Consider the following 57034-nt stretch of genomic DNA (forward strand, 5'->3'; position numbering starts at 1 on the left):
GCCTGGCGTTCGACGAATGGGCACGCCGATCGGAACGCGGAGAAGAGACGCGCCTCCGAGGACTCTACGAAGTCATCCGCGCAGATCTTTCGGCCTTCTTCTCGGGCCAGGCACCCACTAACTGAAGCCAGCCGCCGAAGTTCACCTTGCGCGAGTTTGCGGTGAAGGTCCTGAGAGTCGGATATCTCCTCCTCGCAGCCTCCAGACACCCCAACCGGCTGCTCGCGGGTGCATGACCCACCGGCTCCTGCGCGATGACATCCTGGAGCTTCATCCCGCGCCGAGTTCAACTGACCCGCCTAGACCCGTGTACGAGGCGGCGAGAAGTCCTCAATGTCATCCAGTTGCGCGATCACACGGGCGGGTTGAGCGTCTCCTTGGTTCTTCTGCAAGAAGCCGGTGTGGTCAAACACGAAATCTCTGAGTGGCCGGAGAGCCTTCGGAATGTGGTGGAAGATTTTACCGGTGAAGTACGCCTGCTGCTGCACTTCTGCCGTGAGCGGGCGCCGCACGTCCTCGAACTTCTGCAATGCCGCCGAGAGAGCGCGCGAATCGCGCGCATCGACGTCGACGAGGTCTCGACCGAGGAAGTAGCCGTCTTCGATCGACATTCCGGCCCCGTATGCGGCGTACGGGGAGGTGGCGTGCGCCGCATCTCCGATCAGCGTGACGCGCCCCTTCGACCATTGCTTCATGGGAACGCGGTCGACGATCTCCCAGCGGTGCGTGTGTTCGGGTTCGGTGCGGTGGATGAACGATGGCAGCGGTTCGGCGAAGTGCCCGACCTTGTCGAGCGCGTAGGAACGCACGTCAGCCACGGTGAAGGGCGCGCCAGGCGTCCACTTCTCGAGTACCCACCACTCGTATCCGTTGCGTCCTTCGTGGCGGATGGGGGTGTAGGACCCTTGGGTGGATCGGTCATGAGCGAACACGCCGCGAGTTCCGATCGTCTCGTCAGTCAGGAACCAGCCACCTAACAGATGCAGTCCGTGGTGACGTTTCGGCGACGCACCCCACAATTGGGTGCGCACGGCCGATTCGATACCGTCCGCGCCGATCAGGAGATCGACGGTGACGGGTGGGAAGTTCTCGAACTGAACCTCAACCTGGTCTCCGCGATCCTCGAACCCGGCGAAGCGGTGGCCGAGGTGAAGCACCCCGTCTGGGAGGGCAGCGATCATGCGCTTGTAGAGTCCCCAGCGGATCAACCCGATGAACCCGCCGTTGTACTCGCGTATCACCTCGTCGGGCATGCGGAATTCGGCTCGTACCCGTCCGTCGTACCGGCGGAGCTGCGTCATGGCCGGCGCCCCGAGGTCTTCGGTGTCGACGCCGAGGGCACGCAGCGCCTTCTGCGGGGTGGGCCAGAGGTTCAGGATGTTGCCCGCAGCACGCACCTCCGGATATCGCTCATAGAGTCGTACGGTCCATCCGGCTCGGTGTAGACCGAGTGCCGCTGCGAGTCCTGCCGGTCCTGCGCCGATGATGGCGGCTGTACGCTCGTTCTTCGATTGGTCAACCATGTCGAACACTCCTTCGTGATCAAGCTGTTGCCGGAGACCGAGAGGCCATCCGGGTGGTTCAGGTCATGCCACGGGCCGCGATGCCTGCCACGGCGCCGGTACGCCGCTGCGGCCACGCACTACGTTGCGTTGGGCACCGAGTCCGGTGATGCGCGCGTCCATCACGTCTCCCTCTTGCAGGAACCTCTTCCAATGCGAGCCGTTGCCCGCCGGCGACCCGGTGATGAGCAGATCCCCGGGTTGCAGGATCGCGAGCGATGAGGTGTAGGCGATCAGGCTGGGAACGTCGAAAAGAAGGTCGCCTGTCGACGCATCCTGTTTGATCTCGCCGTTGAGTCGGAACTCGATCCGCAGGCTGGCCGGGTCGGGCACGAAGCGCGCAGGCACGAGGTAGGGCCCGGTTGGGAAGAAGGTCGGCTGGTTCTTCGCGCGGAACCAGTCCGTGCCTATCTGCGCGATGTCGCGCCGGGGCACCAGCGTGCGCGCGGTGATGTCGTTGACGATCGTGTAGCCCGCGATGTGGTCATAAGCGTCCTCCGCCGCAACTCGGTATGCCGTCCGGCCGATCACGACGCCGAGTTCGATCTCCCAGTCGATCTCTTCTCCGAAGTCAGGAAGTTGCAGGTCGTCGAAGGCACCGCACACGGCGGATGGGATTCCCGTCCATACATACGGGTCGCCTGAGCGTCGTCGTTCGTCGTTCTCTGCCGCGGCTTCAGCCCAGAGCTCCTCGTTCGTCGCGTCGGAGCGTCCCAGCTTGTGGGCAACGCTCATCTGCAGAATGTGCTCACGATAGTTGGCACCCGCAGCGAGTATCGGCCCGACCGGTTGAACAGGAGGTCGAAGAACAAGGGCGGCCACCGAAACCCCACTCAGTGCTGCCAGTGCATCCGGACTCTCCGCGACACGTTGCAACTCGTCGAGGTTTGACTCCCAGCGGTCGAACAAGTCGCCGGTGCACTGCACGTCAGGGAGCACCGCTCGCACATCATAAGCGGTCTCAGCGACAACGAAACCCGGATACGTGCCGACGTCGCCCACGAAAGTTCCTAGAGCGAAGGCCCCGGCTGGCACCTCGATCCCGGTCATGGTCAGGCCTCCGGACGGTGAAGCGCCGCTTGGATGATCGCGCCTTCCGTGCCGGCTACGAGTCCCTGCTCGGTGGCAGTCGGCTTCTCGGCCGGCGGGAACGCCTCGAGCATGCTCGGCGGCAGCGACAGGTTGCGGTAGAAGTCGTCCGCGCCCTGCTCGGGGCTCCAGCGATTGGGCTCCCAGTCGGGTATGTAGTTGCGATAGCCGCCCGTGTTGACCTCGATGCGCAGGCCGCTCGGCTCTCGGAAGTAGAGGTACACCTGCTCGCCGATGCCGTGAATGCCCGGGCCGTACTCGATAGGCGTACCGTTCTCGATCAGCAGGTCGGCGGCGCGCACCAGTTCGTCGCGTGTTTCGAGCCACCAGGCGTAGTGGTGGATGCGGCCAGGCGTGTCGGAGCTGTCCAGGAGGACGCCCAGGTCGTGCGATTTCTCGTTCGTGGTGAGGACGCCGAAGAATGTCACTTCGGCGCCTTCCACGTTGAAGCCCGCGAACGCCATCCGACGGAAACCGAGAGTGTCGCTGTACCAGTTCGCGAAGCCCTGTACGTCCGACGCAGCGATCGTCACGTGGTCGAGGTGACGCGGGGATAGGCCGTGACCGCTCCGCCGCTCCGGACGGTCGGGGTATTGAGAGTCGTACGGCACCGGTGCTTTGTATTTCTCCACGTCCCAGAACAGCTGCATCGTGTGTCCGTACGGACCGGTAAAGACGTAGGACTGGCCGATGTGCGCTCCCGGCTCCACCCATCGCCCGGCGTAGCCGGCCGCCTCGATGCGCTCAGCGGCCTCGCGTAGCGCCGCGTCGCTGGTGGTGCGCCATGCCATCGACACCATGCCCGGCTCATCACCGCGTGACAGTACCAAGCTGTAGGTGTAGTAGTCCCCCCAGGCACGGAGGTAGACCTTGTCGTCCGTGCGATCTACGATCCGCAGACCGATCTGCTTCTCGTAGTACCGGGCGGTTTCCTCGAGATCGAGCGCGTGGATCTCGATGTGCGTGAGCTGTGACAGCAGATTGACCATCATTGGTCCTTCCGTTCGAGAGGGACCTCCGCGTCCCTACCGCCCACGATCGCTCAATCGGTGGTATTTGAGAAGCCGAATCTAGCTATAGCTTTCATCGGGATTCCCAATGATCGAATCGGCAACGCGGCGCAGAACGTCGCGGAGCCAGATGTGCGCGGTGTCATGCGTCCGCTCTGGGTGCCACCAGAACGCGTCCCGCACAGGATCCAGAGCAAAAGGATTCGCGACGACCCGCACTTCCCCGAACCCTGCCGCCGCGCGTCGCGCGAGGGTCTCTGGCAACAGCGCGACGCGATCGGTGCCACGCACCAGCGAGGGCACGGTCTGGAAGTATGGCGTGACCGCGGCGACGCTGACGTCCATCCCCTTGATCTGCAGCTGTCGCCTCGCCGGGGTCATCCCATTCTTCGACGCGAGCGTGTGCACCCACGGCCGGGCCAGCAGCTCCTCGACGGAGGGGGCGTCGCCGAGCGACGAGTCCGCGTCGATCACGCACACCCATTCATCGCTCATGAGGTCGATGTGCGGTTGATCCGACAGATATCCATGCGGAAGGATGAGTCCGTCGATCATCCGCAACGACTCAGGCGCGGCATTCACCAGCGACGAGTCTGCGGTGGTGAACTCGATCTGCACGTGCGGAGCTTCGACGCGAAGAATGCGCGTGAGTGGAGGCCCGATCCGTGAGACTGCGTGATCGACCGCGGCAATGACGAACGATCGCGAACTCGACGTCGCCTCAAATTCGGCCTGAACCTGGAAGATGCGCTCGGCTTCTCCCAGCGCCGCCGGCAGCATCGCGAGAAGTCGGATCGCGAGGGGCGTCAGTTCGTGCGAGGCCCCCCTCCGAACGAGCAGCGCATCGTCGAAGTGCGCGCGCAAGCGCGCGAGGGTGGTGGACATGGTGGGCTGGGACACACGCATGCGCTCGGCCGCCTTCGTCACACTGCGCTCTTCGAGCAGTGCCTGCAGCGGCGGAAGCAGGTTGTAGTCGAGCGAGCGTCCGAGCATCGGCGTCAGCGAGAAGCAATACCCTCGAGGGCGAGGTCGAACGCCATCGATATGGCATCCCGGTCGAAGCCACCTTCCTGGAGCAGCAACCGGAAGTAGATCGGCGCATAGAACCGCTCGGCCAGTTCATCCACCGGTCGGTCACCTCGGATCGACCCCTCGGCGATCGCCCGGTCGAAAAGCCGGTTCACGACATCTCTCCGAGGGCCCCAGAAGTGCTTCTTGAACTCGTCCAGCGTCGCCTGGTCATATTGACACTCAGCGAGCAGCTGGGCCATCAGACGCCCCTCATGCCCCGCGTACACCGAAGCGAGGGACAGCACATGCTCCCTCAACGCGTCGACGGCCGGGAGGGCTTCGTGCACCCGCGTGGCGAGGATGTGATTCTCGAGGAAAGTGTCGATCACCACCGCGGCCTTGTTCGGCCACCACCGGTAGATCGTCGTCTTGCTCACTCCGGATTCCCGAGCGATGCGCTCGATGGAGAGATCCCTGATCGAGACCGCATCCGGTTCGCGCTCATCCAGCAACCGCATCGTGGCCTGCAGGATCGCCTGCCGGCTTTGCTCGCTCCGCACTGCCATGAATACGCCTCCATCACGCGTCGATCACCCGATACTCTACGTCCCCCGCGTCCTCATCAGCTTCACCGTCGTGGGACCCCGACGTCGCGGGCGTCCGCGAACTCCGCATACTCCGCCATGAGTTCGGGGTCGTCGACGGACCCCAGGTCAACCACGTCTGAAAGCCGGGCTCCCTGGAACAGCCGCTTGATCGGCACCTCGAGCTTCTTGCCCGTACGCGTGTGGGGAATCCCGCGCATCACGACGATCTCATCGGGGAGGTATCGGGCAGACAGATGTGCACGGATCGCCGTGATGATCGCCGTCTTCGCCTCTGACTCGTCCACGCCGTCGGCGATCCGCACGAACAAGGGCATGAAGTACTGATCGTCACCGATCTCGGCACCGATGACCATGGCCTCGCCGACCTCGGGCAGAGCCTCGACCACGGCGTAGATGTCCGCCGGACCTAAACGGATGCCGTTGCGGTTGAGTGTGGAGTCGGAGCGGCCGAGGATACGAATGCCACGATCCGAGATTTCGATGAAGTCACCATGCCGCCACACGCCCGGATAGGTGTCGAAGTAGCTCGCACGGTAGCGGTCTCTGTGGTCGTCGCCCCAGAAATACAACGGCATCGACGGGATCGGCTGCGTGACGACCAGCTCGCCTTTTCCCGCGGTGACGTGACCGCTCTCGTCCCATGATTCGATGCATACGCCCAGCGCAGGCGCCTGGATATACCCGACCCGTACCGGCTCAGTCGATGCACCACCGACGAAGCATCCGGCGATGTCGGTTCCGCCGCTCATGGAGACGAGCCAGACGTCTCCCACGTGGCCGTAGATCCAACGGAAGCCATCCGCCGACAGGGGCGAGCCGGTCACCTGCACTTCCCGCAAGGACGAGAGGTCGTGGTCGCGGGCGGGGTCGAGTGCCGCCTTCACGCACGCATGCACGAATCCCGCACCGACGCCGAGCACGGTGGCTCTCGTCTGCGCAGCCAGTTCCCACACCCGATCGACCGTCGGATAGGCCGGATTGCCGTCGAGCAGCACCGCCACAGCGCCCAGACCGATGACGCTCACGAGCGAGTTCCACACCACCCAGCTCGTGGATGCCACCGCGAGGAAACGATCGCCCGGTCGCACGTCGCCACCGAACATCAGCATCTGCAGTTGTTCCAGCAGCGCTCCCCCGTGACCATGCACGATGCCTTTCGGGATGCCGGTGGTTCCCGAAGAGAACAGTACCCAGAGCGGATGGCTGAACTCGACATCGACGAACTCAGGATGCTGAGGCGTGGACACGATGTCGTCCCAGTTCCGCGCGATCAACGCTGTCGCCGGTGGCGGAACGTCGGCATGCCCGGTCACCCACAGCACCTGCTCGAGAGTGGGCAACTGCTCGATCACCTGCGCCAACTCCCTGCGCCGGTCGCGGTCAGCACCGGCGAGACGGTATCCGGGGCTCGCGATCAGCGCCTTCGGTTCGAGCTGCCGAAACCGCGACACGATCGCGCCCGGGCCGAACTCGGGTGAGCACACCGACCATACTGCGCCGATCGACGCCGTCGCCAGCAGCCCGACGACCGCCGCCGGGACATTGGGAAGAACGGCCACGACACGGTCACCTTGCCCGATTCCCAGCGCGCGCAGATGCGTGGCGAGAGCACCGACCCGGCCACGCAGATCGGCGAACGAGACCTCCTCGGTCGCACCGTCCTCCGCGACCGCGAGCAGCGCTGTGCCATCGCGGCCGTCGAGCAGGTGCTGCGCGAAGTTCAGCGTCCGCCCGGGGAACCAGCGCACCCCGGGCATGGTCCCTCCGATGCGGACGGCGCCGGGCTCACCGCCCAGATCGACGCCGGCGAAGTCGACGACGCTCGACCAGAACGCGTCCGCGTCGTCGACGCTCCACCTCCACAGGGCGGCGTAGTCCTCGCCGACGTCAGCGCCCCTGGCTCGCGCGAACTCGGCGAACCGCCGCTCTTGCGTCTCCCCCGCCGCGGAGGCGTCGGGACGCCAGATGATCTCGCCGTGGGACGCAGCGGGGTCGACGATCATGCCGACTCGCGGGTGTTCACGGCCGACCGCAGAGAAGCGATGGTCGACGGATCGATCGGATCGGTCCCGACGAGCACGAACAGCATGCGTGCGGGCTTGTCGGTGCGGTTCGACCAGGCATGCGCGGTCGCACGCTGGACAGCGACGTCTCCGGCCCGGAGGACAGCCTCGCCATCGTCGACGAGAAGCGTGATCTCGCCCTCGAGCACCACGGCGTAGTCGATCGACTCGGTGCGGTGGAACCAGAAGTGCTTCGCTGCGCCGTGTTCGTTGGCGGCCTGCTGCTCCTTCTGGCCGCGGATCTCCTCGAACACCGCTTCGCCTGGATTATTCGGATACACCGCGTCGGGGGGAAAGTCGGCGATGCGAACGATCGTCTCACCGACGAGCGGGAAATCGAAGTGGCGACCGGCCGGCGCACTGTCCTCGTCGCTGGCATGGTCGACGGCTCCCGCAGGCGTGAACCACGCGACGCTCGCCCCGAACCCCGGGATGACCTCCGAAACGAAGGTGTTCGGCGCGTCCGCGTCGTCGAACAGGATGATCGCGCGCCCGCTGTCGTCGTGCCCCGTGACGACGCGGCGTACGGGCGGCCGCTTGGATGTCGTCACTGCGCATCCTCGAACGGGAACGGCTGCGGAGTCGGCCACCACGCAGGCTGCTCCTTCTCCGCGGCGATGCGGTTTCGCAGCGTCCCCACTCGCTCCAGATCCAGCTCGAGTACATCACCCGGCTGCAGGAATCTCCCCAGCTCCACTCCGGCACCGAACGCCATCGTGCCGGAACCGATCAGATCACCGGGTTGGATGCCGTTGAGTTGCGAGGCATAAGCGATCGTCTCCTCCGGCGTCCAGATGAAGTCCTCGACCTTCGTGTCCGACCAGACCTCACCGTTCACCCGCACCTGGCCCTTGAGGCCGATGACCGAGGGGATCTCGTCGATCGTCGTGATCCACGGTCCGATGCCGTACGCGAAATCCTTCGAGTGCTGGGCACCCATCCCGATCGGCGACTCCAGCTTCTGAACGTCACGCAGGCTCCAGTCGTTGAAGATGGTGATTCCGAACACATGGCTCCAGGCGTTCTCCGGGGTCAGATTGCGCGCGGGCTTGCCGACGACGTAGCCGATCTCCAGTTCGTAGTCGAGCTGCTCGGTGAAACTGGGGTACGGGATCACCTCGTCATGGCCGTAGATCGTCGACGTCGTCCCCTTGAAGTAGCCCGGCCGTTCATAGACGGCACGGGTCGGGGTCGTCTTCATGACGTTGCCGAAGAAGTTCTTGATATGGCCGTTAAACGTCAGGGAATCGCGGATCACCGGCGGCTTGATCGCTGCGCGCCAACTGACCTCCTCGATGGGCAGTGAAGCGTCATCGGCCGCGCCGAGCGCACGTGTCGCGGCGTCGAGGAAGAAGTCGCCGCTGGAGATTCCCTGCGTGAGATCGCGGAACGTGGCGTGCGCCAAATGGCGTGCGCCGTCGACCGAGGCACCGCCGCGCTGCAGTTCGAGGGCGTATGCCTTCTTGAGGTCGACCACGCGGCCCTTGTCCGGCTCGGCGGCCACGACCCGGATCTCCCGTCCATCCGGTCCTTCGACGGTGATGCGTCCCAGTTTCATCGAAATGCCTCCCTTGGCTTCTTGAACTATTTGCTATACGCTACGGGTCGTATCGAATACTGTCAATCGCGAAGACCGAGGCAGGCAGAATATGTCGCACGAAGGAGTGTTTGTGGAGATCAACGCAGATGTGATCGTCATCGGAGCGCGCCACCGCTCCCCCTCGAGTGAGACACGGGCATGACCCTCCGCATGTCGTACTTCGTGCCGCCCATCCCCCTGGTCACGGCCAGGGAGGAGGCCCTCTTCGACGCGGTCGATCTCGTCGAGATCCGCACGACCGGAAGCCCCGCGCAATTGGAGGGCCTGTTGACAGGCGACCTCGATGTGGTCGTCACAGCGATCGACAACCTCTTCGAATGGACGCGCACCGGCGCCGACGTCCGACTCGTGGGCCAAGTGGAAGCGACCACGCCATTGTCCATTCACGCGAGACCGGACATCACTGACCTCGTCGGGCTCGCCGGGCGCCGGTTCGCGGTGGACGCCTTCTCGAACGGTTTCGCGCTGGTCGCCCGCCACGCCCTCCGAACGGTCGCAGTGGACGTCGAATGGGTCGAAGTGGGCGGGGTCTCAGAACGCCTCGACGCCCTGCTCAGCGGTGATGTCGCGGCAACTCTGCTCGGACCGCCTTTCGATGCGAAGGCCCGCGCCGCGGGGATGAGCGAGCTGCTCAGCATCCAGGAGTGGTTCCCCACGTTCCCCGGGCAGGGCCTTGTCGTGCGCTCGGAATTGATCGGCGACCCCGAGCTGGGGCGGCTACTTGCTGCAATGCGAGAGGGCGGGCTGCTGCCGGTCGATGCGCACGGTCTCGACCTGCTCACCGGCATCCGCGACGATCTCGGACTACTTCCGGCCGGTCCGAGCCTCCACGCGCTCATGCACTCCTGAGCCTTCTTCGTTCCCACCAGGCGCGGCGGCCTTCGTCGCGCCCTTCTTCGCAGACGACGAGACAACGAGGTCCTCGAAATGACGACACCCACCCCGACCCAGAACGTGCAGACGGTCCTTGACGACGTCGGCCTCACCCGGCGCCATTGGTTGTACTTCGCACTGATCTTCCTGATGCTCCTCACCGACGGCATGGACGTCACGATCGTCAGCCACGTCTTTCCCTCGCTGATCGCGGAATGGGGCGTCACCGTAGGCGGCGGCATCACGATCGTCGTGACCGGCAGCTTCCTCACGATGGGCATAGGTGCCCTCATCGCCGGCCGGCTCTCAGACCGTTTCGGGCGGCGCTCGATGCTCGTAGCCAGCGCGCTGCTGTTATCCGTCGCGACGTTCCTCGGCGCGACGGCCGCAGATTTCACAGCTTTCACCGCGTGGCGCATCCTCGCCTCCCTGGGGATGGGTGCCGTGATGCCGCTGGCCATCACTCTGCTCGCCGACCTCGTGCCAGCGCGACGTCGCTCTGCGCTGATCGCGGCCGCCTACGTCGGCGTGGGTCTCGGCACTACTGCGGGGGCAGCGCTCGCCGGCCTGATCATCCCGACCGGCGGATGGCGCACCCTCATGGCCATCGCCGGCGTGGCGCCCTTCGTGATCACGATCGCACTCGCGCTGATCGTGCCCGAATCCCCCGCCTACTACATCGCCCGTGGCGCATTGGCGAAGGCCCGCCGCGTTCTGGCGCGCGTCGCACCGGGCGTCGATACGGCCGCGATCGGTGCCATCTCCGCGTCGCCGATCACTTCGAAGCGCGGTGCGCTGCGCATCATCCTCACGTGGCCCTTCCGGGCGACAACGCTGCTGCTGTGGCTTTTCGGGTTCTTCTCGCTCGGCACCCAGCTCCTGCTCGTCCAGTACATGCCGACTCTGCTTCAGCAACCGGTCCCCGGCTTGACGACGGTCGAGTCGAGCACTATCGTCGCCTCGTACGGCCTTGCGAGCACCCTCAGTGCCCTCGTGCTGAGCGCTCTGCTCGCGCGCTTTCCTCGCTACGCGACGATCGGCTCTGCCCTCGCCGCGTCGGCAGTCGTCGCGCTCATCGTGGGCCTGCAGACGGACGCCGATTTCGGGACGCTGCTGCCGTTGCTCACGGTGGCGGGCTTCTTCCTCCCGATGGCGTTCGGCCCGACGCGCAACGTCCTGGCCGCGCCGACGTACCCTGCGAGCGTCCGCGGCACCGGCGTGGGCAGCACGGAGTTCGCCGCCCGCGTAGGGTCCGCCGCCGAGGGAGCGGCAGGCGGCATCCTCATCGGCGCGGGTCTCGGCCTGTCCGGGCTGTTCCTGGTGGCACTCGTGCCGATCGCAATACTCGGGATGTCGCTGGTCGCGCTCACACGCACAACACGACACCTGGGTGCCGACGGCCGCGGGGGCGACCCGGAGTTCTCCGAGCAGCCGCCTGCCTCTGATGCCGGTCAGACGCGACGCACCGTGCGAGCCATCCCGCGGTAGGTCGCAACGATGTCGCCGTCGGCCACGACGGCGACATCGACGACGGTGCGCCTGCTATCGTGCCAGCTCGCCAGCGCCGTAGCGGTCAGTCGCGCGTTCACGCGAGATGGAGCGAGATAGTGAATCTGCGCGTCTGCGGTGGCGCACAACCCGAGCACAGTGACGGCGGCCATGGCGAAAGCCTGGTCTGCGAGGGCGAAGACGAAGCCGCCGTGGGCCATGCCGTTGTCGTTGAGATGCTCGGGACGGACGACGGTCGACACGACCGCCCGTCCGTCCGCGGCCTCCTCGACGATGAATCCGAACCATCGCAGCGACGGTTCGGCCGCGATGATCTCGCGTACGCGGGGATCGATGTCGCCCATCAGCTCAGCCGCTCCACCACGAGTGCCATGCCCTGACCGCCGCCGACACACAGCGTGACGAGACCCAATGTGCCGTCGCGCTCCTGAAGTCCGCGGATAAGCGTGCCGGTCAGTCGCACCCCTGTCGCACCGAACGGGTGTCCGATGGCGATCGCCCCGCCGTGCACATTGACTCTGTCGGGATCCATTTCCAGCTCTCGAACGGTGGGCACGACCTGTGCGGCGAACGCCTCGTTCAGCTCCACGAGATCGATGTCGTTCATGGTGAGCCCGAGTCGCCCCAGCAGCGTGCGAGTGGCACCGATGGGCCCCAGGCCCATGATCTCCGGAGAGAGTGCGCTCGCCCCGGCACCGAGAACGCGCGCGAGCGGCGTGAGCCCGAGCTCGCGTGCCCGGGCGGCGCTCATCACGACTGCCGCTGACGCGCCATCGTTGAGCGGGCTGGCGTTGCCTGCTGTAACGGTACCGTGCCCGGTGAAAGCCGGGGGCAGAGCGGCGAGCGCGCCGAGACTCGAGCCGCGTCGGGGACCGTCGTCGGCAGAGACGACCGTGCCGTCGACGCGCGTGTAAGGCACGATCTCACCGTCGAACCACCCCGCATCGGCCGCATCGATCGCACGCGTCTGAGACCGCTGGGCCCACTCATCCTGATCTCGCCGCGTCGTTCCGGTCAATGCAGCCACGAACTCAGCGGTCTTGCCCATCGAGATGTAGACGTCGGGCCGAGATCCCCTCTCGCGCGGATCGGTCCACAGATCTGGTGAGGCGACCAGGGCGTCAGCGCGCGCGGCCTGGTTCTCCGATCCCGGGTACAGGTCCACGGACACCGGAGGGGTCCGCGAGGTCGACTCCATGCCGCCGACGAGAATGCTGTCTGCATCCCCTGCTCTGATCGCGCGCGCTGCGCCCGCCAATGCCTGCACCGACGACGCGCAGAAGCGGTTCACGGTCGCGCCGGGGAGAGTGTCCCAGCCTGCGTACACGGCGATTCGTCGTGCCACGTTGTCGCCCTGCGCTCCCTCGGGCATGGCCGTGCCCAGATAGAAGTCGTCGAAGGTACGCGGGTCGACTTCGGGAACCCCTGACAGCGCACCGCGGATTGCAGCAAGTGCAAGATCTTCCGGTCTTTCGCCGGCCAAGGAGCCTTTACGGGCGCGTCCGAACGGGGTACGCCGGTAGGCGACGATCACGGCGTCACGCGGCTCGAGGTGTGCAGTCACGGCGATGTGCCTCTCGATCGATGAACCATCATATCCGAATCGTATCGTATCGCATCACTGCAGGGCGAGCTCGATCCGGGATGCTGCAGCCTGCAGCGCAGCGACAAGAGGGGCGGCCTCGATCTCGTGCGTTAGATAGATCAGGGCGAGCGACGCGGGAGCGCCAGGCGTCCTGAGCGGAACCGCGATCGACGAGAGCCCCACGAAGATCTCGTCGTGGCTCGTTTCATACTCCGTCGGGGGAAAGGCGATCGGGTCGAGCTGGGAGCGGATGATGCGACCGGGAGCCCCTCGCGCGATGGGGTGCCGACTTCCGGGACGCTGGCCCACCGGTGCATCCACCCGTTGCGGCTCGGCGCTCGCGAGAGTCACGGCCTCGGTACCGTCGTAGGTCACCACGAAGGACGTCATGCCCAGGTCGTTGGCGAGGCGGGTCAGTTCCGGGGCAGAAGCGGAGCGCAGGTCACCGGCGACGTTGCGGGCCAGCGCGACGACTCGTGCCCCGATGGCAAGCCTGCCGTCCTGAGCACGCGTGACGAATCCCTCGACCTCGAGGGTGCGCACGAGCCGGTAGGCCATCGAACGATGAATGCCGAGCATCTCGGCGACATCGAGGGCAGTGAGTGGTCGCTCCGCCTCTCCGATGAGCGCGAGTGCGGTGAGCCCGCGGGCGAGTGTCTGCGTCCCCGGTCCAGGCGCCATCTCGGCACTCCTTGCTGATCCGACGAGTCAGATCTAGACTAATAGCAATAGTTACACTGCTGTAGCAATTATAGAGACATGGAGGGTGCGATGCAAATCCACCATCGCGGTTACGAAGCCGACGACCCACGCATCCGGCCCGCCGCCGGGTACGGCCGCAGCCGCGCTCAAGAGCTGCCCGAACGGATGGACGTTCTGGTCGTGGGCACCGGCCCGGCGGGGGCGATCGTCGCCGCGCAGCTCTCGCGTTTCCCCTCCATCGATGTGCGTGTCATCGAGAAGCGGCGCGGGCGCCTGACGGTCGGCCAGGCCGACGGCATTCAAGCTCGTTCCGTGGAAACCTTCCAGGCTTTCGGCTTCGCGACCGAGGTGATCGACGAGGCGTATCGAAACGTCGAGATGTGCTTCTGGAAGCCCGACCCCGCGAACCCCCGACGGATAGTACGCACTTCGCGCGTTCCCGACGATGCAGTCGGGATCAGCGAGTTCCCACACATCTACGTGAATCAATCACGCATCCTCGACTATTTCCTTCGGGACGCGGTCCGCGCGCCGGGCAAGGTCGTGCCCGACTACGGCGTGGAGTTCGTCGGATGCGACATCGACCCGGCAGCCGAGTATCCCGTCACCGCCCGCATCCGATACGTCGGCGGCTCCCGAGAGGGCCGGGAACGCATCATCCGGGCGAAGTATCTCGTGGGCGCAGACGGCGCACGCAGCACTGTGCGCACCACCCTCGGGCACCGATTGCACGGTGAAGCAGCGATGCACGCGTGGGGAGTCATGGACGTACTGGTCAACACAGACTTTCCCGACATCCAGGTGAAGTGCTCCATCCAGTCGCACGACGCCGGCAACATCCTCCTCATCCCCCGCGAGGGCGAATACCTCGTGCGCATGTATGTCGATCTGGGCATCACCGGCAATGCCGATCCCCACCAGCCGCGGGACACGAGCGCCGAGCAGCTGATCGCGATCGCCAATCGCATCCTGCACCCCTACACGCTCGACGTGCGCGCAGTCACGTGGTGGTCGGTGTACGAGGTCGCCCACCGCATCACCGACGGATTCGACGACGTACCGGCCAGCGCGCCGCGCTCGCGCCCCCCGCACGCATTCATCATGGGCGACGCATGCCACACCCATTCGGCGAAGGCCGGTCAAGGAATGAACGTCTCGATCCAGGACGGCTTCAATCTCGGCTGGAAGATGGCTGCGGTGCTCGAAGGTCGCGCTCCGCAGGAGCTCCTGTCCACCTACGCCGAGGAACGAAAGGGCGTGGCGCAGGATCTCATCGATTTCGACCGCGGCTGGTCGGAGATGATGGCACGACCTGTCGACTCATGGGACGATCCCACCGAACTCGAGCGGTACTACGTCAGCACGATGGAGTTCCCCGCCGGGTTCATGACGCAGTATGCACCGTCGCTCATCACTCTCGACGACCGACATCAGCATCTTGCCAAGGGGTTCCCGGTGGGCAAGCGGTTCAAGTCGGCGGAAGTGATCCGCCGCGCAGACAATCGCTGGCGTCATCTCGGGCACGCGCACGAGGCCGACGGCCGCTGGCGCGTGTACGTCTTCGCCGACGCAGCCGCCCCCTCGAGGACCGCAACTCCGACCGCTGATTTCGCCGCGTGGTGGCAGGGCGATCCGTCATCGCCTCGCGTGCGATACACCCCTGCAGACGGTGATACCGACGCCGTCTTCGACACCAAGGTGATCTACCAGCAGGATTACACGCAGGTGGAGCCCGGCGACGTGCCGGATGCGTTCCGTCCGGTGAAAGTGCCTCTGGGTCTCACCGATATCAATCAGGTCTTCGCCGCGGGCCACGAGCGCGACATCCACCGCGAACGGGAGATCAGCGACGAAGGCGCGATCGTGCTCGTTCGACCCGACCAATACGTCGCAGGGGTCCTGCCGCTCACGGCCCGCGCCGAACTCACCGACTTCTTCGCCAGGAACATGCGCGAGCCGCCACCTGCCGCGCATCTTCCTGACGCCCTGGTCACCATCGCTGAAAGGACTTCGCTATGACGCTGCCCACCACTGATCCGAACCCGCCGTTCGCGATCACCCGAGCATCCCATGTGCGGTTGCAGGTCACCGACCTTGCCGCTTCCCGGCACTTCTATCGAGACGTAATCGGACTCGTCGTCACCGAGGAGAACGATGACGTGGTCTACTTTCGCGGCTGGGAGGAGACCGCACACCATTCGCTCGTGCTCGAACGCGGAAGCGAGGCCAAGGCCCTGCAGATCGGCCTCCGAGTGCGCTCATCGGAAGACATCGACGCTGCCGAGCAGTTCCTCCGCAGCGCAGGGCTCACCCATGAGCGCGTCGAATTGCCCTACCAAGGAGCGACGCTGCGGTTCGTCGACCCGGTGGGCACGCACATCGAGCTCACAAGCAACATGCCCCTGGTCGAAAGACAGCACCAGCGGTTCGCGCAGTTCGTCGGAGGCGCACCGCAGCGCCTCGATCACTTTCAGGTCGCAACGCACGACGTGCAGACGGCGACCGACTTCTGGGCGAGTCTCGGGATGCGCCTGGCCGAGTTCACCGCGCGCGATGGTACTGACGAGCTGTGGGGTTCATGGCTCGAGGTGAAGGGCAACACTCACGACCTCGTCTTCACGAACGGACGGGGCCCGCGAATGCACCACTTCGCCTACACAGTGCCTGACGGATCGTCCCTCCTGAACGCTGCCGACGTCGCCGGCGATCTCGGCTTCGGCGACGACATCGACCGCGGCCCCGGCCGCCACGGCATCTCGAACGCGCTGTTCCTCTACTTGAGAGATCCCGACCAGCACCGCATCGAGCTGTTCACCACGCATTACCAGTTCATCGACCTCGATGAAGAGCCGACGCGCTGGAACATCTCCGATGCGAAGCGATCACAACTCTGGGGCATGCCGGCCACACGACGCTGGTTCTTCGAGGCGAGCGAATTCGTCGGCGAGCCGGTGCTCGAGCCGCTTCTCCACGCGAGTCCCACCACGCTCGAAGACCTGCTCGGCGTGCACTGATCGGTGAATGCGATGTCCCGCAGAAGATCGGTCGCAGTGCTCGGGTTCGAGCATCGGAATCCCGTTCCGGTGGCATCCCGCATCGGGCCGTTCCTCTTCTCGGGTGCACTGACCGGACGAGCACCCCAGTCTGCAGGGGTACCCGCCGATCTTGCAGCTCAGATGGCGAACGTCTTCGACCACGTCGGGCGACTGATGCATGCCGCTGACGCGTCGACGGACGACATCGTCAAGATGACCTTCTGGCTCGTTGATCCCCGCGACCGAGAAGATCTGAACCGCTTCTGGCTCACGATGTTTCCCGATCCGGCCAGCCGACCGGCCCGGCATGTGCTCCGGGCCGATCTCGACGAGGGAATGCTCGTTCACGCTGACCTGGTCGCGGTGCTGACGCCGCATCTTCCAGAGGGTTAGGGCAGGGAACGAAGCGGATCTTCAGCGCCGTCCGCTCCCCCGCTACGAGGCACCGCTGCGGACCACCTGCGGCCGGGACCCCGCTTTGCGCGCCGTCTTCTGTCGCTCCTGGTACGCCGGCGACGCGAACACGTCGGAGAGAGGAACCTTGGGCTCGGGCGCATGATCTCCGAGGAAGAAGAGGATGCGGAAGATCGCCTTCGTGATCCCTCGCAGCAGCGGGTTCAGGGGGCGAGCTGATGGCGCGTTCGGACCTGCTCCGTCACGAACGTCAGGATGAACGCCCTCCCGAGTGGATGCAGAGCACGGGGGAAGTACTTGTCGTTGAACTGCTTGATGAACAGCTCGGAGACCTGGCGACCGGTGGGTGTCGGCTCCCACTGCCGATGCTCGCATCCTCAGCGAATCGCTCCGCATCCTCGACGGTCGCGGGGAAGTCCACGAGGGGGCCATGCGAGCCTCGCATGTGAGACGCGATGTCGCGCCAGAAGTGATGGACGGCTAACCGGTCGTTCTCCGAGCGCCGCCGCGCTCCGACCGCGTCCCGCATTCGATCGCCGAGAATCACCAGCATGACGATGGGATAGAGGATGTCTTCGTTCTTGTCGAACGAAGCCGGGAAGCGTGTGGCGAGATGATCGTGCATCCGGTTAACCCACTCGATCGACTTCACGGTCTCCGGATCAGAGGTGCCCCGGAACTGCCATCCAAACAGAAAGTTCGCAGTGTCGAAGAACCTGGTCTGGGGGTGCCGCTCCGATTCGCAGGTGCCGGCGATTGCGTCCGAACCAGCCGAGGGGATGACGCTGTAGTGAAAGCCGATCGCGTACCCCATGTTCACCGAGAATTCGGTGAACATGTAATTCGCAGCGAGCTGCACAATGCGCTCGTAGTCGGTCTCCGGGTTCGAGCGCGCGATCTCTCTTCGCGTCCAGCCGGGTCGACGGTCCGAGTCCGGGGTGACTTCCTGTCGCGTTCCAGCGGTGCAGCGGTGCAGCGGCGAGTTTCTTCGTGACGCAATCTGCGATGTCCTCGGCGCTGACGGACCTCGAGACAGCCCTCAGCGCACAGCTGTTCCTCCGGTACCGCGGTCGCGGCCTGGAACTGACCTCCTCGGGTCGGGCGCTGCTGCCCATGGCGCGACATCTGTTGGCGGAGGCGCGCGAGCTCGAGGAGCTCGCCGGCTCACTTCAGAGCACTCTCGCCGGCAGGCTCACTCTGGGCTGCTTCGACGCCGTGAGCCCGGCTCTGATGACGCCCTTGATCGCCGAGTTCACTCGACGACACCCTGAGGTGCGCTTCGATGTCGTGTCAGCTTCGCAGGGTGAACTGCAAAGAGCATTGTCGGATGGGTCCATCGAGTTGGCTTTCCTCTACGAAGTCAACCTCGACAGCGACCTCATCATCGACACCATGTTCGAATCGGTGTCGCATGTCGTGCTTCCGGCCGCGCATCCCCTCGCAGGCAGAGAGGCCGTGGCGCTGGACGAACTGGTCGATAACGACCTCATTCTACTGTCGAGCTCACCCGCGCTAGTAGCGGCGCTTCGCGGGTTCGCCGTGGTGGGGTACGTCCCGACACTCAGATATGAACTGGCGAACTTCGATCTGATCCGTTCGATGGTGCACCGGGGCCTGGGATACACGCTCATCACACAACCACGTGGTTTCCCTCCTCATCACTGGGGCGCGGGAATCACCGCAGTGCTGGTCTCAGACGCCATGCCGTCAACGAACGCCGCCGTCGTCCGGTCGAAAGTCTCCCGCCTGACGGCGCGGGCCGAAGCCTATCGTGTCTTCTGCCTCACCGACGGAAGAGCCCTCGTCGGCGGAAGATGATCGGCCGGACCCGACGGCCGATGCGGAGCACCCGCGGCTACGCATACATTCGGCGCACGGACGACGGAGCGACGCCGAAGCGCGCATGGAACGCGCGTCCGAAATGCGTGGCATTGACGAAACCGGTCGCCGACGCGACCTCGCCCACCGTGCGTTCCGCGCAATTCGGGTTCGTCAACATCTCGTAGGCGCGATCGAGTCGCTTGTGCTGCATCCGACTCGACGGTCGTCCCTGATTCCGAGAACACCGCATGCAGATGGCGGCCGGAGACGAAATGAGCTGAGGCGATCATCCGTGACGACAGGTCGGTCTCGCCGAGGTGCTCTTCGATGTAGCTCGCGCTCCTCTCCACGAGCAGTTCCCGCGTGCGCGGTCGCGGCTGGGCTCGCACCTCCTCGTACAGCAGCAGAGAGATGACGTCCACCGCAGAGTGCGCGAGCCTTCTCAGACTGCTTCCTTCCAGGGTCCCCAGCGACATGATGACGCTGCGCCCTCGTAGAGGACGAGCGCCCCCGGCGACAGTGCCGCATGCCGACCATCCTGGATGACGACCCCGGTCCCGCTGAACATCATCGAGAACTTCAACATCTCAGGCTCGTCGGCCGAGATCATCTCCGGACCGCGGTGAACGGAATGGGCAGAGCCTCGAACTTCGAAGAGATGGACATCTCCCCCATCGCCGACTCGAAGTCCCTCAGGAAGCGGCTCGGGTGAACAGCCGTCGACATGCAACGGCACAACCGCACTTTCGACGCGCTCCTGGAAGTATCGAGCGAAAGCATCCCGCTGTCGCCTCCGAACGGATCGGTGCGCATGCTCATCGGCCCCCTCACCGCCGGGCGGTCGCCTGATGCGCGCGGACCGCGGCGAGCGTTCCGAGGCGGTGTTCCCGGGCGTAGCGCTCGATGTCCCACTCATCGGCGCCGGATTCGATGAGCACGAGCAGCTGCTCGTGCTCACGGACCGACTCCGTCGCACGCTCCGGGGCGAACCCGAACGATGACAGTCGAAGGTGATCGATCCGTTCCCACCCTCGTCGAACCTCGGCGAGCATCACCTTATTGGGGCAGGCAGAGAACAGCGCGTGGTGAAACTCCCTGTTCATCGCCGTCGTCCTTGCAGGATCCACCCTCTCGAGCGAGGTTCGCATATCCCGATTGCTGGCTCTCGCTCGGTCGATGACCTCTTGCGTCAAGTGCGGAACCGCAAGGCGGAGTGCCGCAGCTTCGAGGATTGCGAGGGTCTGCATCTGGTCGTAATACTCGCTCGCATCCGGCAGAGCAACCTGTGCGCCGACGTTGCGCTCGTATTGCACGAGGCCCTCCGCCTCGAGCAACCTGATCGCCTCGCGAACGGGCCCGATGCTCGTGCCCAGCTCTTTCGCCAGCTGAGAGATGACGAGGCGATAGCCCGGCACGAAACGGCCTTCGACGATCTGCGTCCGCATCCACCGATGCGCCGACGCTGTCTTGCTCAGCTTGGTGTCCACGACTGACACTGTGTCATGGTCCGGTCGGACGCGCACGTCCGGCTGATGGATCGACCCGGTCGACCATGGCGATCGTCCGGCCCCGGATGGGCAGCGCCCGACCCTCGAACAGGTCTGCGCGGGCCGGCGAGTCCTCATACTCCGCCTGCGCCTGGTCCCAGTCTTCGTGGCTGAGTGCCCACACGAAGCGGGAGTCGCCCTCATCGGCCGCAGCGAAGTCGATGGTGAACCCGAAACGCTGGCGCAGGTCCGAGACCTCGGTGAAGAAATCGATCACTTCATCCATTCGGCCGGGCTCTACCTCGTATATCCGGAGTTGTGTCCTCACGATGTGCGCTCCAGCTGCCCGCTCAGCCCTCCGAGACCGTCGGCGCCGACCGCCGCAGCCCTCTCCGATGCCACCTGTGTGCGGATAGGGACCGGCTGTCCGTCGAGATCGAGCACGGTGGATGACTCGTCGAACCAGGAAGTACGGACGTCGTGGCCCCACCAGGAGCGCCGCCGCGGGTTCGTGACGTGCCACTTGATCGGCGGCAGATCGGGGTCGCCGGTGTAGTAGTCGGCGGTGTACAGCTCGATCCGGTGCCCATCCGGGTCCCGCAGGTACAGGTAGAAGGCGTTCGTGACGCCATGCCGTCCCGGACCACGCTCGATCAGGGACTCCGCTTCATAGGCGCCCAGGATGTCGCAGGTGTTCAAGATCTGATCCCGCTCCGCTGCGGAGAAGGCGATGTGGTGAAGCCGCGGGCCGTCGCCACTGGTCAGCGCCAGATCGTGCGTCGTCGGCTTGCGGAACAACCATGCCGCGTACAGATGCTCTCCGTCCTCGATCGATTCGGATAGCCGGAACCCAAGGTCGAGGTAGTACTTCTGCGCAGCCTTCGGATCGGGCACGGTGACGTTGAAGTGGTCGAGACGCGTGAGCGCGTTCGACGGCTGGAGATGATACTGCTGATGCATCCGATCGGTGTGCTCGGATTCGTAGAAGAACTCGATCGGGTACCCGAGCGGATCCTGTACCTGAACGGCGGCGCCGATACCCAAAGTCGTGCCCGCTTCGACGTTTCGGACCGGGCAGCTCAGCGCACGATAGTAATCTGCGGCGATCTGCAACTGGTCCTCGCCGCTGAGTCGGAACGCCAGCTTGCCGAGCGCCGGAACGTCGCCGCGGCGCAGCACCAGGCTGTGGTGGAGGAACTCGTCGAATCCCTTCAGATAGATGGCATCGTCGGTTTCGGCCGTCACCACGAGTCCGAGGACATCGGCGTAGAACCAACGAGATCGATCGAGGTCGGTGCAGACCAGCTCGGCATAAGCGGACCGCAAGATGTTCGGCGGAGTGAGGGTCATGGCGTCAGTATCCGTTCTTTCGTTTGGGAATGTCAGACTCGTGCAGGCGAATCATTGCGGTCGAAGACGGTGATTCCTCGCCGCTGCTCCTCGGCATTGTCGATGCTGAGATCGATCCGGGTCCGATCGCGCAGGAGAAAGGCCGCGACGATCGAGAGAGCGCACATCACTATGAGGTACAGCCCCACGGTGGTGATCGACCCCGTCGACTGCACGAGGGCGACGGCGATGAGCGGTGACAGCGCCCCACCGAGGACGTTGCCGAGGGTGTAGGACAGCGAGACACCCGCGTACCGCACATCTGCGGGGAAGAGCTCGGCGTACCAGGCCGGTATCGCACCGTAGGAGATACCCAGCCCCACCGCGAAGATCACACAGCCGACCGTGAGCAGGGCGAAGCTGCCCAATTCGCTCAACCAGAAGAACGGCAGAGCGGCGAGCGCCAGCGCGGCGTATCCGATCACGAACACGGGCCGTCGGCCGAACCTGTCGGACAGCCCCCCGGCGACGTAGGTGGACACGAGCCACATGACGGAGCCGATTAGTGTGGCCAGCGACACCTCCGCCGGAAGAAGGGGCACGGCACGCGCGGAGTCCGTGGCGTACGAGGCGAGGAAGCCTCCGGCGAGCATCTGCCCGGAGGCATTGTTGCCCGCGAAGAGCACACCCGCCAGCACGACGACGAGCCAGTAGCGCTTGAGCAGCGTCGCCAGCGGTACCTTCGTCTGCCGGCGCTTCTTCGCGAGGTCGAGGAACACCGGTGTCTCGTCGACGGAGCGGCGGACCCAGAAGCCGATGGCGACGAGGACGATGCTGAAGAGGAACGGAATGCGCCAGCCCCACTCGAGGTACGCCTCGCCCGGAGCGATCACTCCTGCGACGAGTGCCAGGACGCCCGATGCGAGCAGGAGTCCCATCGGCACTCCGAGCTGCGGGAACGAGCCTTGGCGGCCGCGCGTGCGGGTCGCCGCTGATTCGACCGCGAGCAGCGCCGCAGCTCCCCATTCGCCGCCGACCGCTATTCCCTGAAGAATCCTCAGCAGGACGAGGATGATGGGCGCGAGCACTCCGATGGACGCGTGGGTGGGTAGAAGACCGATGAGGGTCGTGGCGATTCCCATCAGCAGCAGGGTTGCGACCATGACCGGCTTGCGGCCGATCCGGTCCCCGAAGAAGCTCGACAGGATCGCACCGAGGGGGCGGAAGATGAACGTGACGCCCACCGACCCGAATGTCAACAGCAGACCGAGATCCCCTGCGACGGGAGCGAAAAAAAGTGTGGCGAGGACGAGTCCCGCCGTCTGCGCATAGATGATCACGTCGTACCACTCCACTGTGGTGCCGATCATCGACGCCAGTGCGACCTTTCGCGATCGCCGCGATTCAGCTTCTGTTCTCGTGTTCATTCGAAGACTCCATTGTCTCAAGTGCTACCCAACGAAGATAATTTATCATATGATCGATGATATGAACGATGATGTCAAGCCGTCCTTCGTGCACGAGCACGCGACTTCGGGCACGTTCGTTCTCGTCCACGGGGCGTGGCATGGCGGCTGGTGTTATCGCCGAGTCCGCCGAGTACTGCAGGAAAAGGGACACGACGTGTACACGCCGACCCTCACCGGGCTCGGGGAGCGTTCTCATCTTCTCGATGCGGGAATCAACCTCACCACTCACGCCACCGACATCGCCAACGTGCTGGTCTGGGAGGATCTGCATGACGTGATACTCGTCGCACATTCCTATGGAAGCTGGGTCGCTTCCGCAGCACTGGAGGAGGTCTCCGATCGCGTGGCGGCGGTCGTGTTCATCGACTGCTACCTCCCTCGCGACGGCGAGCGCCTGCTGGATCATGGTCGCCCCGAGGCCGCCCGCGACGTCGAACAGGCATTGGCTCAGAATCGACCGGGCCGTCCAGCGCCTTCCGCCCTCGACTTCCATGTGGTCGATTCCGCAGACCGGGAGTGGGTCGATTCGCGCACCACTCCTCAGCCTGTCGGGAGCTCTCTGGAGCCCATACGACTCACCGGCGCGAGAGAGCGCGTGGCGCGCAAAGTCTATGTGCGCGCCCCCGCATACAGAAGCGAACGATTCGACCTGACGTGGCAGGCTCTTTCCGCCACGCCCGGGTGGGAGATGCATCGGTTTCCCGGCGGGCACGACGTGATGATCGACGAGCCCGAGCTACTCTCCCGGCTGCTGCTCTCTCTGGTCGGCTCCGACCCCGCATGACCCCTCAGATCACCACGACGCACCCATGACCGACGCGGCCGCAGCCGCTGGAGAGGAACTCGACATGCAGATCCATGTTCGCGGATACGAGGCCGGCGACCCGAGAGTGAAGTCTCCTGCGGGATACGGCATCGATCGACCGAAGGACATCCCCGATGAAATGGACGTCCTCATCGTCGGCACCGGGCCGGCCGCCGCCGTCATGACGGCCCAGCTGTCGAGGTTCCCCGCCGTGAATGTGCGAGTCATCGAACAGCGCCCGGGTCCCCTCGAGGTCGGGCAGGCCGACGGCATCCAAGCGAGGTCCGTTGAAACCTTCCAGGCGTTCGGTTTCGCCGGCGAGATCACCGACGAGGCATATCGAAATGTCGAGACGTGTTTCTGGCAGCCCGACCCTGACCGCCCCTCCCGCATCATCCGCACTGGCCGTAGACCCGACGACGCGGACGGACTCAGCGAGTTCCCGCATCTCTATGTGAATCAATCCCGCGTCCTGAGCTACTTCCTCCGCGATGCCGAGCGCGCACCGGGTCGAGTGGTCCCCGACTACGGCATCGAGTTCGTCGATTGCACGATCGACGACCACGCCACGCACCCGGTCCAGGCACGCGTGCGCTACACGGCCGGTCCGCGTGCCGGGACCGAGCGGACGCTGAGGTGTCGCTATCTGGTCGGCGGGGACGGCGCACGCAGCAGTGTCCGAACCGCCCTGGGGTACCGTCTCGTCGGCGAGTCGGCGATGCATGCGTGGGGCGTCATGGATGTCCTCGTGAACACTGACTTTCCGGACATCCAGCTGAAGTGCTCGATCCGCTCGCAGAACCATGGCAACATCCTGATCATCCCGAGGGAGGGAGGATATTTGGTGCGTTTCTACGTCGATCTCGGCGACGTGGATCCGACCGACTCGGCCGCCGTGCGGTCGATGCCGCTCGAGCAGATCATCGCGAAGGCGAATCGCATCCTCTCGCCCTACACGCTGGATGTGAAGGCGGTGACGTGGTGGTCGGTCTACGAGGTCGCGCACAGGATCGCCGAGGCGTTCGACGATGTCGGGTCTCGTGGTGCTCGGGATCCCCGGGCGTTCATCATGGGTGACGCGTGCCACACCCATTCCGCCAGCGCGGGTCAGGGAATGAACGTGTCGCTGCAGGACGGTTTCAATCTGGCATGGAAGCTGGCCGCTGTGGTCGAGGGTCGCGCCCCTGCGGCGCTGCTGGCGACCTACGCCGCAGAGCGCACGCAGGTGGCCCGTGATCTCATCGACTTCGACCGCACCTGGGCGAGCATCGTGGGACGCCCGCGCGCATCCGAGGCCGACCCCGCCGAACTCGAGCGATATTACGTCTCGAACCTCGAGTTCACCGCGGGCTTCCGCACACAGTACGACGAATCGATCATCACCCTGGGCTCTGAGCATCAGCATCTCGCTCAGGGTTTCCCGACCGGTCGACGTTTCAAATCCGCGGAGGTGATTCGACGCGCCGACAATCGGTGGCTGCACCTCGGACACCTCCACGAAGCCGACGGCCGCTGGCGGATCTACGTGTTCGCCGACGCGAACGCACCCACGACGCACGGCACACCGACGGCCGACTTCGCGCTGTGGTGGTCCACGGACGCCGAATCGCCCCGGGTTGTCTACACCCCGCACGGGGCCGATGACGACGCGGTCTTCGACACGAAGGTCGTGTACCAACAGGACTACACCGAGTTCGACCCCGCCGATGTGCCCTCAGCGTTCAAGCCAATGAAGCTCCCGCTCGGACTCGCCGACATCAACCAGGTGTTCGCGTCCGGCCACGGTCGCGACATCTTTCGTGAGCGAGGCATCTCACGAGAAGGTGCGATCGTCATCGTGCGCCCCGATCAGTACGTCGCGGCCGTGCTCCCCCTCGATGCCCGAGGCACTCTGGTCGACTTCTTTCGCGGGAACATGACCGCTCTCGTTGGTGGATAGCTAATCGCGACAAAGATCGCGTTCTGGATCTCCGAGGGTTTCTTTCTCGGTAGTGGGGCGCTCGGAGCCGCGCTCAAGGCGAGGAGTCGGTGATGTCGGAGAGGATGCGATCGAGTGTACGGGTGACCGAGACCGTCGTGGCCGTGTCGTGCCATGGGTGCTCTCGCAGACCGGCGTCGATCGCCACGGATACCGCCTCGAGCATCGGACCGTAGCCGTTGCCGACTCGCGGATGCCGCACCGACTCGGGCGAGCGGAAGATGCGCTCGGCGGTTCCGGCGTGGACACGGGCGTCACTGCCGGCCCAGAACATCGGATCCAGCGTGATCCACCCGCGTTCGCCACTCACCGCGGCTGAGAGTTCAAGGAACTCCACACCCGACCAGGCTAGCTGGGCGAATGCCCCGTCGGAGTGCTCCAGGGTGGCGTGCCCTGAGAGGTCGACGCCCTCAGAGACGACGCCCCGTGTCTGCACGGCATCGGGCGCACCGAGGAACCAGTGCGCGAGCGTGACGGGGTAGATTCCGCGGTCGCGGAGGATGCTCCCGCCATCCTCCGGGCGCTCTCTGCCCGGACGCGGGAAGAAGGGGGTCCCGAAGCTCGCCCGCACACTGCGGATCGCGCCCAGCTCTCCCCCGGCGATGCGGTCGATCACCTCGACGTGCAGCGGGTTGAACCGCATCCACATCGCCTCCATCAGGAAGCGGTCTGCGGCCGCGGCCCGCGCGAAGAGCATCTCGGCGTCTGCCGCGGAGGTGGCGATGGGTTTCTCGACCAGGACATGTTTGCCGGCATCGATCGCCTCGAGCGCGATGCTCGTGTGCGTGTCGGCAGGAGTCGCGATGTAGACGACGTCGACGTCATCGCGGGCGAGCAGCGCCGCGCGATCCGCGGTCGAGAAGTGGATGCCGTGCCGCGACGCGAAGTCCGCCGCTCGATCGGGCGCGCGCCCCCAGACCGCCGTGATCTCACCGCCGGTCGCCGCCAGATCGGAGACGAGACGGTGCGAGATGTCACCCGTGCCGATGATGCCCCATCTAGGCATCCGATCGCGTCCGCTCCCTGATCGGTGCCACCGTCGCGGTCGCCAGTGCCACGAGCACGAGAGCCGCAGCCCAGACCAGCTGGTAGCCGCCCGTCACCGACACGACGACCGCGGCGAGCGCCGGCGCCAATGCTTGACCGAGGTTCATGGCGACGATGGCCAGCCCCAGGTCGCGCCCAGCACGCGCCGGATCGGGGAGGACGTCGATGAACATCGCGTTGTCGACGGGCAGGTAGATCCCGAAGGCGAGACCGGTGACGATGACCTGCGCGAATAGCGCCGGCAGGGTCGGCGACAGCAGCGGGATGGCCATCGACAGGGCCATGAGAATCGACGCGACGACGATGAACGGCTTGCGGCGGCCCACCCTGTCGGAGAGCCGACCCGAGACGGCCACGGCGAGGAGCGTGAACGGGATGCCCACGATTCCCAGGAGCGGCACGGTCGCAGACGCCTCGGCCGCGCTGAGCGCCGGGCTGATGTAGCTCTGCAACATGTACAGGGAGAGCACGGTCGAGGTGCTGTACCCGAAGAAGAAGAGAACGCGCGAGATCCACAGCCACCGGTAGTTGCGGGCCTTGATCGCGCTCGCATATCCGACGAGGAACGGCTTCCAGGCGAACCGCTCGCGTTCCATGTCGACCGAAGATTCGTCACGATTGCGCGTGACGAAGAGGACGGTCGCGATCGCGACCAGCAGGCCGAGGATCAGGTAGAAGTCCAGGCCGATCATCCCGAAGAGGGCACCCGCACCGATGCCGCCGAGAATCCCCCCGATGATCGCTCCCATGCTGGTCCACGACGTGACGCGGCCGCGCCGGTCTCGGGGCACCCGATCGGCGACCGTCGCCTGGAGGGGATTGCCCGCGACGTTCAGCGCGAGCTCGGCTGCCGACCAGAGCACGACGAGAACGACCAGGGACGGAGCGTAGCGGACCGCGACGAGCAAGACGGCTCCGATGAGTCCTGCGTAGAGGATCCACGGAGCGCGACGCCCAAGTCGAGAGCGGGTGCGGTCGGACATCACCCCAATCACGGGCTGCAGAACCATCACGATGATGGCGCTGGTCGTCGTCACGAGCGCCAGGCCGTTCGCACGAGCCGCCTCGAAGTCCGTGAGCAGGGCGAGCTGGCGGGTTTGATCTGCGGTCGGCATGACCTCGCCGGAGGCGACCGCCCGACCCAGTTCAGTGAGAGCCTGCAGATCGACGCCCGCGTCGGCACCGCTGAAGAACGAACCGAACTCGAGCATCTGGATCTGGTTCGGCATGAGGATGCCGCTCGTCGCCGTCCACACCGCCGTCACGGCCAGAGACAGCAGGAGGTACCAGCGGATGTAGCGCGACAGCTGCTTCTTTGCGTCGTAGTGCACAGCGACCATCGAGGTCCACCGCGCCTCCTCGCCGGCGGCCTGTGCGACCTGCTCGCTCATGAGCGGGCACCCATGGCGGCGGTTGCCCGAGGGCACGGGGCGAACAGCGCATTCGACATCGAAGACTCCAGACCGTCTCGCTGTTGAGACAGTTACATCAAAACAGATCTCAGACGATTCGGCAACCGATTGCCAGAAAAGGAAGAAGTCATCTCGGATGCTCGAAGCGAGAACCTGGCGTCAGCTACGAGCGACGGGCCCAGTGCTCCCGCGGACGACGAGCGTCGTCGCCAGCGGTTCGTCACTCACGGGCTCGGTGGCGTCACCCAGAGCCTCCAGCACCTTGCCGACGGCGCGCTCCCCCGCCAGCTGCAGCTGCGCCCGGACGGTCGTGAGCGCGGGGACGATGAGCTCACTGCCGAAGATGTCGTCGAACCCGGCGACGCTCAGGTCGTCCGGAATGCGGATGCCTGAAGCCGTGGAGGCCTGGATGAGGCCGATCGCCATCAGGTCGTTGAAGGCGATCACGGCACTCGTCCGCGCCGCCTGCACACGACGAAGCGCCTCGCGGCCGCCGTCGATCGTCGGACTGAGCGGTCCGATCTCGACGACCGCGATGCCGCGCGTCTCGGCGGCGTCGAGGAGGGCCTCCCAGCGACGCCGGCTGATCCACGACGTCTCGGGACCCGAGAGGTAGGCGATCGAGGTGTGTCCGAGATCGGCGAGATGGGCGACCAATTCGACGACCCCCTCCTCCACCTGAGGCAGGACTCCGACGATACCGTCGACGCGGCGGTTGATGAGGATCACGGGCTTGCGCTCCGCGAGGCGCGTGATCCGCTCGTCGCCCAGCCGGGTCGTCGCGAGGATCAGGCCGTCGACACTGGGCATCAACCGCGACACCGCTTCGGCCTCCGCCTCGCCCGACTCCTGGGACTCGGCGATCACGAGCGTGTATCCGGCGCTGGCGGCCGTGTGCTCGGCGCCGCGGACGATCCCGAAGATCACGGGGTTGGTGATGTCCGCCACCATCAGACCGATGGTGTGGCTCCTCCCGGTCGGCAGCGCCCGGGCCATCGGGTTGAACTGGAAGTCCAGAAGGTCAGCCGCAGCCCGGATCCGCTCTTCGGTCTTCTTGCTGATCCGACCCGGCTTGCTCAGCGCGCGCGACACCGTCGACGGGTTCACCCCTGCAAGCTCCGCGATGTCGTAGATGGTGGCGGCACCGTTGCGCCGCCGGATGCGCTCTGCGATATCGCCGGGCACTTCGTCGTCCATGGATCCTCCCAGCTCCCAGCGTGTCATGCTCGGGGCGATTCGAGCCATTCGACGACGCTGTTGACGATCGCGTCGGGCGTCGAAGCGACGTCGACGGTCATGCCGCCCTCCCCCGCTTCGAGCGGCTCGAGCGTGTCGAGCTGCGAACGCAGGAGCGAAGGCGGCATGAAGTGGTCGGTGCGGCCCGCCGCACGCTCGGCGAGCAGGAGGTCGCTGCCGTGCAGGTGCACGAAGACGACATGCGCGGCCCGCTCGCGGATCCGGTCGCGGTAGCGACGCCGAAGAGCGGAGCAGGCGATCACCGCGCCGGATGCCGACCGCGCGGCGAGTTCCCTCCCGACGAGGTCGAGCCACGGCATCCGGTCCTCATCCGTGAGCGGCGTACCGGCGCTCATCTTCGCCCTGTTCGCGGCCGGGTGGAGGTCGTCAGCGTCGAGGAAGTCCGTGCCGAGTCGCTCTGCGAGCAGACTCGCCACGGTGGACTTGCCCGCGGCAGAGACCCCCATCACCACCACGAGAGGGCGCATCGGTCCGCTCACCAGTCGTGCACTGTCCCGTCGAGCAGGCGGTTGTACGGCAGGTACGCCTGCTCGTACGGGTACTTGCCCGCCTCGTCGACATCGAGTTCGACACCGAGCCCCGGCTTGTCGCCTGGGTGCAGATATCCGTCGGTCCACGTGAACGACTGCTGGAACACCTGGTCGGTGCGCGAGCCGTGCTGCATGTACTCCTGGATGCCGAAGTTGTGGATCGCGAGTCCCAGGTGCATCGCCGCCGCCATGCCCACCGGCGAGATGTCGGTCGGCCCGTGCATGCCCGATTTGATCTGGTACATCGCCGCGTAGTCGAGAGTCTTCTTCAACGCGCTGATGCCGCCCATGTGCGTGACCGCTCCGCGGACGTAGTCGATGAGCTGGTCGCGGATGATGTCCTTGAAGTCCCAGACCGTGTTGAAGATCTCGCCGATCGCGAGCGGCGTGGTCGTGTGCTGCCGCACGAGCCGCAGCGCCTCCTGGTTCTCGGCCGGCGTGCAGTCCTCGAGCCAGAAGAGGTCGTACGGCTCGAGATCCTTGCCCAGTCGGGCGGCCTGGATCGGCGTCATCCGGTGATGACCGTCGTGCAGCAGCGGGATGTCGGGTCCGAACTCGTTGCGCACCGCCTCGAAGACCCCCGGCAGATGGTTCAGGTAGGCCCGGGTGTCCCAGTCCTCCTCGACAGGCTTCGCACCTCGGCGGGCGGGCTCGTGGTCGTATCGAGCCTCTCCGCCGCCGGTGTCCGCCGACTGCGAGGCGATGCCGTAGATGGCCTTGAGAGTGGGCACACCCGTCTGCACGCGGATCGCCCGGTATCCCTGCTCCTGGTGCGCGCGGATCGAGTCGAACAGCTCGGGCAGCTCCTTGCCGGACGCGTGCCCGTAGGCCATCAGCCCCTTGCGGCTGGCGCCGCCGAGCAGCTGGTACACCGGCAGACCGGCGACCTTGCCCTTGATGTCCCACAGAGCCATGTCGACTGCGGCGATGGCAGCCATGGTGACCGGTCCTCGGCGCCAGTACGCGCTGCGGTACAGGAACTGCCAGGTGTCCTCGATGCGCGACTCATCGGCGCCGATCAGCAGCGGAACGACGTGCTCGGTCAGGTAGGCGACGACCGCGAGCTCGCGCCCGTTCAGCGTCGCATCACCCAGTCCGGTCACGCCGTCGGCGGTCGTGATCTTGAGCGTCACGAAGTTGCGATCGGGACTCGTGACGATGACGTCGGCCCTGTCGATGGTCATGCTTCTCTCCTCATTGCGATGCGCGGTCGGTCAGGCGTCGTCGGCCGGGCTTGCGTCCGTCGAGTCCGCGCCAGCGCTGACGCAGAGCGAACGCCGCGGCCTTCGGGCGACGTTCACGGGTGAAGATGCCCTTGCGGTTTCCCCCGACCCGGTGCAGACCGTTCGTGGTCGCGAAGTCCGCGAAGTTCCAGATCTGCTCACCCACGAACTGCGGGAAGCGATCGAAGACCCGGTGGTACATCGCGAGCAGGTCGGTCTGGTACTCCTCGGTCCACACCTGATCCCACACCGAGTGCAGACCGGGCATCGTGTCGGCGCCGTACTCGAGCATCATGATTGGCTTGCCCGTGCGGTCGATCCACCCCTGGAGGTCTCCCTGCAGATACATCTCGGCCGTCGCGAGATCGCCGGCGTTGATGTACCAGCCGTAGTAGCGGTTGAGGCTCACGACGTCGAACAGATCGATGATCTGGTCGTTCTTGAACGTCGCGAACATCACCATCGAATAGGTGATCGGACGCGTCGGGTCGAGCTCTCTCACCAGGTCGACGAGCGGTTCGAAGTACTCGCGCGCGCCGTCTTCGTTCGATGCCGGCTCGTTCGCGATGCACCAGAGCACCACCGACGGGTGGTTCTTGTCCCGTCCGATGAGCTCGCGCAGGTGCTGCGCGTGAGCGGCCTGGGTCTCGGCGCCCGCGTACTGCTCCGAGAAGGTGGGGAAGGGCGGCGTGCCGCTGAGTCCGCCGACCACACCCATGTTGAGGCCTACGGCCGCGGTCTCGTCGATCACCAGGATGCCGTGCCGGTCGGCGAAGTCGAGCACGTTCTCGGCATACGGATAGTGCGAGGTGCGGAACGAATTCGCTCCCGTCCACTCCATCAGCTGGAAGTCGTGCACCATGTACGCATCGTCATGGCCCTTGCCGCGGACGAACGTGTCTTCGTGCTTGCCGAAGCCCGTGAAGTAGAACGGCTCTCCGTTCACGAGGAACTCCTCGCCTCGGACCTCGACGGTGCGCACGCCGACCGCGAGCGAATACGTGTCGAGCACGTCGTCGCCATCGACGGCATCCACAGTGAGGTCGTAGAGGTAGGCCGCACCCGGCTCCCACAGCACCACGTCAGCGATCTCGAGACGCCCCTCAGCTCCGGTCGCGGTGGCGACCACGCTGCCTGCGGCGTCCGCCAGGCTGACGCGGACGGCGGCGCCGCCGACGGTCTCGACCCGGTAGTCGACGAAGCCCGTCGACCCCTCGAACTCCGTCACCACGGTCACGTCATCGACATGCACCTGCGGCAGCGAGTACAGCGACACGGAGCGGGCGAGCCCCGCGTAGTTGTAGAAGTCGTGGAAGTAGGTCTGGGTCTTGCCTCCGGTCATCCCGATCTCGATCTTGCCCGGCGGGATGGTGACGTTCGTGAGATCGGGGCTGACGGCGACGGTGAGGCGGAAGGCGGAGCCCGGCTTCACCGCATCCGTGATGTCGATGTCGAACGGCGTGTAGCCGCCGACGTGGCCTCCGACGAGCAGATCGTCGACGTAGACCTTCGCGGTGTGGGTGGCGGCATCGAAGCGGAGCAGGATCCGCTCGCCCGTCCAGCCACGGGGTACCTGCACGGTGCGCTGGTAATAGACCCAGCCGACGTGGTCGCGGATCGCCGGGTCCGTGAAGAGGTCGTTGTAGCTCGCGGGGACCGCTGCCTCGAGCGGTGTGTCGAGGGTCGAGCGCCAGGGCTCCTCGGGGAGCCGGGAGTCGATGGCGAATCTCCAGACGCCGTCGAGGGTGACGAGGTCACGGGTCGCGGTGGCGATGGGCTTGAGCATCAATGGCCTTTCGTGCGCTTCGTTGCGGTGCGTCGTGCGTGATCAGTACAGCAGATTCCGAGAAGAATGGCAACCGATTGCCAGTCAGATGGTCTCACCCGCGTCTGCGAGCAGGGTGCTGCCCGTCATGACCATCGACAGGTCGCTCGCGCAGAAGAGCACCACGCGGGCGATGTCGTCAGGCGTGCCCTGTCGTCCGATCAGGCTCTGCGACATGGCCGCTGGCATCGTCGACGGATCCAGACCTGCCGCCGCCATCTGCTCCATGGCCGCGGCCGCCATCGCCATGTTGCCCTCGGTCGGGACGTAGCTCGGGGCGACGCCGAGGACGCGGATGCCCTGAGGAGCGAGCTCGAGTGCGAGCTGCGTCGTCAGCCCGCGCACGGCGTGCTTCGACGAGACGTATGCCGAGAGCCCGGGCGCGGTGCCCCTGAAGCCTGCGGTCGAGACGATGTTGACGATGACGCCGCCATCGGACATTCGCCGAGCCGCCTCCCTGGCACCGTTGCGCACACCTCGCGTGTTGACCGCGAAGACCTGCTCCCACGTCTCGTCACTCATCTCGAAAAGCGACTCACTGGGGAAGATCCCGGCGTTGTTCACCCAGATGCTCGGCTCGCCGACCTCGCCGGCCGCCGAATCCACGGCCGCCGTGACGGATGCCGAGTCCGTGACATCCATGCGCACGCCCACCGCCCGCGCACCGAATCGCTCGGCGATCGATGCTGCTGCATCGCGCGAACGCTGCTCGTCGAGATCGGCGATCACGATGCCGGCGCCGGCCTCGGCGAGACGATCGGCGATGGCCCGGCCCAGACCCTGCGCACCTCCGGTGACGAGGGCGGTGCGGCCGGACAGATCCATCAGCGACGAGAGGGGATCCGACGAGACATCGGGGAAGGGAAAGGTCATCATTGCTCCGTTTCGAAGGGTGGGCGCTCAGCGGACGCTGCGCACCGAGAGGGTGATGAGAAGGCCGCCCGCGAAGGCGAGCGCGGCGGCGAGAAGGTAGAGCGCGATGAAGTTCTCTGCACCGGCTCCGATCGCCAGTACCGCGCCGCCCAGGACCGGAGCGAAGACGCCGGGGATCTTCTGGGCGAAGAGCGCGATGGCCGTGTAGCGGCCCGCCTCGCGCTCTCGATCGGGGAGGACGTCGAGCAGCAGCGCCTGGCCGACGGCCGAGAAGGTGGCGATGCCGAGCGAGTTCAGCAGGGTGCCGACCATGAGCGTCGGCAGATCGTGGGCGAACGCCGAGACGCTGCATCCTGCCGCGAAAAGCGCAGCCCCCGCGAGGATGAACGGCTTGCGCCTGCCCACCCGATCGCTCAGCCACCCACCTCCGAGCGAACCGAGCATGGCGGTCACGATGCTCGATGCCGAGACGATCGCGAGCACTTCGGCCACATCGGGCACCCGCAGCTCCAGTCGCTGCGCCACGAAGAAGACGGGGAAGCTCGTCGTGAGAGTGAGCCCCGAGAAGAAGATGAAGCGGCCGAGCCAGTTCCAGGCGAAGTCGGGCGCCGTGCGCGGGTTGAACCCGTAGCTGCGCACCAGCCCCCCGAGCGTGAGCCGGCGCTCGAACACCATGCCGCGGCTGTCGCGATCAGGCACGACCACGAGGAACACGACCACCAGCACGGCACCGATCACCGCGGGGAGGGCGAACACGACGAGCACGTCGTCGCGGAAGAGGCCGACCAGGATGATGCCCACGACCGGCGCGACCTGCATCGTGACTCCGGTGAGGCCGGACACCCGCCCCCGCTGTCGCGGCGGCAGGCGATCGGCCTGCCAGTTTCCGAGCGAGGCCGCGGTCGTGCCCCATCCGATCGTCGAAAGCGACCATCCCACCGTGAGAGCGGTGAGGTCCGGGGCGAACGCCATGACCGGCACCGATGCGCCACCGATCAGCAGACCGAGCACCGTGAACGGGCGGCGGCGCCCCCAGCGACTCCGCAGACGATCGCTGAGGATGCCGGTGAGCGGCGCGAGCACGAGCGTGGCCGCCGAGCCGACGGCCAGCACCAGACCGAGCGCATCGGTGCGACCGGGAGCGAGCTGGTCGAGCCGCACCGCGAGCGAGTACGCCATCGGCACGATCATCGCCATGCCGGCGCCGAACGTCGCTGCGATCAGCAGCACGAGGGACCAGACCGGGACATCGCCCGCCGTGTTTCCGCCGGATGGTTCCGACGGATTCACGGCCGGCGGCTGCGGGAGCGCGAGGTTGCCCTCAGGAACGCGCCCCGCAGCCTCCGCAGAGCTCTCGCCCTGGGGATCGTCGACGTCGACGGTCATCTGCTCGGCCTCTGGGTACGAGAGCCGGTCAGGCCAGACCGTTGCGCTTCGACACCTTACCGAGCCAGCCGAGGCTGGGCTTCGGCGTGCGCACGAACGTCTCGCGGTCGACGGCGATCAGCCCGAAGGTGGGCGCCCAGTGGCCCCACTCGAAGTTGTCGAGCAGCGTCCAGTGCAGGTAGCCGCGCACGTCGATGCCCTCCTCGATCGTGTCGGCGAGACCGCGCAATGCCGCATCCGTGTATCGGATCCGCTGGGTGTCGTCAGCCGTGGCGATGCCGTTCTCGGTGACGATCACGGTCACCCCCTCCGACACCTCCCACGCGTGACGAACGGCCATGGCGAGCGAGTCGGGGCGGAACGCGGTGCCGACCAGCGTGTTGTCGGGGTGCGGCGGGTGCGGAATGAGTCCGTTCGCGTCCACCTCCTGGCTCGAGTACGCCTGCACGCCGACGAAGTCGTCGCCGCGTGCGCCCTCCCAGTAGACGTCTTCCTTGCCGTAGCGGATCTGCTTCAGCTTCTCCTCACCGCCGGGCGCCGCGGTGAGCGCCCCCGCAGCGATCGTCCAGCCGACCTTGGCGTTCGTGCGAGCACGCACGATCTCGCGGGCGGCGTGGTGGATGTCGACGAACGCACGGCCGATCTCAGGGTCGGCGTCCTGAAGGAAAGCGCCGTGCTGCTTCTTCTCGAGGCTCTTCTCCTCGCCGCCGTCGCGCTCGGTGTCGGCCTCGACCGTCGGGCTCTGCCACTGACCGCCCTGCGTCTCGGCCATGCGGAGCATCGCCGTCATGATGGCCGCCTGCATGTTCGGCTCGTTCATGGTCGCGACCCACTCGACCCCGTCGAGGATCGTCGTGGCCTCGGTCACGAAGCTGAGGAAGCGCTCTTTGGCCTTCGGCGACGTCCAGCCGCCGTCGTTCGCGAACCAGCGCGGCGTCGTGAAGTGCTGCAGAGTGACGAAGGGAACCACTCCTCGCGAGAAGCAGTGCTCGATCACACGGCGGTAGTGGGCGAGGGACGCCCGCGAGAACTGACCTTCGATCGGCTCGATTCGCGACCACTCGAGGCTGAATCGGTAGGTCGTCAGCCCCGCGTCGGCGAGAAGATCGATGTCTTCGCGGAAGCGGTGGTAGCTGTCGACGGCGTCGCCCGACGGCTCCATGCCGGGCATGGTGAGCTCGCGCTCCCACCAGTCGCTGTTGACGTTGTTGCCTTCGATCTGGTGTCCGGCGGTGGCGGCACCCCAGAGGAAGCCGGTGGGGAAGTTCGTCATTGAGGGATCCTCTCGATCGGAGCAACCGTGACAACCGATTGCCATGCCCAAGGTATCATAAAATTAGAAAGCGCTCACTAATTTCACCGGGGAGGTGCGATGGCCCAGTACGCCAAGACTGCGGGGGTCCGCCGCGGAATCCTCGAAGCGTGTCTGACGATCTTCGGCGAATCGGGGTTCCACGGCGCATCGATGGCCGAGATCGCTCGCCGCGCCGGCATCAGTCACACGGGCTTGCTGCACCACTTCCCCCGCAAGGAGGACCTCCTGATGGCGGTGCTCGCGATGCAGGACGAACACAGCGCCGACTACCTCGCTCGCAATTCCACCCTCGACCCTGACGCCGACCCGCTGGACATCCTGCGGGGCATGGCGAGCACCCTCATCGAGCGCGAGCAGCGCATCGGTCTCATGGAATTGAGCGCCGTGCTGACGGGCGAGGCGACGGCGCCCGGCCACCCCGCGCACGACTACTTCGCGACGCGGTATCGCAACATCCGCTCGTTCATGACCCGCCTGTTCACCCGTCTCGATGATGCGGGCCGCCTGTCGACGGATCTCCCCGCCGCCCAGCTCGCCGCTCTCATGATCGCCGTGACGGACGGACTCCGCACCGAGTGGCTGTTCGACCGGACCGCCATCGACGTGGACGCGTGCGTGACCGGGCTGATGGCCGCGTTCATCCCCGAGCTCAAGGTGCCCGCCCAGGAGTGATCAGCCCTGGGCGCCGGTCGACTCGTACTCGAACCGGCGGACCACGACGTCGTCTGCCAGAGCCTCGACCCCGATGACTCGTCCGGTGAATCCGCCGGCGACCTCGGTCGACAGGTAGCGCCCGTCCACGGCAGCGAGCTCGAGGAACTCCGCCCCGGTGACGACACCCACACGCAGCACGTCGGGTCCTCGGCGCGCACCGCGTTCGGCCTCGAACTCCGTGGCCCTGATCTCGAGCACAGCATCCGCAGGAGCATCCGCGTGCCTGACGATCTGGTCGAGCGGGCCGATCACGACCCGCGCACGTACCTCCGCCCCGACCCTCTCGATGAGCACCTGGTGGGCGTCATCGATGCGCACGGAGAACGCGACGTCGCCCGCCGCGTCTAGCCGCGCCGTCCAGAGTTCGTCCTCGGCGCGGACGGCGAGCAGCCGCTCGGCGGTCGGGGTCTGCAGATCTCGACCTCGGTCGAGGCGCAGGCCCTCGGCGCCCGTGTGCGTGAACGACGAGGGAGCTGCGCCCGGAGCGATCCAGCGCGGATGCAGTGCGGCATCCGTGAAGTCGTCGACGAACCCGGTGGACGGGGTGGGAACGTCGTAGCGAGACTCGTCGATGACGGGCCAGCCGTCCACCCAGTCCACCCCGGCGAGAAAGGTCTCGCGGCCGTTCGTGTGCCAGCGGGGGAACGTTCCCCGGGGCCTCGTCGCGAGAAACACGAGCGCCCACGATCCGTCGGCGAGTTCGACGAGGTCGGAATGCCCGGTCGACTGCACCGCCGCGCTCGTGCTGCGGTGGGTGAGGATCGGATTCGTCGGTGCAGGCTCGAACGGGCCGTCGACATTCGCCGAACGAGCGATCGTGACCATGTGCCCAGGTCCGGTGCCGCCCTCGGCGACGAGCAGGTACCACCACTCCCCTCGGCGGACCAAGTGCGGCCCCTCGGCATGCGCTCCGCCGGTTCCCGCCCACAGCGAGCGCGGCTCCGAGAGCACGTCGCCGGTCAGCGGATCGACGGCGGCCTGCGAGATGCCACCGCGCATCACGTCACTCCAGGTGACCAGGCAGGTGCCTTCGTCGTCCCAGGCGATGTCGGGGTCGATGCCGATGAGCCCTGCCACATACACGGGTTCGCTCCACGGACCGGCGGGGTTCTCCGCGTGCACGAGGATGTGGCCCCGTGCGACTTCGTGGATGTTCGTCGTGATCATCCAGAACCGACCGTCGTGATGACGCAGCGTCGGCGCGTAGATCCCGCCGCTCGCCCCACCGAGGCCGGTGCGCACGTCGAGATGCTCTGGGCGCTCGAGGATGTTGCCGATCTGGGTCCACGACAGCAGGTCACGGGAGCGGAAGATCGGCACACCCGGCGAGTACTCGAAGCTCGAGTTCGCGAGGTAGTAGTCCTCACCCACGCGGCAGATCGAGGGGTCGGGGTGGTAGCCGGGGATGATCGGATGCTGAGTCACGATGCCTCCATGATTCGTCGGCGCGCTTCGCGGCGTTCCCTCTGTCGGAGCGGATCCGCGACCGGCGCAGCCAGCAGGAGCTTCTGCGTGTAGGGGTGATCGGGGGTCGAGGTCACGTGCGCGGCCGACCCGGTCTCGACGAGGTCGCCGCGATAGAGCACCGCCACGCGGTGGCTGATGTGACGGACGACTGAGAGATCGTGCGACACGAAGAGGTACGCCACGCCGGTCGCCCGCTGGATCTCGACGAACAGGTCGAGCACGCGGGCCTGCGTCGAGAGGTCGAGCGCCGACACTGGCTCATCGCAGACGATCAGTCGCGGCTCGGGGGCGAGTGCCCGCGCGATGGCCACACGCTGGCGCTGGCCACCTGAGAACTCCCGGGGCAGACGCTCGACCGAGTCTGTCGGCAGGCCCACCTGATCGAGCAGCGTCTTGACGCGTGACCGTGCGTCCTTCGACGTCGCACCCTGGATGATCAGCGGCTCCGCGAGGATGTCGCCGATCGTCATCGACGGATTGAGCGAGGTGTACGGATCCTGGAACACGACCTGAATGTCTCTTGCGAGCCTGCGACGCTCGCCGGCGGAGACTCCTGCGATCGACGTCCCGTCGAAGCGGATGTCTCCTCCCGACGGGTTCACGAGTCCGAGCACGGCGCGTCCGATCGTCGTCTTCCCCGATCCGGACTCGCCGACGAGGCCCAGGGTCTCCCCCGGTGCGACAGTCAGCGAGACGCCGTGCAGGACCTCGACGGGCTTCGCACGCCATCCGCGCCCGGGAAAGGAGACGCGAAGCTCATCGACCTCGAGAAGACTCATCGCTGGTTCCCTTCTTCAGGAGTGCTGACGGGCGGATCCGTGCGGACCGTGCTCTCGTCGAGGATCGCACCGAGCAGCATCTTCGTGTAGTCGTGCGTCGGATGCGCGAAGACCTCGGTCGCGGTGCCGGATTCGACGATTACGCCGTTCTGCATCACGGCGATCCGGTCGCACAGGTCGGCGACGACGCCGAAGTTGTGCGTGACGAGGAGGATCGCCATGTCGAGCTCGGACTGCAGGTCGCGCAGCAGGTCGAGGATCTCCGCCTGCACCGTGACATCCAGCGCGGTCGTCGGCTCGTCGGCGATGAGCAGCTTGGGCCGACTCGCGACGGCTCCTGCGATGAGCACGCGTTGAGCCATGCCGCCCGAGATCTGGTGCGGATATGAGTCGAAGGTCCGCTTCGGGTCGGTGATTCCGACACGCTCCAGCAGCGCGAGCACGCGGGAGGATGCCTCGGCACGCGTCACACCGAGCGCCGAGCGCACGCCCTCGACCAGCTGGGCGCCCACCCGGTACGACGGGTCGAGGTTCGACATCGGCTCCTGCGGGATGTAGGCGATCTCCTTGCCTCGCAGCGGGCGCATCTGCGCGTCGGTGAGGCCGACGAGCTCGCGCCCGTCGAAGCGGATCGACCCTCGCGTGATGACCGCCTCGTTGGGCAGCACCCCGAGCGATGCGAACGCGGTCTGGGACTTGCCCGACCCCGATTCCCCGACGAGTCCGACGATCTGGCCGCGCGCGATCGACAGGTCGACGCCGCGCACCACCTCGTTCAGACCGCCGCTGGGGCGCGGATACGCGATCGCGAGGTCGTTGATCTCGAGCAGTCCTGATCTGGCAGCGGTCGCCTCTCCGGCACTGTCGAGCACGCGCTGGCCTCGTCCGACCTTGGCCGGCTTGGGCGTGGATCCCTCGAGGATGTCGCGCAGCGAGTTGCCGAGCAGCACCAGCGATGCCGTGATGACCCCGAGCAGGAGGCTCGGCCAGAGGAACTGCGTGGGAGCGATGTAGAGGTTGCGGAATCCCGACGAGATCATCGCGCCGAAGCTCGGGATCTGCAGCGATCCGACGCCCAGGAAGGCGAGTCCGGACTGCACGGCGATCGCGGAGCCGGCCATGAAGGCCGCGGCGATGATGATGGGTCCCCGCACGACGAACAGCACGTGACGCCCGAGGATGCGGAGGTTTCCGAGTCCGGAGACCCGCGCGGCATCGACGTAGAGTTCGTTCTTCACCCCGAGCACGAGGTTGCGCACGATGCGATAGATGCCCGGCGAGAGCAGCACGCCGAAGATCAGCATCGTGAAGCGGTAGTCGCCTCCCGTGACCGGCATCAGGATGATCAGCAGCAGGATGCCGGGGAAGGTCATGATGAGGTTGAACAACCACTCGGTCGTCGCTCGCGTCACGGTTCCGAAGTAGCCGCCGACGAGGCCGGCGACCACGCCCACCGCCAGGGCCACACCCGCACCGATCAGGGCCGAGATCGCCGCCGTGTTGATGGAGTGGAGCAGACGAGACAGGATGTCGCGCCCCGCCTCGTCGGCGCCGAGCAGATACCCGGGCGTGCCGACCGGCGCGTTGATCATCGCGAGGTCGGCGTCGTTCGGGCCATGCGGCGCGAGCCACGGGGTGAGCACCCCGAGCAGGAAGATCAGCGCGAGCAGGCCGAGCGTGCCGATCGCCTGCGGGTCGCGCACGATGCGACGCCAGGTCGATGTGCGGGCCTTCGCCGCGTTCTCGAGAGTGACGAGCAGCTCGGTGCTGGGCGTCGTCACGGTGCGGGTGTTCGTCGGGGGCAGGCGTTCGTCGCTCATCGGACTCTCGCTTTCGGGTTCAGCCAACCGTTGGCCAGGTCGGTGAGGAGGTTGACGACGGTCACGAGAAGCACGCCGAACGCGGTGATGCCCATGATCACGGGGATGTCCCCCTGCAGGGATGCGTTGAACGCGAAGCTGCCGTAGCCGGGGAGGGCGAAGACGTTCTCGATGATGAGTGCCCCGCCGAACATCTGGATGAACTCGAGCGACATCACCGTGAGCGCGGGGCTCGCCGCATTGCGCAGCGCGTGCTTGATGACGATCGAGGTCGTCGAGGATCCACGCGTCCGCAGCGTGCGGACGTAGTCGCGTCGGAGCTCGTCGATCATGCGCCCGCGCACCTGCGCCGCCATGTTCGCGACACCGCCGATGGTGAGCACGATCACAGGGATCGTGATACTGCGCACCCATGCCCCCGGATCCTCCGCGAACGGGGTGAACCCCGTCGCAGGGAGCCACTTGAGCTGCACGGCGAAGACGACCACGAGAACGATCGCCAGCAGCAGGCCGGGCACGATGTAGCCGATCAGCGAGATCCCCTGGGCGATGCGGTCAACGACCCCGCCGCGGGATGCTGCCCAGACGCCGAGCACGACGGAGATGATGACCGTCAGGATCAACGCGGGGACGATGATCGAGAGCGTGACCGCGAGTCGCTGCAGAACCGAGGGTCCGACCGGAAGCGAGGTGTAGACGGAGACTCCGAAGTCTCCCTGCACGGCATGGATCAGCCAGTCGAAGTACTGGACGATGACCGGACGGTCCCACCCCTTCTCGGCGATGAGGTCGTCGACCACATCCGGTGTCGCTGACGTGCCGAGGATGGCCTGGGCGACATCGTCGAACGACGTGCTGAGAAGGAGGAAGGTGATCAAGGTCACCAGGATCGCGAGCACGACGCCGGCGCCGAGTCTGCGGAGGATGTAGCTGAGCATCAAGGGGCTCCCGGTGTGTGGCGGGGGTGCGGCGAACCGCACCCCCGCCGGTCACTCACTCGGTGACGTCGAACTGGCGGATGGTGGAGAGCGTGTTGGCCTTGCCGACGTAGCTGATGCCGTCAGCCGTGGCCCAGGTCGCTCCGATGTAGGCGATGGGTGCGACCAGCGCTTCGTCCACCACGTACTCGTTCAGTTCCTTGTAGACAGGAAGCGCGTCGGCGAACTCCACGGTGTTGTTGATCTCGTCGAAGTACTCGTCGAGGGTCGGATCCGTGTAGCCGGTCGGGTTGCCGAATCCGGCCGCCCCGAAGGTGGTGGCGAGGTCGGCGGAATCCGAGTTGAATCCGAGGATCTGGTAGTACAGGCCGTAGTCACCCGACCGCGCGGCCGCCTGTGCCTGCTGCGGCGGCACCGTGACCCACTCGAGCGTGAGTCCGATGTCGGCGAACGCCTGGGTGAGGACGGGCTCGATGGTCGTCGAGAGGAAGGTGCTGGGGATCTGGAACGATTCGCCGGCGTACCCGGCCTCTTCGACGAGCTCCTTGCCCTTCTCGGGGTCGTACTCGTACTTGTCGTTCAGCTTCGCGTCGTAGATCTCGCCGAACGGGCTGACCAGCTGCGTGGTGGCGATGCCCACTCCGCTGAAGATCCCCTTGAGCACGCCCTCGCGGTCGATCGCCATGTTGATGGCCTGACGGACCTTCACGTCACCGAGAGCAGGGAACTTCTCGCCGGCGCGGTCGAGGATGTTGAGGTAGCCCACGGCCACCGCATCGTTCACCGTGATCGTGAACTTGTTCGCATCGAGCTGCGAGACCACCTGCGACTGCACGGTCGCTGCATTGAGCTCGCCTGCCTGCAGCGCGTTGAGAGAGGCGGTCGGGTCCTGCAGGACCTTCACTGTCAGCGTCTTGAACGGCACGTTCTCGGCATCCCAGTAGTCGTCCCGCTTGACCAGCACGTAGCTGCTGCCGGGGACGGTCTTCTCGACGTCGAGGGTGAACGGGCCCGAGCCGATCGGATCCGTGGCCGTGCGCTCCTCGTCCATGGTCGCCGGGTCGCCGATGGCGCCGGGCCCCTGGGCCAGGTTGTCGAGGAACTGCGGATCGAACGCCGAGAAGCTGATGACGACTGTCTTCTCATCTTCGGCCACGGCGTCGGTCATGGCCGCGAGGCGACTCTGCACCGCACCCGGGGTGGCCTTCGAGCGCAGCAGCGTGGCCGAGACGGCCTCAGCATCGACCAGATCTCCTGAGCTGAACGTCATGCCCTCGCGCAGCGTGAGGGTCAGCTGCGTGCCGTCTTCGTTGTACTCCCACTTCTCGGCGGCGCCGGGCAGCAGCTCACCGTTCTCGGGGTCTTTGCGAAGCAGCGTGTCGAGCACAGACGACCAGACGAACATCTGCTGCCCATCGACGAGCTGTGCCGGGTCGAGTGAGTTCGGAGCCGACACCGCCGCGAGGGCGAGGTCCTTCTCTTCGACGGCCGACGACGTGCCTTCGGGTTCGGGGTCGCTTCCGGCAGCGCAGCCGGTGGCGACGAGGGCGGTGACGAGCAGCGCAGCGGGCAATGCCACGCGGCGACGGTGCTTACGGGTATTCCACATTGTTCATGCTCCTTTGGATGAAACGGTTGATGCGCAACCGCTTGTCGACGCGGGTGACGCGAACGAGATGGGTGGCCTCAGACGCCAGTAAAGCAGGTAATCCATCGTTTGACAACCGATTGCCAACTTGTTACCGAAGCGTGAGGTTCCCCACCCGCTCAAGGGCCCTGTGCACCGCTTCGACGAAGGCAGCGTCTGCACCGAGCGCTGCGCTGAGCGTGCCGACCGTGCCCGCGACCGACTCGCGATCGACCGCCTGCCCTTCCACCGCCAACCACGCGGCGATGACGACAGCACACGCCGCACCGGAGCGACCGGAACGCCGCTCCCGTTCGGCGACCGGGGCTATCCGGACACGCACCTTGGTGTCGGCATCGAGACCGATCTGGGCGAGCAGATGCTGGATGCGAGGGTTGCGGAACCGGTCGAGCAGTGCCGAGCGATACGCCGACAGACCGAGTTCGTCCGGAAGATGCGCGCACGCCTCATCCCAGTACGCCTCGACGGCCCGCAGGCACTCGGCATCGGCGATCGCCTCGGAGACAGTGCGATGACCGCGGAGTCGTCCCAGCGAGGCGAGAAGACTGTGCGCACCGTTCAGCAGCCAGAGTTTGCGCGCCTCCCACGGGTCGAGATCGTCGGTAAAGCGCGCCCCCGCCGTCTCCCACTGCGGTCGTCCTGCAGGGAACGAGCCTGCGATCACCCAGTCGGAGAAGGGTTCGGCGACGACCGGCGCGCGGTCGTCGTAGACCTCCGCCAGCGCCGCCGTCTCCTCGTCGGAGAGTCTCGGGGTGATCCGATCCACCGAGCTCGACACGAAGGACACGGTGCTGTCGATCCAATCGCCGAGTCCGGGAACCGCCTCCGCGAGAGAGCCGACCGATGCGCGCAGCACTCCGCCGTTGTCGGGGAGGTTGTCACACGACACCAGGGCGAGCGAGCCGCTTCCGGCTCGTCGACGCGCCTCCAGAGCGAGCACGACACGTCCGAGAGCCGTGCTCGGCTCGATCTGCGACAGCTCGGCACCGTCTGCGAGGGCGCCCAGGACTGCGACGTCGACGCATGTCTCCTTCGGCGAGTACGCGGCTTCCGTGATGGTGAGCGACAGGATCGCCGTCGTGGGGGCCGACACATCGCCCACGAACCGAGCGAGCTCCGATCCGCCATGGGCGCGCACGATGCTGCCTATGCGCTCGGCCCGATCACCCTCCGGCGACCGGACGACCAGTGTGTACAGGCCGTCCTGCGCAGTCAGCGCTTCGGCGAGCGACGAGCTGCGTCCGCTGTAGGCGGCGATACCCCACTGCTCGGCGTCGGCCGCATTCGCGGTGTACCACGCCTGATGCGAACGGTGGAAGGCGCCGAGTCCGAGATGCACGATCCGCACCGGAGGCGCCGTCGTGGCGCGGGTGCCGAGGAGGTTGACGGAGAGAGCACTCACAGCTTGAACACCCGCTTCGGCTGCGGCCCGACGATGTCGTCGATGACCGCACCGGCCGTCTCCTCATCCACCCGCCCCTCGATCACGAGTCGAGCGAGGAACGAGGCGTCGGCACGGCGTGCCGTGTCGTGGCGCGCGGGGATCGAGAGGAACGCGCGGGTGTCGTCGATGAACCCGGATCCGCGAGAGAACCCTGCGGTCTCGGTCACTGCCGAGCGGAATCGTGCCATCGCGTCAGGAGCATCGAGGAACCACCACGGCGCCCCGATGTAGAGACTCGGATAGAAGCCCGCGAGCGGTGCGATCTCGCGGGAGTAGACGGTCTCATCGACGGCGAACAGCACGAGGTGCAGATCGCGTTCGAGCCCGAACCTCTCGAGCAGCGGACGCAGGCCGCCCACGAAGTCGGTGCGCCGCGGGATGTCGTGCCCGGTGTCGGGCCCGAATCTGCGGAAGGTCGCCGTGCTGTGATTGCGCACGACACCCGCGTGGACGGTCATGACGAGCCCGTCCTGAACGCTCATCCTCGCCATCTGGAAAAGCATGTGCGCTCGGAACGCCTGGCGGTCCTCGGCATCGGCATCGCCGGCCAGCACTCGCGCGAACAGGGATCCGGCCTCTGCGGCGGTCAGGTCGAGAGTCTCCGGGACCTCCACGCCGTGATCGGCCGAGACGGCGCCGTGCTCGATGAAGTACTGCCTCCGCTGCTCCAGCGCGGCGAGGTACCCGGCGAAAGTGCTGGGGCTACCCGTCGCGGCGAGCAGCCTCGCGACGTTGTCGCCGAATCCCCCGGCATCCGGGTCGAGATAGCGATCGGGCCGGAACGTGGGGATGACCCTGCCGACGCGTCCCTCTGCGGCGAGCGCCGCGTGCCCCGACAGATCGTCGAGCGGGTCATCAGTGGTCGCGAGCACCTCGATGCCGAAGCTCTCGAACAGCGCCCGCGGCCTGAGTGCCGGAGTCGCGAGCTGCTCGACGATGTGGTCGTAGCTCTGATCCGCCGTCGCTGCGCAGAGCGGGACCCGGACATCGAGCACGTTCTCGAGTGATTCCGTGAGCCAGTACCCCGACGCCGTACCGGCGAAGAGCGACCAGTGTTCGGCGAACTTCCTCCAGATCTCACGCGGGTCCGCCGTGCTTCCGCCGACGCCGAGTTCGTCGAGCCCGACACCGGACGCATGGAGCAGGCGGGTCACATAGTGATCGTGACTGATCAGCAGTGAGGCGGGATCAGCGAAGGGCCGGTCGTCGACGAGCCATTCCACCGGGACATGGCCGTGCGGCGAGATGATCGGGGCGTCGGCGACCCGCTCGTACAGGGCGCGCGCGACGGTGCGCGACGCCGGGTCGGCGGGAAGCAGGCGATCGCGGTCGCGCCGCGTGAGAGAAGCGTGAGTCATGTCGATAGTCCCTGTCAGCCGTGCCAGCGGGTACGAAGGGCGTGCGCCGCGGCCTTCGGGCGGCGGTCCCTGGTGAAGATGCCCTTCTTGTTGCCGTCGACGCGGAATGCGCTGCCGGGCGTATGGAAGTCCGCGAAGTTCCACACCTGTTCGCCAACGACGCCCGGCACCCGGTCGAAGACGCGGTGGTACATCTCGAGGAAGGCGAGCTGGTACTCCTCGGTCCACGGCTGGTCATACACCGAATGCGTGCCGACCACCGTGTCCGCCCCGTACTCTGTCATCACCAGCGGCTTGCCGTAGGTGCGCTCCCAGCCGAGCAGCTCGGCTTCGAGGTGCTGCTCCGCGCTGCGCAGGTCTCCGCCGTCGGCGTACCACCCGTAGTAGCGGTTGAGGCAGATGACGTCGAAGAGGTCGGCGATGCGGTCTGCGCCATAGGTCGCCTGGATGAGGTTGGCGAAGGTGACGGGGCGGTGCGGGTCGAGCTCGCGCGTGAGCGACACGAGCGGTTCGAAGTACGTGCGAGCTCCGTCCTCGAAGGAGGCCGGCTCGTTGGTGATGCACCACATGACGACGCTCGGGTGATTCTTGTCGCGCGCGATCAGCTCCCTGATCGCCTGTGCGTGCGACTCTCGGGTCGCGTCGCCGAACCCGTCAGGGCCGAAGGTCGAGCGGGTGGCCCCTGTTCCCATCCCCGCGCCGATGGCGAGGTTGAGCCCGACCGCAGCCGTCTCATCGATCACGACGATGCCGTGACGGTCTGCGTACTCGAGCACATCCTCGGCGTAGGGGTAGTGCGAGGTGCGGAAGGAGTTCGCACCCGCCCACTTCATGAGGTGGAAGTCATGGACCATGTACGCGGGGTCATGGCCCTTGCCCCGCACCGGGCTGTCCTCGTGCTTGCCGAAGCCGCGGAAGTAGAACGGCTCGCCGTTGATGAGGAACTCCGCTCCCCTCACCTCGACGGTGCGGATGCCGACCGGGAGCGTGTAGACGTCGCGCACACCGGACTCGGTCGTCGCCTCGACGACGATGTCGTAGAGGTACCCCGCTCCGGGCTGCCAGAGGGTCGCGTCGGGGACGCGGATCTCGCCGGTCCTCCCTCGCCCCTCGGCCACCTGAGATCCTTCCGCGTCTCGCACGCGAATCGACACCTCCGCGTCCTCGGTGGTGACGATCTCGTAGCGGAGGACGCCGTCGGTGCCATCGATGTGGGGGACCACGGTGATGTCCTCGATGCGTGCGGACGGCACCGCCGCGAGCCACACCGACCGCGGCAGCCCGCCGTAGTTGTAGAAGTCGTGCAGGTAGCGCTGCTGCTTGCGACCGTCGTCGGCGACGGTGACGAAACCCGGAGGAAGTGTCGTGCGCGAGAGCTCGTTGTCGACACCGATCGTCAGACGGAACTCCTCGCCTGGGATCGCCTGATCGGTCACATCGACGTCGAAGGGCGTGAATCCACCTTCGTGGGCGCCGACGAGGGTGTCGCCCGCGTAGACGCGAGCGCGATGAGAGGCGGCCTCGACGCGAACCAGGATGGGCGCACCATCCCACCCCCGCGGAACGCGAACGTCCCGCTGGTACCAGACCCACCCGACGTGGTCGCGGATCTGCTGATCGGCGAACAGGTCGTCATAGCTGGAAGGAACCGGAGCCTCCAGCTCAGTCCGGAGCCGACTCGACCAGGGTTCGGCGACCTCGGGGTCGTCGACGGCGAATCGCCAGAGCCCGTCGAGACCGACCAGTTCACGGGTGGGAGACCACTGGGGTCGCAGCATCGTCGCTCATCCTCTCCGGGGCAGCTCGCCCCGACATCTGGAATCAGACAACCATGAACGGATCATTTTGGCAAGCGGTTGCCAGCCGCCGATGACGGAGTCGACGACACCCTGTCGTACGATCGGGGAACCGGATGCCGGTCACCGCGACGATGAGGGGAAGACACTTCGATGTCGAGAGATGAACCGAACGCGTCCGACGAGCCGGTGGCGACCGAGGGTCGGGCTGGCAGACGTCCGACGATCTACGACATCGCTCAGAAGGTCGGCCTCAATCCGTCGACGGTCTCTCGTGCGCTGAACAAGCCAGGGCGCACCAACGCGGCCACCGAAGAGAAGATCCGCGCTGCAGCAGGCGAGCTCGGTTATCGGGTGAACCCGATGGCGAGATCACTGCCCACCGGGCTGACCGGCACCTTCGCGATCGTTCTTCCCGACATCACGAACCCGGTCCACTTCGAGTTGATCCGCGGTGCAGAGCAGGTCGCGCGCGCCAGCGGCTTCACACTGATCGTGTCAGAGACGGAAGCGTCGGCGGAGCTCGAACTCGAGACGATCGAGACTCTTCAGCCCTCCGTCGACGGACTCCTCGTCGTCGCGTCGAGACTGGCCGACGAGGAGCTCGCGGCCCTGGCTCGCGAGAAGCCGATCGTCGCGGCGAACCACTCGGCACCGTCGCTTCCGAGCGTGATCCCCCACCTCGTCATGGGGCTCACAGCCGCGATGGATCATCTGCACGATCTCGGCCACAGGTCCGTCGCTTATCTCGGGCTCGGCGACATCCAGATCAACCGCGCCCGCTGGGACCTCACCCTCGACCTTGCGACCACTCGAGGCATCTCCGCGGTCGAGATCACGGTCGATGCCCCGACCGTCGCCGCCGGTGCCGACGCGCTCCGCCGTGTGCGAGCGAGCGGGGTCACGGCTGTGCTCGCCTACAACGACCTCGTCGCGCACGGCCTGCTTCGAGCCGCGCGCAGTGGTGGGGTGCAGCTGCCCGAGAGCTTCAGCGTGATCGGCTTCGACGACATCTTCAGCGCCGAGCTCGCCGCCCCCGCTCTCACGACGCTGCGATCACCGCTCCGAGAGATCGGAACGCGCGCGATGCAGACGCTCATCGACCCCGAACGCAATCGGGTGGCCTCGAAGGTCGTGCTCCCGCTCGAGCTGGTCGTTCGCGAGTCGACAGCGGCGCCGAGGACCTGACTCAGTCGAGACCGCAGCCGGTCACACCGTCGGAGCAGCCGCAGGAACAGCGAGCTCGCCGGTCAGATACTGAGCGCGGCCGAACCCGAAAGACCAGTCCTGGGGGCCGTTCTCGACGTATCCGATGAAGACGTCCTCGCCCTGTACCCCCACCGTCTCGAGCCGGGCGGCGATGGCCGCGTACAGGCGCTGTTTGATCTCATCGGTGCGGCCCCGCTGCGTGAAGATCTGGATGATCACCGGATCGGTGCGCTCGAATCCGAGCCCCGCATCCTCCGCGATGATCGTGCTCGCACCCCGCGAGGTGATGATCTGGAACCGATCCCCGACCGGGATGCCGTAGGTCTCCACGATCGCGTCGTGGATCGCGCCTGAGATCGCAGCTGAATCGGTGCGGGAATCGCTGTGGTCGATGCGTACGAGGGGCATGGTGTCTCCTATCTTTCATTGTCCTAACATTCTCACATAATCATGATCCGAGCAAGGCTTGTCCCTTTCGGCTCCTCATGCAAGAATGTCTTTACATGGAACCGCGTCGAGCGGACCATGCCACTTCCTCACCCGCCACAGCACCCGATGCTCGGCGGATCCACGCAAAGGAGCGTCCTCGTGTCGAATTCCCGCATCACCAGACCGTCGCCGACCGCGACCGGTGGAACCGCAGGCCGCGGGTTCCTCGCGCGCCTGACGGTGATCTCCACCCTCGGCGGTCTGCTCTTCGGCTACGACACCGGAGTCATCTCCGGTGCGCTGCTCTACATGCGCGACGACCTCGCGATGTCCACCGGCGAAGAGGCCTGGGTCGTCAGTGCGCTGCTGTTCCCCGGCGCCGCCTTCGGCGCCCTCCTGGGCGGACGCATCGCGGATGCGCTCGGCCGAAAGCGCAGTCTTCTCGTCTGCGCCGTCATCTTCCTCGTCGGCGCCATCGCGTGCGCGATCGCGCCGAACGTGACGATCATGGTGATCGCGCGCATCTTCCTCGGCTTCGGCGTGGGGGCGGCGGCCGTCGCCTGTCCGCTCTACCTCGCCGAGATGGCGCCAGCCGACAAGCGCGGTCGCATGGTGACGATCAACGAGCTCATGATCGTCACGGGCCAGCTGCTGGCGTTCGCGATCAACGCGCTGCTCGCCGTGCTCATCAGCGACACGCATGTCTGGCGCATCATGCTCGCCGTGGCATCCGTTCCCGCGATCATCCTTCTGGTCGGCATGCTCCTGCTTCCCGAATCACCCCGTTGGTTCGGAGCCCGTGGCCGTCTCGACGAGGCGCGACTCGTGCTCAGCAAGAGCCGCACGCCCGAAGAGGTCGAGACAGAGCTCGCCGAGATCGCACAGAACGCCACGGTCGAGGGAGACCAGCGTCGCCACGCGTGGCGCGCCCTGCGAGAAAACCGCTGGATGCGGCGACTCCTGTACGTCGGATTTGGCCTTGCCACCGTGCAGCAGGCCACCGGTATCAACACCGTCAACTACTACGCGCCGAGCATCCTCACCCAGACCGGTCTGGGTGACCAGGCCGCGCTGATCGCGACGATCGGCGTCGGGCTGACCAGCGTCACCATGACGATCGTGGGCATCTGGCTCATCGGCTTCGTCGGCCGGCGCCGGATGCTCGCCATCGGCTTCAGCGGCGTGGTGGGGTCGCAGATCGTGCTCGCGCTCGTCTTCCTCCTGCCGCCGTCCGACACGGTCAGCTACCTGATCCTCGCCGCCATGATGCTCTTCGTCGCCTTCGTGCAGGGCTTCATCGGCACCGTCGTCTGGCTGCTGCTGAGCGAGATCTTCCCGCTGGCGATCCGCGGACTCGCGATGGGGCTCGCCGTGTTCGTGCTCTGGACCGTGAACGCGTTCATCTCGTTCGTCTTCCCGCAGATCGTCGAAGGCATCGGTTCGACCTGGACGTTCGCGCTCTTCGCGGCGATCAACGCCGTCTCGCTGTGGTTCGTGCTCACCCAGGTTCCTGAGACCAAGGGCCGCTCGCTCGAGACGCTCGAGACCGACTTCCGAACCCAGGCGATCCGCACCATCCCCCGCCGGGAGCGCCTCGCGGGTCGCTGACCCGACGACAGAGGGGTGCGGCAGCCGGGATCCGGCAGCCGCACCCCTTTCTTCTGCGTCTGGGCAGCCCTGACGGCAAGAAGGCCCCTCCCGAGATCGGGAGGGGCCTCTGCCGTTTCAGCGTGCGGTCAGCCGATCAGCTCGCGCAGCTTCTGCAGCTGGAAGCGCGACACCTCGTCGGCGTGCTCATCCTCGGCGAACACGTTCGACACGATGAGGGCGTCGGCACGGTCGAAGTAGCCGGTCGCGCGCAGAGTGTCGAACAGCTGCGTCCAGTCGACGTCACCGTCACCGATCCGCAGGTGCTGGTGCACGCGTGCCGCGTTTCCGGGAGGGTTCGAGATGTAGCGAAGGCCGTGCGAGCGGTTGTGGTCGAAGGTGTCCGCTGCGTATACGGCTCCCAGACGATCGCCGATCTCGGGGAGCAGAGTCGTCGCCCGGTCTCCGTAGTGGAATGTGTGCGATCCGACGTAGACGAATCCGACCGCAGACGAGTTGAGTCCGCGGATGACACGCCAGGCCTCGAGTCCGTCCTCGACGAAGTCGTCCGGGTGAGGATCGATGTTCATCCGCACCCCCTCCTTCTCGAGGATCGGCAGCAGCTCCTCCATCGACCGGTAGAACGCAGCCTCACTGTCCTCCTGTCGCTCGGGGCGACCCGAGAACTCGGTGTTCAGCACGGGGACGTCGAGCGCGACCGCCAGCTCGATGATGCGGCGCATGTTGCGCACCGCGGCGACGCGCTGCACCTCGTCGGGTGAGGAGATCCGCTGCACCGGCAGCAGGGCCGGGATGCTCACACCGGCGTCGGCCGCACGCTTCTTGAGCGCGCCGACGAGCGCGTCATCCGCTTTCGGATACCGGAAGAACGGCGCGAAGTCGCCGTGCGGGGTCAGGTGCAGATGCTCGTACCCGAGCCGCGCCGCGACCTCCGGGAAGTCGAGGAGCGCGTGATCGTGGTGGTACGGAGTGGGGTCGAGCGCGATGCGGACCATGTCGATTCCTTCGGGTTTCAGGCGTAGAACGCGGGACGCTCGGCGGCTTCGACGGGAACGATACCGCCCTCGAGCGCCTTGACCCCGGCCTCGCAGGCGAGGGCGACGAGGTAGCCGTCCCAGGCATTCGGCCCGTCGACGAGCCGGCCGTCGGTGACCGCGTTCACCCAGCGCTGGATCTGACCGTCGTACGCCTCGGCGAACCGCGTCGTGAAGCTCATGTGGTCCGTGATCGAGAACTGTCCGTCTCGCCACTGCTGCAGGCCAGACGGCTGTCCGATGCGGGCAATGCCCTTCTCGAACACGGCCTCGGTGCCGACCTGGTACCCGAACTGCACGCTGACGTTCATCTCGACATCGACGAGCACGCCGTTCTCGAGTTCCATGATCACGAGGATGGGCTCGCGCAGGTGCTCGGGCGTGAGGGTGTTGCGTCGCGGGAACTTGATCTCGACCGACTTCACGCTCGAGCCGGCCAGCCACGGGATGACATCGAACTCATGGACGACAGAGTCGGTGATGAGCATCGTCTGCGTGTAGCTGTCGGGCACCGACGGGTTGCGGTGGACACCGCGCACCATCACGAGGTCGCCGGCGTCGCCGGACGCGATCAGCTCGCGCAGTGCCGCGTACTCCGGATCGAAGCGTCGCATGAAGCCGATCTGGATGTGCGGCCTCTCGAGCTTCTGCTCCCGCTGAAGGATCTCCCACGAGGTGGCGGAGTCGGGCGTGAGCGGCTTCTCGCAGAGGATCGGCAGGCCGGCCTCGAGCGCGGGGATCAGGACGGGCGCGTGGAACTGGCCCGGCGTCGCGATCAGCACGGCGTCGAGCGCATCCGCGGCGATCGCGTCCTCGACACGGCTGAAAGTGGCAGCGCCGGGGGCCTTCTCGGCGGCGGCGGCCGCGCGCCCGGCGTCCGGCTCGACGATCGCCGAGACGACGGCTCCGGAGATGCGGTGCGTGATGCGCGCGATGTGATCGGCGCCCATGAGTCCGGCGCCGACGACGCCGATACGGAGGTCAGTGGTCATGAGTTCGATACTCCAGGAGGTGAGGTCAGTGGATGCGGGCGAGGTGCGTGCATCCGAAGATGTGCTCACGCGTGCGCTGTGCAATGGGGAACGGGTAGTCGACGTCGCAGCCGTACATGTCCTGCTCGACGATCGCGAAGATGTCCGGGTCGATCGCCGCGACCGCTTCGATGATCGGTCCGAGGTCCGGCACGCCGTGCGGCGGTTCGATCATGATGCCCTGCGTGACCGCATCCGCGAACGGCACATCGTTCTTGAGCACGTCGAAGAGCAGCGAGGTGTCGACCTGCTTGAGGTGCAGATAGCCGATGCGTTCGGGGCGCTCCTGGATGAGCTTGACGTTGTCGCCGCCGTAGTAGGCGAAGTGGCCGGTGTCGAGGCACAGGTTGGTGTACCGCTCGTCGGTCTCGTCGAGGAAGCGCACGACCTCGCGCGTGGTGCCGATGTGGCTGTCCGCGTGAGAGTGGAACTGCTGCTTCACACCGAACTCCTCGAGCAGCGCCTTGCCCAGCCGATCGTGCCCTGCGGCCAGCTTCTTCCACTGCTCGTCCGAGAGCGTGCGCGACTCGAGCACCTCGCTGGTCGCATCGCTGCGCCACAGGTCGGGGATGACGACGAGGTGCTCGGCGCCCAGCTTCGATGCGAGTCCGGCGACGGCGAGCGCCTGGTCCCAGGCGCGCTGCCACTGGTCGTCGCCCTTGTGGAAGCCGGTGAACACGGTGCCGGCGGAGAGCTTGAGCCCGCGCGAGCCGAGTTCGTCTTCGAGCTGATGGGGGTCGGTCGGCAGGTATCCGTACGGGCCGAGCTCGATCCACGAATACCCGGCCGCGACGACCTCGTCGAGGAAGCGCTGCCAGGGAACCTGCTTCGGGTCGTCCGGGAACCAGACGCCCCAGGAATCCGGAGCGGTGCCGATGCGCAGACCCGGGTTGGCGCCTGCGGCCGCGGAGGCGGCGGTGGTGGTGTCAGTCATGTCAGTTCTCCGTTGAAGTCAGCCGAGGAGCGGACGCTGGTGCGCCTGCTGTGCGAGGTAATCCGCGCGCGCCTGCTGGGTGCTGGCGAGCGTGGAGACCTCGGGGACGGGGACGTCCCACCATCCGTCGCCGTCCGGCGCGTAGATGAGGGGGTCGCTGTTGATGTGGATGAAGGTCGAGGTCGCCGACGCCTTCGCCACGGCGATCGCCGCAGAGAGGTCGTCGATCGCCGATGCCCCGGGCTCGACCTCGATGACGTCGAGACCGTAGCTCCGCGCGTTGGCAGCGAGGTCCACGGGGAGCATCTGCTCTCCCTGGAAGTTGCGTGCCTCGGGGTCGTACTCGCGATACCAGGTGCCGAAGCGCTCGGAGCCCACAGTCTCTGACAGATGGCCGATCGACGCGTAGCCGTGGTTCTGGATGAGCACGAAGATGACCTTGATGCCCTCGGCGACCGCCGTCACGAGCTCGGTGTTGAGCATCAGGTACGAGCCGTCTCCGACCATGACGATGACATCGCGGTCGTCGCCGTCGGCGAGCAGACCGCGCTTCGCGCCGATTCCGCCGGCGATCTCGTATCCCATGCACGAGAACGCGTACTCGACGTGATAGCCGAGGGCGTCGCGCACCCGCCAGAGCTTGTGCAGGTCTCCCGGGAGCGAGCCTGCGGCCTGGACGATGACGTCCTCGGGTGCGGATGCCGCCTGCACCGCTCCGACGATCTCCGGCTGCCCGGGGAGCGCGAGCCCCGAGGGCGCGAAGGCCGCGTCGACGCTCGCATCCCACGACGCCTTTTCGCGCGCGATGCGCTCGGTGTACTCGGAGGTGATCTCCCACCCCTCGAGCTCGATGGCGAGTTCACTCAGCGCTTCGCGAGCATCCGCGATGACCGGCAGCTGCGAGCCGTGCTTGTAGGCGTCGAACGACGCGATGTTGATGTTGACGAACACAACATCGGGGTTCTGGAAAGCAGTTCGGGATGCGGTGGTGAAGTCGCTGTACCGCGTGCCGATGCCGATCACGACGTCGGCCTCCGCCGCGATGCGGTTCGCTGCCAGAGTGCCCGTGGCGCCCACGCCGCCGAGGTACTGCGGGTGATCCCAGACGAGCGAGCCGCCACCGGCCTGCGAGGTGCCGACGGGGATGCCGGTCGCCTCGACGAGCGTGCGCAGATGATCTTCCGCACCGGCGTAGAGCACGCCTCCTCCGGCGACGATGAACGGACGCTGCGCCGAGCGGATGGCGGCGACCGCACGAGCGAGCGCCGCGCGCTCCGGCAGCGGTCGCCGGACATGCCATTCACGATCCTGCAGGAACTCCAGCGGCACGTCGATGCGCTCGGCCTGCACGTCCTCCGGCAGCGCGATCGTCACGGCGCCGGTCTGCACCGGATCGGTGAGCGCGCGCATCGCACCGAGGGCGATCGAGTACAACTGTTCCGGCCGCTGAACGCGGTCGAAGAACACCGAGAGCGGGCGGAAGGCATCGGTGACCTGGATGCCGGGGTCATGGGGATGCTCGAGCTGCTGCAGCACGGGATCGGCGACACGGGTGGCGAACGTGTCGCTCGGAAGCAGCAGCGCCGGCAGACGGTTCGACGTCGCGAGGGCTGCTGCGGTCAGCATGTTGGCGGCGCCGGGGCCGACCGATGCGGCCGACGCGAGCGTGCTGCGGCGACGATGCATCCGCGCATAGCCCACCGCCTGGTGCACCATCGCCTGCTCGTTGCGCGCCTGGTAGTAGGGCATCAGCGCCGGCTGCTCGACGTTGTACTGCTTGAGCGCCTGGCCGATTCCGGCGACGTTGCCGTGCCCGAAGATGCCGAACATCCCGGCGACCGTGCGCTCGCGGATCTCGCCGTCGACCGTCCACTGGTGCCCGAGGAACTCGACCAGCGCCTGGCTGACTGTCATCGTCTTCGTGTTCGCCATCAGTGCCGACCATCCTTGTCGTTCTCGTTGTCGTTCTCATACGGCAGCCGGGAGTCGAACTCCTGGCCGTCCCAG

Annotated in this window: 53 protein-coding genes and 1 pseudogene (2 of these 54 cut by a window edge); 13 read left to right on the top strand and 41 right to left on the bottom strand. The window is 66.3% G+C overall.

Annotation, left to right across the window (positions count from 1 at the left end; genetic code table 11):
* Positions 1-125, top strand: partial view of a TetR family transcriptional regulator gene (locus tag D7252_RS17590; protein ID WP_120776568.1) — the end only. Its footprint begins 526 nt before the window's first position; 125 of the gene's 651 nt are visible here — the last part of the coding sequence; the start codon falls outside the window, past its left edge; its stop codon occupies positions 123-125.
* Between the two features lie 174 nt (positions 126-299).
* Here D7252_RS17590 and D7252_RS17595 read toward each other — a convergent pair whose 3' ends face one another.
* From D7252_RS17595 to D7252_RS17630, 8 genes are all read right to left on the bottom strand, one after another.
* Positions 300-1523, bottom strand: coding sequence for an NAD(P)/FAD-dependent oxidoreductase (locus tag D7252_RS17595; RefSeq protein ID WP_120777046.1), 1224 nt, complete (start codon positions 1521-1523; stop codon positions 300-302).
* A gap of 63 nt (positions 1524-1586) precedes the next feature.
* Positions 1587-2612, bottom strand: coding sequence for a fumarylacetoacetate hydrolase family protein (locus tag D7252_RS17600; RefSeq protein WP_215111000.1), 1026 nt, complete (start codon positions 2610-2612; stop codon positions 1587-1589).
* Positions 2613-2614: 2 nt separating this feature from the next.
* The gene (locus D7252_RS17605; RefSeq protein WP_120777048.1) at positions 2615-3640 is read right to left on the bottom strand and encodes a VOC family protein; all 1026 of its coding nucleotides are present in this window, start codon (positions 3638-3640) and stop codon (positions 2615-2617) included.
* An 81-nt stretch (positions 3641-3721) separates the two neighbouring features.
* Complete coding sequence (locus D7252_RS17610; protein ID WP_120776569.1) at positions 3722-4654, bottom strand: LysR family transcriptional regulator; 933 nt, start codon at positions 4652-4654, stop codon at positions 3722-3724.
* A 5-nt stretch (positions 4655-4659) separates the two neighbouring features.
* The gene (locus D7252_RS17615) at positions 4660-5238 is read right to left on the bottom strand and encodes a TetR/AcrR family transcriptional regulator (RefSeq protein ID WP_120776570.1); all 579 of its coding nucleotides are present in this window, start codon (positions 5236-5238) and stop codon (positions 4660-4662) included.
* 62 nt (positions 5239-5300) lie between these two features.
* Positions 5301-7283 carry an acetoacetate--CoA ligase gene (locus D7252_RS17620; protein ID WP_120776571.1) on the bottom strand — a complete coding sequence of 661 codons (1983 nt, stop codon included), beginning with the start codon at positions 7281-7283 and terminating at the stop codon, positions 5301-5303.
* Positions 7280-7894 (bottom strand): cupin domain-containing protein, encoded by a 615-nt coding sequence (locus D7252_RS17625; protein ID WP_120776572.1) that lies wholly within the window; start codon positions 7892-7894, stop codon positions 7280-7282. The genes D7252_RS17620 and D7252_RS17625 overlap by 4 nt, the downstream gene beginning before the upstream one ends.
* Complete coding sequence (locus tag D7252_RS17630) at positions 7891-8901, bottom strand: fumarylacetoacetate hydrolase family protein (RefSeq protein ID WP_120776573.1); 1011 nt, start codon at positions 8899-8901, stop codon at positions 7891-7893. The genes D7252_RS17625 and D7252_RS17630 overlap by 4 nt, the downstream gene beginning before the upstream one ends.
* Before the next feature lie 180 nt (positions 8902-9081).
* Here D7252_RS17630 and D7252_RS17635 point away from each other — a divergent pair, with 180 nt between their 5' ends.
* Together D7252_RS17635 and D7252_RS17640 are read left to right on the top strand one after the other, a co-directional pair.
* Positions 9082-9792, top strand: coding sequence for an ABC transporter substrate-binding protein (locus tag D7252_RS17635; protein WP_120776574.1), 711 nt, complete (start codon positions 9082-9084; stop codon positions 9790-9792).
* 78 nt (positions 9793-9870) lie between these two features.
* A complete protein-coding gene (locus D7252_RS17640; RefSeq protein ID WP_120776575.1) occupies positions 9871-11304 on the top strand; it encodes an MFS transporter in 1434 nt (477 codons plus the stop codon).
* On the opposite strand, the gene D7252_RS17645 is transcribed toward D7252_RS17640, so the two are convergent.
* The 3 genes from D7252_RS17645 to D7252_RS17655 are packed head-to-tail and all read right to left on the bottom strand — an operon-like array spanning position 11268 to position 13591.
* Entirely contained in the window at positions 11268-11669 is a 402-nt protein-coding gene (locus tag D7252_RS17645; RefSeq protein WP_120776576.1) for a PaaI family thioesterase, read from the bottom strand. The genes D7252_RS17640 and D7252_RS17645 overlap by 37 nt on opposite strands.
* Complete coding sequence (locus tag D7252_RS17650) at positions 11669-12889, bottom strand: acetyl-CoA C-acyltransferase (RefSeq protein ID WP_120776577.1); 1221 nt, start codon at positions 12887-12889, stop codon at positions 11669-11671. The genes D7252_RS17645 and D7252_RS17650 overlap by 1 nt, the downstream gene beginning before the upstream one ends.
* A gap of 54 nt (positions 12890-12943) precedes the next feature.
* Positions 12944-13591, bottom strand: a complete 648-nt coding sequence (locus D7252_RS17655; protein WP_120776578.1) for an IclR family transcriptional regulator — start codon at positions 13589-13591, stop codon at positions 12944-12946.
* A gap of 90 nt (positions 13592-13681) precedes the next feature.
* Here D7252_RS17655 and D7252_RS17660 point away from each other — a divergent pair, with 90 nt between their 5' ends.
* The 3 genes from D7252_RS17660 to D7252_RS17670 are packed head-to-tail and all read left to right on the top strand — an operon-like array spanning position 13682 to position 17040.
* Entirely contained in the window at positions 13682-15631 is a 1950-nt protein-coding gene (locus D7252_RS17660) for an FAD-dependent monooxygenase (protein WP_120777049.1), read from the top strand.
* Positions 15628-16626 (top strand): 3,4-dihydroxyphenylacetate 2,3-dioxygenase, encoded by a 999-nt coding sequence (gene hpaD / locus D7252_RS17665; RefSeq protein ID WP_120776579.1) that lies wholly within the window; start codon positions 15628-15630, stop codon positions 16624-16626. Before D7252_RS17660 ends, hpaD (D7252_RS17665) begins: the two co-directional genes overlap by 4 nt.
* 12 nt (positions 16627-16638) lie before the next feature.
* The gene (locus D7252_RS17670) at positions 16639-17040 is read left to right on the top strand and encodes a RidA family protein (protein ID WP_120776580.1); all 402 of its coding nucleotides are present in this window, start codon (positions 16639-16641) and stop codon (positions 17038-17040) included.
* A gap of 271 nt (positions 17041-17311) precedes the next feature.
* Here D7252_RS17670 and D7252_RS20610 read toward each other — a convergent pair whose 3' ends face one another.
* Positions 17312-17899: an oxygenase MpaB family protein gene (locus D7252_RS20610; protein ID WP_374225792.1), complete on the bottom strand. Its 588-nt coding sequence runs from the start codon at positions 17897-17899 to the stop codon at positions 17312-17314.
* A 140-nt stretch (positions 17900-18039) separates the two neighbouring features.
* Here D7252_RS20610 and D7252_RS20465 point away from each other — a divergent pair.
* Together D7252_RS20465 and D7252_RS17680 are read left to right on the top strand one after the other, a co-directional pair.
* Positions 18040-18150: pseudogene (locus tag D7252_RS20465) on the top strand (LysR family transcriptional regulator); the annotation flags it as partial.
* A 24-nt stretch (positions 18151-18174) separates the two neighbouring features.
* A complete protein-coding gene (locus D7252_RS17680; RefSeq protein WP_259461151.1) occupies positions 18175-18879 on the top strand; it encodes a LysR substrate-binding domain-containing protein in 705 nt (234 codons plus the stop codon).
* A 37-nt stretch (positions 18880-18916) separates the two neighbouring features.
* Here D7252_RS17680 and D7252_RS17685 read toward each other — a convergent pair whose 3' ends face one another.
* From D7252_RS17685 to D7252_RS17710, 6 genes are all read right to left on the bottom strand, one after another.
* Complete coding sequence (locus D7252_RS17685; RefSeq protein WP_183055339.1) at positions 18917-19093, bottom strand: helix-turn-helix domain-containing protein; 177 nt, start codon at positions 19091-19093, stop codon at positions 18917-18919.
* Positions 19094-19324: 231 nt separating this feature from the next.
* Positions 19325-19798, bottom strand: coding sequence for a hypothetical protein (locus D7252_RS20470; RefSeq protein ID WP_120776583.1), 474 nt, complete (start codon positions 19796-19798; stop codon positions 19325-19327).
* Positions 19710-20369, bottom strand: a complete 660-nt coding sequence (locus D7252_RS17695) for a GntR family transcriptional regulator (protein ID WP_259461135.1) — start codon at positions 20367-20369, stop codon at positions 19710-19712. The genes D7252_RS20470 and D7252_RS17695 overlap by 89 nt, the downstream gene beginning before the upstream one ends.
* 13 nt (positions 20370-20382) lie before the next feature.
* Positions 20383-20655, bottom strand: coding sequence for a hypothetical protein (locus D7252_RS20265; protein ID WP_120776584.1), 273 nt, complete (start codon positions 20653-20655; stop codon positions 20383-20385).
* A gap of 38 nt (positions 20656-20693) precedes the next feature.
* Positions 20694-21719: a 3,4-dihydroxyphenylacetate 2,3-dioxygenase gene (gene hpaD, locus D7252_RS17705; protein ID WP_120776585.1), complete on the bottom strand. Its 1026-nt coding sequence runs from the start codon at positions 21717-21719 to the stop codon at positions 20694-20696.
* A gap of 32 nt (positions 21720-21751) precedes the next feature.
* Positions 21752-23068 carry an MFS transporter gene (locus D7252_RS17710; RefSeq protein ID WP_251050762.1) on the bottom strand — a complete coding sequence of 439 codons (1317 nt, stop codon included), beginning with the start codon at positions 23066-23068 and terminating at the stop codon, positions 21752-21754.
* Between D7252_RS17710 and D7252_RS17715 the strand changes: the two genes are divergently transcribed.
* Both D7252_RS17715 and D7252_RS17720 read left to right on the top strand, forming a co-directional pair.
* Entirely contained in the window at positions 23055-23951 is an 897-nt protein-coding gene (locus D7252_RS17715) for an alpha/beta fold hydrolase (protein ID WP_259461136.1), read from the top strand. The genes D7252_RS17710 and D7252_RS17715 overlap by 14 nt on opposite strands.
* A 64-nt stretch (positions 23952-24015) precedes the next feature.
* A complete protein-coding gene (locus D7252_RS17720; RefSeq protein ID WP_120777053.1) occupies positions 24016-25911 on the top strand; it encodes an FAD-dependent monooxygenase in 1896 nt (631 codons plus the stop codon).
* Positions 25912-25984: 73 nt separating this feature from the next.
* Here the strand turns inward: D7252_RS17720 and D7252_RS17725 are convergent, their stop codons facing one another.
* The 9 genes from D7252_RS17725 to D7252_RS17765 form a co-directional block, all read right to left on the bottom strand.
* Positions 25985-26956, bottom strand: coding sequence for a Gfo/Idh/MocA family protein (locus D7252_RS17725; RefSeq protein WP_120776587.1), 972 nt, complete (start codon positions 26954-26956; stop codon positions 25985-25987).
* The gene (locus tag D7252_RS17730; RefSeq protein WP_120776588.1) at positions 26949-28388 is read right to left on the bottom strand and encodes an MFS transporter; all 1440 of its coding nucleotides are present in this window, start codon (positions 28386-28388) and stop codon (positions 26949-26951) included. The genes D7252_RS17725 and D7252_RS17730 overlap by 8 nt, the downstream gene beginning before the upstream one ends.
* A 180-nt stretch (positions 28389-28568) precedes the next feature.
* The gene (locus tag D7252_RS17735; RefSeq protein WP_183055343.1) at positions 28569-29606 is read right to left on the bottom strand and encodes a LacI family DNA-binding transcriptional regulator; all 1038 of its coding nucleotides are present in this window, start codon (positions 29604-29606) and stop codon (positions 28569-28571) included.
* 23 nt (positions 29607-29629) lie between these two features.
* Positions 29630-30145 (bottom strand): gluconokinase, encoded by a 516-nt coding sequence (locus D7252_RS17740; protein WP_259461137.1) that lies wholly within the window; start codon positions 30143-30145, stop codon positions 29630-29632.
* On the bottom strand, positions 30142-31380 hold the full coding sequence (gene manD / locus D7252_RS17745) for a D-mannonate dehydratase ManD (protein ID WP_120776590.1): 1239 nt from the start codon (positions 31378-31380) through the stop codon (positions 30142-30144). The genes D7252_RS17740 and manD overlap by 4 nt, the downstream gene beginning before the upstream one ends.
* Before the next feature lie 10 nt (positions 31381-31390).
* A complete protein-coding gene (uidA, locus tag D7252_RS17750; protein WP_120776591.1) occupies positions 31391-33205 on the bottom strand; it encodes a beta-glucuronidase in 1815 nt (604 codons plus the stop codon).
* Between the two features lie 84 nt (positions 33206-33289).
* Positions 33290-34120 (bottom strand): SDR family NAD(P)-dependent oxidoreductase, encoded by an 831-nt coding sequence (locus D7252_RS17755; RefSeq protein WP_259461138.1) that lies wholly within the window; start codon positions 34118-34120, stop codon positions 33290-33292.
* Between the two features lie 24 nt (positions 34121-34144).
* Entirely contained in the window at positions 34145-35503 is a 1359-nt protein-coding gene (locus D7252_RS17760) for an MFS transporter (protein ID WP_120776592.1), read from the bottom strand.
* Positions 35504-35531: 28 nt separating this feature from the next.
* Positions 35532-36776 carry a family 1 glycosylhydrolase gene (locus D7252_RS17765; RefSeq protein ID WP_120776593.1) on the bottom strand — a complete coding sequence of 415 codons (1245 nt, stop codon included), beginning with the start codon at positions 36774-36776 and terminating at the stop codon, positions 35532-35534.
* Between the two features lie 99 nt (positions 36777-36875).
* Between D7252_RS17765 and D7252_RS17770 the strand changes: the two genes are divergently transcribed.
* Positions 36876-37490: a TetR/AcrR family transcriptional regulator gene (locus tag D7252_RS17770; protein ID WP_120776594.1), complete on the top strand. Its 615-nt coding sequence runs from the start codon at positions 36876-36878 to the stop codon at positions 37488-37490.
* Here D7252_RS17770 and D7252_RS17775 read toward each other — a convergent pair whose 3' ends face one another.
* The 8 genes from D7252_RS17775 to uidA (D7252_RS17810) all read right to left on the bottom strand — a co-directional run bounded on the left by D7252_RS17775 (position 37491) and on the right by uidA (D7252_RS17810) (position 48764).
* Positions 37491-38957 carry a glycoside hydrolase family 43 protein gene (locus tag D7252_RS17775; RefSeq protein ID WP_120776595.1) on the bottom strand — a complete coding sequence of 489 codons (1467 nt, stop codon included), beginning with the start codon at positions 38955-38957 and terminating at the stop codon, positions 37491-37493.
* Positions 38954-39778, bottom strand: a complete 825-nt coding sequence (locus D7252_RS17780) for an ATP-binding cassette domain-containing protein (protein ID WP_120776596.1) — start codon at positions 39776-39778, stop codon at positions 38954-38956. The genes D7252_RS17775 and D7252_RS17780 overlap by 4 nt, the downstream gene beginning before the upstream one ends.
* Positions 39775-41598: a dipeptide/oligopeptide/nickel ABC transporter permease/ATP-binding protein gene (locus tag D7252_RS17785; RefSeq protein WP_120776597.1), complete on the bottom strand. Its 1824-nt coding sequence runs from the start codon at positions 41596-41598 to the stop codon at positions 39775-39777. Before D7252_RS17785 ends, D7252_RS17780 begins: the two co-directional genes overlap by 4 nt.
* On the bottom strand, positions 41595-42536 hold the full coding sequence (locus tag D7252_RS17790) for an ABC transporter permease (RefSeq protein ID WP_120776598.1): 942 nt from the start codon (positions 42534-42536) through the stop codon (positions 41595-41597). Before D7252_RS17790 ends, D7252_RS17785 begins: the two co-directional genes overlap by 4 nt.
* 55 nt (positions 42537-42591) lie before the next feature.
* On the bottom strand, positions 42592-44145 hold the full coding sequence (locus D7252_RS17795) for an ABC transporter substrate-binding protein (RefSeq protein ID WP_120776599.1): 1554 nt from the start codon (positions 44143-44145) through the stop codon (positions 42592-42594).
* A gap of 130 nt (positions 44146-44275) precedes the next feature.
* Entirely contained in the window at positions 44276-45586 is a 1311-nt protein-coding gene (locus D7252_RS17800) for a mannitol dehydrogenase family protein (protein WP_120776600.1), read from the bottom strand.
* Positions 45583-46986 carry a glucuronate isomerase gene (gene uxaC / locus D7252_RS17805; protein ID WP_120776601.1) on the bottom strand — a complete coding sequence of 468 codons (1404 nt, stop codon included), beginning with the start codon at positions 46984-46986 and terminating at the stop codon, positions 45583-45585. Before uxaC ends, D7252_RS17800 begins: the two co-directional genes overlap by 4 nt.
* A 14-nt stretch (positions 46987-47000) precedes the next feature.
* On the bottom strand, positions 47001-48764 hold the full coding sequence (gene uidA / locus D7252_RS17810) for a beta-glucuronidase (protein WP_120776602.1): 1764 nt from the start codon (positions 48762-48764) through the stop codon (positions 47001-47003).
* Positions 48765-48935: 171 nt separating this feature from the next.
* On the opposite strand from uidA (D7252_RS17810), the gene D7252_RS17815 reads away from it, so the two are divergent.
* Entirely contained in the window at positions 48936-49970 is a 1035-nt protein-coding gene (locus D7252_RS17815) for a LacI family DNA-binding transcriptional regulator (RefSeq protein WP_120776603.1), read from the top strand.
* Between the two features lie 21 nt (positions 49971-49991).
* Here the strand turns inward: D7252_RS17815 and D7252_RS17820 are convergent, their stop codons facing one another.
* Positions 49992-50399 carry a tautomerase family protein gene (locus D7252_RS17820; RefSeq protein WP_120776604.1) on the bottom strand — a complete coding sequence of 136 codons (408 nt, stop codon included), beginning with the start codon at positions 50397-50399 and terminating at the stop codon, positions 49992-49994.
* Between the two features lie 180 nt (positions 50400-50579).
* Between D7252_RS17820 and D7252_RS17825 the strand changes: the two genes are divergently transcribed.
* Complete coding sequence (locus D7252_RS17825; RefSeq protein ID WP_259461139.1) at positions 50580-52028, top strand: sugar porter family MFS transporter; 1449 nt, start codon at positions 50580-50582, stop codon at positions 52026-52028.
* Between the two features lie 128 nt (positions 52029-52156).
* Here the strand turns inward: D7252_RS17825 and D7252_RS17830 are convergent, their stop codons facing one another.
* The 5 genes in view from D7252_RS17830 to iolB are tightly spaced (at most 25 nt apart) and all read right to left on the bottom strand, a layout consistent with a single transcriptional unit that may run on beyond the window.
* A complete protein-coding gene (locus D7252_RS17830; protein WP_120776606.1) occupies positions 52157-53023 on the bottom strand; it encodes a sugar phosphate isomerase/epimerase in 867 nt (288 codons plus the stop codon).
* A gap of 17 nt (positions 53024-53040) precedes the next feature.
* A complete protein-coding gene (locus D7252_RS17835; protein ID WP_120776607.1) occupies positions 53041-54054 on the bottom strand; it encodes a Gfo/Idh/MocA family oxidoreductase in 1014 nt (337 codons plus the stop codon).
* A gap of 25 nt (positions 54055-54079) precedes the next feature.
* Positions 54080-55027 (bottom strand): sugar phosphate isomerase/epimerase, encoded by a 948-nt coding sequence (locus D7252_RS17840; protein WP_120776608.1) that lies wholly within the window; start codon positions 55025-55027, stop codon positions 54080-54082.
* 18 nt (positions 55028-55045) lie between these two features.
* Positions 55046-56959: a 3D-(3,5/4)-trihydroxycyclohexane-1,2-dione acylhydrolase (decyclizing) gene (gene iolD / locus D7252_RS17845; protein WP_120776609.1), complete on the bottom strand. Its 1914-nt coding sequence runs from the start codon at positions 56957-56959 to the stop codon at positions 55046-55048.
* A protein-coding gene (iolB, locus tag D7252_RS17850) for a 5-deoxy-glucuronate isomerase (RefSeq protein ID WP_120776610.1) crosses the window boundary here: on the bottom strand, positions 56959-57034 show its final stretch. Its footprint extends 857 nt past the window's final position; only the last 76 of its 933 coding nucleotides appear in the window; its start codon lies off the right edge, out of view — the gene reads right to left on this strand; its stop codon occupies positions 56959-56961. Before iolB ends, iolD begins: the two co-directional genes overlap by 1 nt.

This window comes from Microbacterium sp. CGR2 (assembly GCF_003626735.1).
GTDB lineage: Bacteria > Actinomycetota > Actinomycetes > Actinomycetales > Microbacteriaceae > Microbacterium.

Bases quoted from the DNA above. Each gene is read 5' to 3' on its own strand.
- D7252_RS17725 (WP_120776587.1), bottom strand. From the start codon at position 26,956: ATGCCTAGATGGGGCATCATCGGCACGGGTGACATCTCGCACCGTCTC.
- D7252_RS17600 (WP_215111000.1), bottom strand. From the start codon at position 2,612: ATGACCGGGATCGAGGTGCCAGCCGGGGCCTTCGCTCTAGGAACTTTC.
- D7252_RS17795 (WP_120776599.1), bottom strand. From the start codon at position 44,145: ATGTGGAATACCCGTAAGCACCGTCGCCGCGTGGCATTGCCCGCTGCG.
- D7252_RS17730 (WP_120776588.1), bottom strand. From the start codon at position 28,388: ATGAGCGAGCAGGTCGCACAGGCCGCCGGCGAGGAGGCGCGGTGGACC.
- D7252_RS17755 (WP_259461138.1), bottom strand. From the start codon at position 34,120: ATGATGACCTTTCCCTTCCCCGATGTCTCGTCGGATCCCCTCTCGTCG.
- D7252_RS17645 (WP_120776576.1), bottom strand. From the start codon at position 11,669: ATGGGCGACATCGATCCCCGCGTACGCGAGATCATCGCGGCCGAACCG.
- D7252_RS17610 (WP_120776569.1), bottom strand. From the start codon at position 4,654: ATGCTCGGACGCTCGCTCGACTACAACCTGCTTCCGCCGCTGCAGGCA.
- D7252_RS17615 (WP_120776570.1), bottom strand. From the start codon at position 5,238: ATGGCAGTGCGGAGCGAGCAAAGCCGGCAGGCGATCCTGCAGGCCACG.
- D7252_RS17720 (WP_120777053.1), top strand. From the start codon at position 24,016: ATGCAGATCCATGTTCGCGGATACGAGGCCGGCGACCCGAGAGTGAAG.
- D7252_RS17595 (WP_120777046.1), bottom strand. From the start codon at position 1,523: ATGGTTGACCAATCGAAGAACGAGCGTACAGCCGCCATCATCGGCGCA.
- D7252_RS17760 (WP_120776592.1), bottom strand. From the start codon at position 35,503: ATGACCGTCGACGTCGACGATCCCCAGGGCGAGAGCTCTGCGGAGGCT.
- D7252_RS17605 (WP_120777048.1), bottom strand. From the start codon at position 3,640: ATGGTCAATCTGCTGTCACAGCTCACGCACATCGAGATCCACGCGCTC.
- hpaD (WP_120776585.1), bottom strand. From the start codon at position 21,719: ATGACCCTCACTCCGCCGAACATCTTGCGGTCCGCTTATGCCGAGCTG.
- D7252_RS17710 (WP_251050762.1), bottom strand. From the start codon at position 23,068: ATGATCGGCACCACAGTGGAGTGGTACGACGTGATCATCTATGCGCAG.
- D7252_RS17685 (WP_183055339.1), bottom strand. From the start codon at position 19,093: ATGCAGCACAAGCGACTCGATCGCGCCTACGAGATGTTGACGAACCCG.
- D7252_RS17630 (WP_120776573.1), bottom strand. From the start codon at position 8,901: ATGAAACTGGGACGCATCACCGTCGAAGGACCGGATGGACGGGAGATC.
- uidA (WP_120776591.1), bottom strand. From the start codon at position 33,205: ATGCTCAAGCCCATCGCCACCGCGACCCGTGACCTCGTCACCCTCGAC.
- manD (WP_120776590.1), bottom strand. From the start codon at position 31,380: ATGACCATCGACAGGGCCGACGTCATCGTCACGAGTCCCGATCGCAAC.
- D7252_RS17635 (WP_120776574.1), top strand. From the start codon at position 9,082: ATGACCCTCCGCATGTCGTACTTCGTGCCGCCCATCCCCCTGGTCACG.
- D7252_RS20610 (WP_374225792.1), bottom strand. From the start codon at position 17,899: ATGTTCACCGAATTCTCGGTGAACATGGGGTACGCGATCGGCTTTCAC.
- D7252_RS20265 (WP_120776584.1), bottom strand. From the start codon at position 20,655: ATGGATGAAGTGATCGATTTCTTCACCGAGGTCTCGGACCTGCGCCAG.
- D7252_RS17815 (WP_120776603.1), top strand. From the start codon at position 48,936: ATGTCGAGAGATGAACCGAACGCGTCCGACGAGCCGGTGGCGACCGAG.
- D7252_RS17680 (WP_259461151.1), top strand. From the start codon at position 18,175: ATGGCGCGACATCTGTTGGCGGAGGCGCGCGAGCTCGAGGAGCTCGCC.
- D7252_RS17655 (WP_120776578.1), bottom strand. From the start codon at position 13,591: ATGGCGCCTGGACCGGGGACGCAGACACTCGCCCGCGGGCTCACCGCA.
- D7252_RS17780 (WP_120776596.1), bottom strand. From the start codon at position 39,778: ATGAGTCTTCTCGAGGTCGATGAGCTTCGCGTCTCCTTTCCCGGGCGC.
- hpaD (WP_120776579.1), top strand. From the start codon at position 15,628: ATGACGCTGCCCACCACTGATCCGAACCCGCCGTTCGCGATCACCCGA.
- D7252_RS17620 (WP_120776571.1), bottom strand. From the start codon at position 7,283: ATGATCGTCGACCCCGCTGCGTCCCACGGCGAGATCATCTGGCGTCCC.
- D7252_RS17820 (WP_120776604.1), bottom strand. From the start codon at position 50,399: ATGCCCCTCGTACGCATCGACCACAGCGATTCCCGCACCGATTCAGCT.
- D7252_RS17770 (WP_120776594.1), top strand. From the start codon at position 36,876: ATGGCCCAGTACGCCAAGACTGCGGGGGTCCGCCGCGGAATCCTCGAA.
- D7252_RS17790 (WP_120776598.1), bottom strand. From the start codon at position 42,536: ATGCTCAGCTACATCCTCCGCAGACTCGGCGCCGGCGTCGTGCTCGCG.
- D7252_RS17830 (WP_120776606.1), bottom strand. From the start codon at position 53,023: ATGGTCCGCATCGCGCTCGACCCCACTCCGTACCACCACGATCACGCG.
- D7252_RS17660 (WP_120777049.1), top strand. From the start codon at position 13,682: ATGCAAATCCACCATCGCGGTTACGAAGCCGACGACCCACGCATCCGG.
- D7252_RS17785 (WP_120776597.1), bottom strand. From the start codon at position 41,598: ATGAGCGACGAACGCCTGCCCCCGACGAACACCCGCACCGTGACGACG.
- D7252_RS17835 (WP_120776607.1), bottom strand. From the start codon at position 54,054: ATGACCACTGACCTCCGTATCGGCGTCGTCGGCGCCGGACTCATGGGC.
- D7252_RS20470 (WP_120776583.1), bottom strand. From the start codon at position 19,798: ATGAGTGGGACATCGAGCGCTACGCCCGGGAACACCGCCTCGGAACGC.
- uidA (WP_120776602.1), bottom strand. From the start codon at position 48,764: ATGCTGCGACCCCAGTGGTCTCCCACCCGTGAACTGGTCGGTCTCGAC.
- D7252_RS17840 (WP_120776608.1), bottom strand. From the start codon at position 55,027: ATGACTGACACCACCACCGCCGCCTCCGCGGCCGCAGGCGCCAACCCG.
- uxaC (WP_120776601.1), bottom strand. From the start codon at position 46,986: ATGACTCACGCTTCTCTCACGCGGCGCGACCGCGATCGCCTGCTTCCC.
- D7252_RS17765 (WP_120776593.1), bottom strand. From the start codon at position 36,776: ATGACGAACTTCCCCACCGGCTTCCTCTGGGGTGCCGCCACCGCCGGA.
- D7252_RS17640 (WP_120776575.1), top strand. From the start codon at position 9,871: ATGACGACACCCACCCCGACCCAGAACGTGCAGACGGTCCTTGACGAC.
- D7252_RS17670 (WP_120776580.1), top strand. From the start codon at position 16,639: ATGTCCCGCAGAAGATCGGTCGCAGTGCTCGGGTTCGAGCATCGGAAT.
- iolD (WP_120776609.1), bottom strand. From the start codon at position 56,959: ATGGCGAACACGAAGACGATGACAGTCAGCCAGGCGCTGGTCGAGTTC.
- D7252_RS17735 (WP_183055343.1), bottom strand. From the start codon at position 29,606: ATGGACGACGAAGTGCCCGGCGATATCGCAGAGCGCATCCGGCGGCGC.